Genomic DNA, 57,671 nt, shown 5'->3' with positions numbered 1-57,671 from the left:
ACGTTGTAGCTTCTGGGAAAGACATGGTAGGTATTGCACAAACTGGTACAGGTAAAACCTTTGCTTACATGTTGCCTATTTTAAAAAACTTAAAATTTTCAACACAAGAAAATCCTAGAGTTTTGGTTTTAGTACCTACAAGAGAACTAGTAGTGCAAGTAGTTGAGGAAATTGAAAAGCTTTCAAAATATATCAATAATCGTGTTTTAGGTGTTTATGGAGGCACCAATATCAATACTCAAAAACAAGCAATCGCTAATGGTGTTGATATCCTTGTTGCGACACCAGGTAGATTGTACGATTTGGCTTTAACGCGTGTTTTACAATTAAAATCTATACAAAAATTAGTAATAGATGAAGTTGATGTGATGCTCGATTTAGGTTTTAGACATCAGTTAATAAATATTTTTGATATCCTGCCAGAAAAGCGTCAAAACATTATGTTTTCTGCTACTATGACACAAGATGTAGATGTATTAATTAATGATTTTTTTAAAAGTCCAGAACGGGTTTCAATAGCTTTATCTGGTACACCTTTAGAAAATATTACACAACAACGTTACAATATTCCAAATTTTCATACCAAAGTCAATTTACTAACGTATTTATTAAGTGATTCTGAAACCTATAATAAGGTTTTAATATTTGTAGCTTACAAAAAAATGGCTGATAGATTATTTGATAATTTAGACATCCATTTTAAAGAAGAATTATGCGTAATCCACTCAAACAAAACTCAAAATTACAGACTACGTAGTATTGAACAATTTAGAAATGGAGAGAACCGTATTTTAATTGCTACCGATGTAATGGCTCGTGGTTTAGACATTGATAACGTAAGCCATGTTATTAATTTTGACACACCAGATTACCCTGAAAACTACATGCACCGTATAGGAAGAACAGGAAGAGCCGAACGTAAAGGAGAATCGTTTGTTTTTTCTACAGAAGTAGAAGAAGACGCTATCAAAAATATAGAATCTTTAATGAAAATGACGATTCCGCTTATAGAAATTCCTGATTCGGTTGAAATTTCCACAGAACTTATTGAAGAAGAACGCCCACAAATAAAAGAGCGAAATAATCCAGTTAAACAAAAGGATGAAGATGCACCGGGACCTGCATTTCATGAAAAATCTGAAAAGAACTCTAAAGAAAACTTAGGTGGTAGTTATAAATTTAAAATAGCTGCTAAATATAAAAAACCTAAAACCAGAGGTGATAAAAATTATAATAAGCGGAATAAGAAAAAATAAATCTTTTAGTGTTTTACTATTCTAAATTTAACAAGGTTTTTTTTATAGAATCAAGTAATATAGCATTAACGTTTACAGCCTCTGCATAATCATTCCAATGCTGCACTTTAGCGTTAATCTCTGAAATAATATGTGGTGCCTTTTTTATATTCATGGCCTTAGCAAAATCAAGCAAATCATCTTTATCAATTCCAATTCTTTTACCATTAACACTTAAGGCATGCTGACTTACCCAAATACTATCTGGTCTGTAAGCATGACAAACATCATATGCTGGAGCTAATTGCCATACTCCACCCTCTTTAAGTAAAAAAGCTATATTTTTAGTATGGTCATCACAGTTTCTAGCAATCACATTAAATACCATTCTGCGATACATTTGTTCAGCATCAGGATAGGGTAACCTAAGCATTCTCATTGTTTGAAATAGTTGCTCATAACTAAAACTCCTAACCTCATTAAAATCATAGTGTTGCATGGCGCAAAAGGTTTGAATATGATGTTTTACAGAGCCACCCTCTCTATCAAATCTTTTTGTCATAAAATGAGCTCTACCATTCTCTTCCAATAATTCGGATTCCATCATTTCAATACCACAATCTTTTGCCATATTGTAATATGCCATTTCAATCCTACCATAGCCTTTACTTTCACCAAATTGAGCATCACTTACACCATCTAATTTTATCAGCCAATGCTCAAATCCTTTGGGTGCATTTGTTTGACCAGAGCGCACTTGTCCTGTTTTTTTGTTGTAAGCAATAATAGCTTTTGGTCTCGCTCCACCTGCAGAAGTTCCTATTTTCAAAATATCCATTACCGCCTGCTGCTCATCTGCATTCAAATTAGCTTCAAACCCTTCTCTCTTGTTTAGCATACGCTTTGCAATATCTACTAAACTATCGATCTCAACTTCAAAAGTGTTTTTATTTGGCTTTAATTGAGTAGGTTCAAATTCTAAAGCACCCATACCTCTTTTACCTATAAAACATAACTGCTCTATCGGATTCATACTATTTTCTGGACGTCCATTTTGTGCTAACCAAATATTTATTAATTGGTTTCCATATTTATCAGGTAACACATCAGCTAATAAACCTGGTAAACCTTTAAATGTACCATATTCACTATTCTTTGCAGGCTTTAATTCTGAAAATGAAAATATATTTTGATTTAAATTAATAGGCATTTTAATAGGCGCTAAATCTATCTGTTTCAATTTAAATTTTGGCTCATATTCAAAACTAGCCAGTTTTTGAGTTTCATCCCAAGCTACTGCACCAACTATTTTACCCCAAATTTTTACAAATGCTGTTTTAACCTCTACCATTCACTATCCTTTTGTTCGTTTTCTTCAACTTTTGTTCGCGCTCTTTGCCTTTTTTGTTTATCAAGTTTAGCAAGCTCTAAAGGACTTATTTGGGTTTCAATTTTAAATACCTCCAATACTTCAAGCAAATTAAGTGCTCTCAAAATTTGTATTAAGGATATTAAAGAGATTGGTTCGCCATTTTCTATTTGACTCATAGTCCAACGATTAATTCCAGCAGCTTCAGCAACTTTAGCTTGCGTTTTATTTTGAAATAACCGTTTATCTTTTATATAAGCTCCAATAAAAAAAATAATAGATTTATCGGTCATTGAAGGCCAATTAATATTAGAATTTCCCATTGTTAATAATTTAATTACTATTTTTTGTTAGTATTTACCAATTCAAAAATATAAAATATCAAATAAAAAACAAAAAAAAAGTTAGTAATAACCAACATTAAAATAAAATTAAATACTTTATGATAGTAATTACTAACTTTTTAATAAAATTAAAATAGCAGATAGAAGAGTATATATACTAGTTCTTGTGTAATGATTTCAAAATAATAATACCAATTCTTGGTAGAATAAAAGTTACACTACCAAATAAGGTTGTTATGAAAGATATTTTTAGCCCTGCTGCTAACATACCAGAACTAATATCACTCATAGACTCAATAGCATCAAATCCAGTAATCATCCCAATAATAGAGCCTAAAAACCCAATTACTAAACCTAAAATACTGGTGTCTGATGCTAAACTGGTCATTTTTTTTGATTTCGATACATCTTTCTTAAGATTAAGAAAACCCATAACTACAAAAGATAATGCTAATAATAAACAAATCAAAATGAGCGACATGAACAATGGTCCGCCATCCATAAAAATATTCATAAAAAAGACAGACATAAAAACTGATAAAAAATTCATAATAAATGATTTTAATTAAACATGATACAAACATATAAGTAAAAATCGCATAAAAAATCAAAATGCGACGGATAACTAATTTAGCAATTAATACAACAATTTGTTAAAACCTTTATTAAATTGGTTATTCGTCTACAAAATCCTTTGTAGCTTTAAATTTATAGTATTATTGTACAGATTATAAAGGCTATGCTTTCAAATAGATTCATTTTTAAAAAATTAATACAAATCATACTTCACATAGTATTTTGGTGTGGCGTGTTACTTTTCTACACCTATTTTTTTGGAATAAATACCAGTGACTTCAATTACGTTTTATCTTTCTCAGTATTTTTGATGCCTATTACCATAGCTACTACTTATATTTTTATCTATAAAATAATTCCAAAATATCTTATCACTAAGCGTTACATTCTATTTGGACTGTATAGTTTATATACTATAATCATTTCTAGTTATCTAATTGTTCTTTCTGTTTTTTATGGACTCGTTTACCTGTCAAACTTTAAGTATTCAAAAATGGCGCCTATTAGCAAAAGCTTGTTGTTTGTTACTATTGCAGTTTATTTAGTGGTGATTATTGTGAGTGCTTTTAAACTTTTAAAACTAAACTTAAAACACACTGAAGAGACCAAAAAATTAGAAACGAAAATTCTAGAAAACCAATTAAAATTAAAAGAACAAGAACTTAATTATTTAAAGATGCAAATTCATCCACATTTCTTATTTAATACCTTAAACACCATGTATGGATTTGCTTTAAAAAAAGCCGACGAAACCCCAGAAATGATATTAAAACTATCAAATTTACTAGATTATTTATTATACCAAGTAAACAAACCCTTTGTTTCTCTAACCGATGAATTAAATCATATTAATGATTACATCGAACTAGAAAAAATGCGTTTTAACAATTCGCTTAAAATCAATTTTAAAACAGATAACATTTCTGAAAACATAAAAATTGCACCGATGCTTTTATTACCATTTATTGAAAATAGTTTTAAACACGGAAGTCTTAAAAACGGTATTCTAAGGATCAATATAAATCTATTTTGCAAAAACAAAAGCATTCATTTTGAAATTAAAAATACTAATAATAACAACGAAACCTCAACTAAAGGTATCGGATTAGAAAATATTAAAAAACGTTTGGACTTATTATACAAAAACCAACATGTTTTAGATATTAATAAAAATCAAAGTGTTTTTAGAGTAATTTTAATACTTAACACGGCTTAGTTTATGCAAAAAAACAAAGATATATTATGTGTTATAGTAGATGATGAAACCATCGCCAGAGAAGTAATCGAAACACATTTATCAAAAATTCCTAATATTAAAATCACTGCGAGTTGTGCTAACGCCATAGAAGCTTTTAATGTATTAAGAGCACACGATATTGATTTGCTTTTTCTAGATATTAATATGCCTGAAATTTCGGGAATATCGTTTGCTAAATCAATAAATAAAGATATTAAAGTGATATTCACAACCGCTTACAGAGATTTTGCAGTTGAAGGTTTTGAATTACAAGCAATAGATTATCTGCTTAAACCAATTTCGTTTGAAAGATTATTAAAAGCCGTAAATAATTATTATAATGTTTATACAGAAGTTAAAAAATTTAAAAATAATCAAAGTGAAAGCATTGATTTTATGTTTGTTAGAGCCTATAGACGCATGATTAAAATAGATTTTCAATCAATTATTTACATCGAAAGCTATAGCGATTATATTAAAATCCACTTACCAAATGAAACTATTGTTACCCGAGAAACAATTAGCGCTATTGAGGCTAAATTACCAACTAAACAGTTTTTAAGAATACATCGATCATTCATAATCGCTTTAAATTATATTTCATCATTTACAAATGAAGAAATAACTATTAACAACACAACATTAACTATTAGTAGAAGTTACAAAAAAGAAGTTTTAAAAGTTTTAGAAACTTATTTATAACTAATTAGAAATATAGATTTAATCAATATTAAACTTTTGTTAACTAAAGAAAATTGAAGTAGTTATTTGTAAATTTGCTTTTATGAAAACACTACTAATTTATTTCATTGCTTTATTTTTCATAACACCAAAAAATAATCATACTACTAAGCCATATTGGAGTGCAACAGGACATCGTGTTGTAGGTAAAATTGCTGATGAGTATTTGACTAAAAAAGCTAAAAAAGAAGTTAGCAAACTACTAAAAAGAAAGTCTTTAGCATTTGTGTCTACCTATGCAGATGAAATAAAATCTGACAAACGTTATGACGAATTTTCTACTTGGCATTATATAAATATGCCTTTTGATATGAAATATGAAGACTCTAAGAAAAATCCGAAAGGTGATTTAGTTATTGGTATCAATTATTGCATAAAAGTTATAAAAGATGATGAAGCCTCTGATGATGATAAAGCCTTTTATTTAAAAATGTTGATTCATTTAATTGGAGATTTACATCAACCTATGCATATTGGACTGGAAGATGATAGAGGCGGCAACGATTTTAAAGTACAATGGTTTTATAAAGACTCTAATATGCATCGTGTTTGGGATGGCGATATGATTGAAAGCTTTGATATGAGCTATATTGAATTAGCTGAAAATGCTGATGCATTAACTAAAAACCAAGTGAAAGCCATACAACAAGGAAGTGTTATAGACTGGGTAAACGAAACCCAAGAATTAACAAAAAAAGTATATAAATCTGCTAAACCTGATGAAAATTTAAGGTTTCAGTATTCTTATAACAACTTTGAAACTGTTAGAACACAACTACAAATAGCAGGTATACGATTAGCTAAAGTTTTGAATGATTTATTTTAAAGTAGTTTTACTACTCGGCAAAATTTAAAATGGCAATTATTTATTATCAACTCGTTTAAAATCTAAATGATGAAAATCAAAACTAAAATCAATGTTCGGAGCTTTTCCTTTCATTTTTATGCTTTGAGCCTTTCCTTCTTTATCTAAAGAAAATATTGTAACGAAACTATTGATTGCAAAAAAGATAAAAACTAAGGAGACGCATTTTATTTCATCTTAAAATCATGTGTCTTTAATTAAAGTTAAAACCCTTTCAAATTAATCAAAAGAGTTTTATAATATAGAGAGCCTTTCGGTTTTCAGTTTAGTAACCAACCAAATTTAACCTAACCAAAGTTAACCCTGAATTCTTACTTGACTCTCTACAATATCTTTTATTGGAACTATAAGCCTACCTTCTTTTGTAATTAATGTAACCGTTATACCATCAATAGACTCTACTTCACCTTCAATATCATTAAACGCTATTTTTTGGCCAATTTCATATGTTTTTCTAGTATAAAAAGTTCTTAATAAATCGCCCACTAATTTTTGTGCACCAAAGCCAAAAGCCAAAGCAAAAGCTAGTAAAAAAGCTGCTAATATCATGGTGATATTACTAGTAATTATGGTAGTATCTAAACCTGATTGATTTAATGCGGTTATAGAAATAAATATTAAAATGATGAAAAAAACTACCTGACTTATCATTTTAGCACCAGATAAATCCATGGAGTCAAAAAACGATTTCAATCCTTTTTTAATGGTATTTGCTAAAATTAAACCAACTGTAAAAACAGCTAAGGCCGAGAATAATTGTGGTAAATACCCTAGTAAATCACTTATTTTTTCAGATATCATATTAAGATTCATGATATCTAATGCCATAATTAATAACATGATATACATAATCCATTTTACAAAGCCTGATATTATTTTAATAGTATCAAAACTCAATTTTTTACCTTCAACAATTTCAATTTCATTTAAGGCATCATCTAATTTATCGGCATTTGCTAGTTTTAATGCTTTTTTAACAACTTTTACAACAATTTTAGTTACAAACCATCCAATTACTAGTAATAAAATGGTACCAATAATATTGGGGAATATTTGAGATATTTCAAGCCACATAGCTGATAATGATTCGGTAGCCATATCTTTCCATTGTGTTGCTTTATTCATAATTAATTTTTGTTAGGGTTAGGTTTTTACTTTTTTGGTTTTCTTTGTTTCATTACAGTTTCTATAACATCACCAATATTGTAAGAAAACAATGCAGCTAACTCCATTATGAGTTTAGCCATGGCGATATCAGACATAACCTTAGACTTGAGTTCTTGTGGAACTTCTTTAAGAGGCTGGTTTATATGTTTAAACGGATTCTCCATTAGTTAAGATTATTATTATAAGTATCTATAAGTTTATCTTTTGCTCGTTTAATTCTCATTTTAACAGCACTTTCTCCAATCCCTAAAACACTTTCAATTTCTTTAATAGAAAGATTATCTTGGTATTTTAGTAATAATATCATTTTCTCTTCAGGAGAAATAAGCTCTAATACTTCTTTTAATTTTTCTACTTTCATAGTTAGAAAAGTTTCATCCTCTTCATCTTCAGAAAGATTTTCTATATCAGTATAATTTACAGATTGTTTTTCAAATTTTTTAGCGGTATTTCTTGTTACATAATTAACACAGTGATTATATGTAAATGCATATAACCATGTTGAAAATTTTGACGCACCTTTAAAACTAGCAAGTTTAACAAAGAGTTTTAAAAATACATCTTGTGTTAAATCTTTAGCCTCATCTGAGTCTTTGGCAAAACCATAACACTTATTATAAACCAAGCTAGCATACCTATCATATAAAATCTCGAAAAGCAAAGTATCATTGTTTTTTACAATACCTTTTATAAGATCTTCATCAGAAATTCTATTAATATCTTTTGAGGTTTCCAATTATAGCTTTTCGCCTGTTTAGTTATTGTTAGTTTATGACACTAGCTTTTATTAAACGTCACTTACTTATTAAAAAAAAGTATCAAAATATATGTAGTTATGACTATACAAATATACTTTTCGTTTTTTTTATCTAATATAAGTTATTAATTAATAACTACTTATAAAAAAAAATCCTACTTCATATTTATAAGAAGGAATTTTTTTTATAATTTTTGAATTATTCTCTGAGACTCCAAATCTCATAAATTGACTCACCTTTACAAGAAAGTCCTTAATGATGTCAATTATATTAAACTAAGGTAAAATCAAATTTCAAATGAGCTCATATTGTGGAATCATCTCTAGAAAAGAATTTTATATTCTCAGTAAAAAATACCATTAATTGTAGAGTAAGTCAGTCGGCTGTTCCTATAAATTGTTTCATTTCAGCATTAAAAGTTATACATCGAAAACGGATTGATGATAAAATTTTCATAGTTTTCCTTGGCGCATTTGTAGCTCTTGTTTAGGTTTCTCCATTGTTAATTCTACCAGATAATAACCAAGCTTCATTTAATACACCTGAAGCTACTATATCGATTTTTTTTTAACTCTATATTTCTTCTAAGACTTAAAAAATAGAATCGCTTATTGACAATTTAAAACTAAAGTATTAACCTACTCTTTTAGAATTATTGGCATAAAACTCAACATACTCAGTCATGATATCTTCATCCAAATTTCAAGCACCTTCATTACTACTTAAAAATTCACTAGTTTTAACATCAAACGTTGAAAGAGCTTGATATCTTTCATAAAAATTATAACACTTTTAAGTTTTCATCCACTTATATTCAAATTATAGGTTTCTCATGTCCGAATTGGAAATTTAGTATTAAACAAAACGATAAAAAAACTTATTAAATATGTAGAGCTCTATCTTCAGTTGCTGCTAAAGCTGCCTCTTTAATAGCCTCAGTAAATGTTGGATGGGCATGAGACATACGAGAAACATCTTCTGCACTAGCACGAAATTCCATAGCTACAACAGCTTCTGCAATCATATCAGCAGCTCGAGCTCCAATCATATGTACGCCCAGAATTTCGTCAGTTTGTTTATCAGCAAGTATTTTCACAAAACCATCTAAATCCATACTAGCTCTACTTCTACCTAAAGCGCGCATTGGAAAAGAACCTGTTTTATATTCAACACCAGCTTCTTTTAATTCTTCTTCAGTTTTACCAACACTAGCTACTTCTGGCCAAGTATAAACTACACCTGGAATTAAATTATAATCAATATGTGGTTTTTGTCCTGCAATAATTTCAGCTACAAAAACACCTTCTTCTTCAGCTTTATGAGCTAACATAGCTCCTTTAACAACATCGCCAATAGCATATATATTACTTACAGTTGTTTGTAAATGACCATTAACCTCAACTTGACCTCTATCGGTTAGTTTTACGCCAGCAGCTTCTGCATTTAACCCATCTGTGTATGGCTTTCTTCCTACAGAAACCAAACAATAATCACCTTTAAACTCTACTTCCTCTCCCTTTTTATTATCTGCTTTTACTATAACTTCATTTCCTATCCGCTCAACAGATTTTACTTTGTGAGATACTTGAATATTAAATTTAGCTTTTTTGAAAACTTTATTCAATTCTTTTGAAAGTCCGGCATCCATCGTTGGAATAATTCTATCCATATATTCAACCACAGTAACCTCAGCGCCTAAACGCTTATATACTTGACCCAACTCTAAACCAATTACACCACCACCAATAACAATCATGTGTTTTGGTATTTCTTTTAGTTTTAAAGCTTCTGTTGAAGTAATGATACGCTCTTTATCTAAGTTTATAAAAGGTAAATTTGAAGGTTTACTTCCGGTTGCTATAATGGCACTTTTCGCTTCAATTTCAATAGTTTGATCTCCAGAAATGGTAATATGTGTAGCATCTTTAAAGCTTCCTAAACCGTGATAAACATCAATCTTATTCTTATTCATTAAAAAATCGATGCCACCAGTAGTTTGATCAACAACTGCTTGCTTTCGTGCAATCATTTTTTCTAAATTCACTCTAATTTCTCCCGGAATATCAATACCATGCTCTTCAAAATGCTTTACAGCATCTTCATAATGATGTGACGAATCTAAAAGTGCTTTACTTGGTATACAACCAACATTTAAACATGTACCACCTAAAGTTGCATACTTTTCTATAATGGCAGTTTTCATGCCTAATTGTGCGCAACGGATAGCTGCAACATATCCTCCAGGACCAGAGCCTATTATGGCCACATCGTATGAATTCATATTATATTTTTTTGAATTTTGTGTTTAAAATAATGCATCGCAAAAATACAAATTTAGATTAACGCATTTTAGGTTAAAACATAGTTTTTTATGAAATTATTCTGATTTATATATATCATTTAAAACCCATTCCAACTCAGTATCTATATTTTTACGTCTATCTTTTACTGTTGGAAGCATTTCAATATCTGGTTTAATACCAAATCCATCAGGAAATTGTTTTTGTGGTGCTTCAATTTGCATTAGTCCCATCCTAACCACAAGTTTACTTACTGGTAATTGGTATACTTTGTATATACCAGCTACAGTGCCATTATACGCTCCTCCAGTTTCTTCTCCTACAAAAACAGCTCTTTTATTAGCTTTTAAGTGTGTTGAGATTAGTGAGGATGCCGAAAAGGAATTACCATTTATCAATACATATATATCACCTTTAAAATTTAAAGGATTGGGAGTTTTCATTTTAGTATTTTTATTAAACCTGTAATATAATTTACCTTCTTTTTTTCTGATTTTAAACAAATTATGAATAATCATGATTGGAGAAAATATTCCGGCTACAACTTTAAGGCTATTAGGAGAAGTATTACTCATAAATGATTTTAAAAATGGGATCCTACTATTTACCTCACTGTCTGTTATAAATTGATAATCATCTTTTGTTAAATAGGAATAAAATTTATCGATTTCTGCAATTCTTCCGCCACCATTATCTCTTAAATCAATTATTAAGTGTTTTGTATTAGCAGAGTCTAGTTTTGTAAAACTTTCTTGATAAAACTTTTTGTAATTACCATTTGTAAAGGTTCTAATTTTCATACAAGCTACGGTACTATCTTTGCCAATAAAATCAAAATTTCGGGCATATACATTTTTTTTAATTAAGCCGTATTTAATATCATCTTTCTTCTTTTTCCTTCTTGAGATGCGGTTTGTTTTCTTTTCTTCTTTTGATAGCTTTTCTGGTATAATTTTTTCTTCGTTTAAAATCAAACTATCATTTTTTATCTCCTCTTTTAACAAGCGTCTAAATGTTTTAATAAAAAGAGAGTCTTTATTTCTAAACGTCACCTTTAAGCTATCTAAAAAACCTTTATCTCGCGTATAAAAAACAGAAAAACCTTTACTTACAAATCTGTCATGTAAAGTTTTATTGTAACCATCTGAAGCAAAACGTGTTTTATAAATCTCTATTAATTTACTTATGGGCTCGTCAGCAATACTTACAACCTCAGCCCCTACCAATGCGGAATCTTTTCCAAAATTATCCTTTACCCAAAGTTTGCTTTCTAAATACTCAAAATCCAAATCATAAAATTCTAATTTCTTTTTCTTTAATGTTTTACGTTCTTTTTTTGTAAACTTTATTACAGTATAACCAACAGCTACATGACCTTGCCTAACGTTAGTTACTACAGGCGCTACTTTTTTATAAAACTCTAGAGAAGTAAGTGGTTGATTAATTGATTTTTTTAAACTATCAAACTTAAAATCTAGATCAGATTTTGAGGTGTATTGGTATAGTTTTGGATGGTGTTTCTGTAACTGTTTGTAAAGTTTATCAACATCGTTTTGTAAAGCTTCAACAGGATGTAGGGCTGAAATTTGTTGGTTATACTTTTTAACACTATTACAAGACATTATAAGTGTAACAAACAACCCAAGTAAAATAAATTTCCTCATAAATTTCTATTCGCTTTCAATGTGCAAGCTAAAATAAATGTAATTGATTTAATAGTAACCCATTTAATCTTTCTTTAACTTTTAGGAGGATTCTTTTAAAACTCTAACAATAAAATTATGTAGTTTTGTGCTTCATGCAGAAAAATATTAACATAAAAAATAAAAAGGCGCGTTTTCAATATGAAATATTGGACAAATACACTGCTGGCATTGTGTTAACAGGAACCGAAATTAAATCCATACGAACTAGTAAAGCATCCATCGCTGAAAGTTTTTGTGAGTTTAATGAGGGTGGCGAACTTTTTGTGATTAATATGACTATTGAAGAGTATCTTTACGGCACATACTACAACCATAAACCGAAAGCAGAACGCAAGTTGCTTTTAAATAAAAAAGAACTTAAAAAGCTTAATAAAGAAGTTCAAAATACTGGGCTAACCATAATCCCATTACGTTTGTTTATTAATGAAAACGGTTATGCAAAAATGGAAATTGCATTAGCAAAGGGTAAAAAGCTTTTTGATAAACGCGAGACTATTAAAGATCGAGATAACAAACGAAATCTTGATAGAGTAAAAAAAATATACAAATAATTTAAGGGTTTATTAACGCTTTAAATATTACAAAACACATACTTTAACATCTTAAAATAGTATTTATGAAACTATCCTTCTACGGTTTATTGTTTAGTATTATTTCCATGAGCTTAAATGCTCAAAACAAGGCAGATTCAGAAATCAAAAAAGAAGTTGTTGCATTTAAAATAGACAGTACTAGCGTATTAACATTAGATGGTACCATAAAAAGCTTGTACAATGTCATATCTGGTGAAAAAGGCGTGGAGAGAAATTGGAAGCAATTCAAATTTCTTTTTTATCCAGAAGCTAAACTTATAGCTACTGGAAAAACCATAGAAGGTAATTTTATGGTTAGATTTATGAAACCTGAAGATTACATTAGAAACTCTGGTAAATGGCTTGTCGAAAATGGGTTTTTTGAAAAAGAAATTCATCGAAAAGTAGATACTTTTAGTAATATAGCTCAAGTATTTAGTTCATATGAATCATTTTACAGTAAAGCAGATAATAAACCATTTATGCGAGGCATTAACAGTATACAACTTTTAAATGATGGTAAACGTTGGTGGATTATCAATGTTTATTGGGCTCAAGAAAATAAACAAAATCCAATTCCTAATGAGTATTTAGACTAAAAAAAATCAAACCAAAATAGATTTAACCAATTCAAAATCATTCAATCTTTTATGATAAAGTTATTAAAAACGATCGTTATTTTTTCAATTTCAATATTAACAACCTCTTTAAGTTTTTCACAAGAAAAAGCATTACCAGTTTTTAAAGATGGTGAAGCTCAAATTGTAGAAGCTTTCAATACGCCAGAAAAATGGATACGTCATGATTTATTTGTAGAGACTACTTTTGATTCAGATGGCGATGGCAAAATAGACAGGGTTCATGTAGATGTAACTAGACCTTACCAAACAGAAACGGAAGGTTTAAAATTACCTGTTATATATGAATCAAGCCCCTATTATGCGGGCGTAGCTCCAGATGTTGAAGGTGTTTTCTGGAACGTTCATCACGAATTAGGAGAAATTGGAGAACCACGTATACACCCAGAAGTTACGAGACTTGGTGAGCGTCCAATCATATCAAATTCTCAAATAGAAACATGGGTGCCTCGTGGTTATATTGTTGTGCATTCATCATCACCAGGAACAGGTTTATCTCAAGGCGCTCCAACAGTTGGTGGCGATAACGAATCATTAGCTCCAAAAGCCGTTATCGATTGGTTAAATGGTCGTTCAAAAGGCTATTCAGAACCCTATGGCGGATCAGAAGTTAAAGCAACTTGGACTACAGGAAAAGTAGGTATGACAGGAACCTCATACAATGGTACCATTCCATTAGCTGCTGCTACAACTGGAGTAGACGGCTTAGAAGTTATCATTCCTGTGGCGCCAAACACTTCCTACTACAATTACTACCGCTCAAACGGTTTAGTGCGTTCACCTGGAGGTTATTTAGGTGAAGATATTGATGTCCTTTATGATTATATCCATAGTGGTGATGAATCTAAACGTACTTCAAACAATGCAAAAATTAGAGATACCGAAATGAAAAACGGCATGGATAGAATTAGTGGTGACTATAACGATTTTTGGGCAGGTAGAGATTATTTAAACGATATGGCACCTATGAAAGCTGCTTTATTAATGTCGCATGGATTTAACGATTGGAATGTTATGCCAGAACATAGCTACCGTATATACAACAAAGCTAAAGAAATGGGGTTAGAAACAGTAATTTACTACCATCAATTTGGTCATGGAGGCCCTCCTCCTTTAAGTTTGATGAATAAATGGTTTACACATTACTTATTTGATGTTGATAATGGCATTGAAAACGAACCTAATAAAGCTTGGATAGTACGTGAAGATGATAAAATGGGAGAACCAACACCTTACAAAGATTATCCAAATCCAGATGCTAAACCAGTAACCCTTTATTTAACTTCTGGTGCACCAAAAGCAGGTAGTTTAACAACATTAAAAAATACTAAACAAGGGAAAGAAACTTTAGTTGATAATTACTCGTTTAATGGGGAAGCGTTAGCTAGTGCAGAAATTACTAATCATCGTTTATTGTATGTTACCCCTAAACTGAAAAAAGATATTCATATATCTGGTGTACCACAAATCACAATAAAACTTGCTAGCAATAAACCAGCTGCTAATTTATCTGTTTGGTTGGTATCACTTCCGTGGAACGAAGGTAGAAGAACAAAAATTACAGATAATATTATAACACGAGGTTGGGCAGATCCTCAAAATTACAAATCACTTACCGAAAGCGAACCATTAGAACCTGGTAAGTTTTATGAAGTTAGTTTTGATTTACAACCAGATGACCAAATTATTAAAGCAGGACAACAAATAGGCTTAATGATTTTTTCGAGTGATAAAGAGTATACTTTACATCCAAAACCAGGCACAGAATTAACTGTGGATTTAGACGAAACGAGTTTGACATTACCTGTTGTTGGTGGAGTTTTAGGGTTTTAAAAAATTATTTTAATGAGCCAATTTTTATCAGAAATACCACCAGATTTAAAAGACTTCATAAAATTATAAAAATATTTTTTATAGTTACTGCTGGTCAAGAAGGTCGTATTAATTTGTCTCCAAAAGGACATGATACGATACGAGTTATAAATCCAAAGAAATTGGTTTGGCAAAACCTAACTGGCAGTGGTAACAAAACTGCTGCTCATCTTTTAATAAACGATAGAATAACCATAATACTTTGTGCTTTTGAAGGCAAACCCATGATTTTAAGAATTTATGGACGTGCTAAAGCTTATCACGAACGCGATTTAGAATATCAAAAACATATTGAATTATTTAAAGAAAACACAGGTTCTAGGCAAATTATTGAAATAGACGTCGAATCTGTACAAACTTCTTGTGGCTATTCAATTTCTTTTATGGATTTTAAAGAAGAACGCGGACGATTAAATTCGTGGTCAAAAAAGCAAGGAAAAGAAAAAATAAAATCCTATTGGGTAGAAAAAAAAACTAAAAGTATTGATGGTTTTAAACAAATATTTCATAAAACCAACAAACCTAATTCTTATCTTCAAGTAAAGGCACAAATTTAAACTGACCAAATTCATGTTGCTCAAATTCTTTAGGGCCTTTTCTAATAAAAAGTGTCATAATTTGTACAGCATCACCAACTGGGATCACAAGTCTGCCTCCAATTTTCAATTGGCTTAGTAGTGGTTTAGGAACAAACGGAGCTCCAGCTGTTACTATTACACTATCAAAAGGAGCCTCTTCCTTTAATCCTTTATAGCCATCACCAAAAATAAGTTTTTTGGCACGATAGCCTAATTTGGGTAAAAAGCTACTCGTTTTTTTAAACAATTCTTGTTGGCGTTCAATACTATAGACCTTTGCTCCTAACTCACACAAAACTGCTGTTTGATAACCGCTTCCTGTGCCAATTTCTAATATTTTGTCTTCAACTTTAACTTGCAACAACTCGGTTTGAAATGCTACGGTGTAAGGCTGCGAAATAGTTTGATCTGCTCCAATAGGAAACGCTTTGTCCTGATAGGCATGATCTAAAAAACCAGAATCCATAAATAAATGCCGTGGAATCTTGCCTATGGCATCTAAAACTTTTTCATCGGTTATACCCTTGTTTTTAATAACGTTAACTAACTGCTGCCTTAATCCTTTGTGCTTAAAAGTGTCTTTCAATTTTGGTAGTCTTTACACCGATAAAATTAGTTAAACATTTTAAAGCTAGAAACAATTTTTTGAGAATTTATTAATCATAAATTTAAAGCTAAAAATTAGAAGTAAATCCTTAAATTGACGTTCTAATTATCTTATTTTTGTTCAAAACGTAAAAATTATGCTAAAAGCTGGTGTACTAGGTGCTGGCCACCTTGGAAAAATTCATTTAAGACTCCTTAATCAATCTGAGAAATATCAATTGATTGGTTTTTATGATGCCAATGAGGAAAACGGAAAAAAAGTAGAGGCCGAGTTTGGATATAAATTCTTTAATTCTCTAGATGCTTTGATTGATGCTGTTGATGTAGTTGATATTGTGACACCTACTCTATCTCATTATGACTGTGCAATACAAGCCATATCAAAAAGAAAACATATTTTTATTGAAAAACCCATAACAAATACTGTTGAGGAAGCCGAACATATTAGAGAACTTTTAGCCAAACATAATTTACGAGGACAAGTAGGCCATGTTGAACGCTTTAATCCTGCATATTTAGCAGTTAAAGACGATATAAAATCGCCTATGTTTATCGAAACCCATCGCCTTGCAGAGTTTAATCCACGTGGCACAGATGTTCCAGTGGTTTTAGATTTAATGATTCATGATATTGATATCATTCTTAGTGTTGTGAAGTCTAGAGTGAAAAACGTTTCAGCTAGTGGTGTTGCAGTTATTAGCGACACCCCAGATATTGCAAATGCGCGTTTGGAGTTTGAAAACGGTTGTGTTGCAAATTTAACGGCTAGTAGAATTTCACTAAAAAAGATGCGTAAAGCGAGGTTTTTTCAAAAGGATGCTTATATCTCAGTTGATTTTTTAACAAAACAATGCGAGGTAGTTAAAATGAAGGATGCACCAGAAAATCCAGGTGATTTCGACATGATTTTACAAAATGCAGAAGGTATAAAAAAACAAATATATTTTGACAATCCAAAAGTAGCTGATAACAATTCTATTTTAGATGAATTAGAGACCTTTGCTGATGCCATAAACACTAATACAACACCAGTTGTTACGCTTCAAGATGGTACAGAAGCTTTAAGAGTAGCAACTCAAATAATTAATTGTTTTTAAATGAAAAATGTTGCTGTTATAGGAGCAGGAACTATGGGAAATGGAATAGCCCATACTTTTGCTCAAAATGGATTTAAAGTTCAACTTATAGACATAAGTGAAGCCTCGTTAAAACGTGGTTTAGAAACCATTAGTAAAAATTTAGACAGAATGGTAGCAAAAGAAACCATTTCTAATGATAAAAAAACGGAGACATTATCTAATATTTCAACCTTTACAGGCATTAAAGAAGGTGTTGAATATGCTAGTTTAGTGATTGAAGCTGCTTCTGAAAACTTAGATTTAAAACTTAATATTTTCAAACAATTAAATGAACATTGTCCAGAAGACACCATATTAGCTACTAACACCTCATCTATATCAATCACACAAATTGCATCGGTTACCACCAGACCAGACATGGTTATAGGTATGCATTTTATGAATCCTGTACCATTAATGAAATTAGTTGAAATTATTAGAGGTTACAACACAAGTAAAAGCGTTACTAAAACAATCATGGAACTCTCAAAAACCCTAGGAAAAACACCTGTTCAAGTAAATGATTATCCAGGTTTTGTTGCTAATCGAATTTTAATGCCAATGCTTAACGAATCTATTGAAACACTATACAATGGGGTTGCAGGTGTAAAAGAAATCGATACTGTTATGAAATTAGGTATGGCACATCCCATGGGGCCTTTACAGTTAGCTGATTTTATTGGATTAGATATTTGCTTATCGATATTAAATGTGATGTATAATGGTTTTAAGAATCCTAAATACGCACCATGTCCTTTACTAGTAAATATGGTAAATGCTGGTAAATTAGGTGTAAAATCTGGTGAGGGTTTTTATGATTATTCTGAAAACAAAAAAGCTGAAAAAGTAGCAAAACAGTTTTTAAAATAAAGCTACTTGTTTTTTTTGTTAAGTTATTTAAACTAATCAACTATTAAACAAACAATCTAAAAACTATAATGAGCATAGAACAAAATTTAAATAATATAAAGCAGGCATTGCCAAAGCATATTACGTTGGTAGCTGTTTCAAAAACAAAACCAGTAAGCGATCTGATGGCAGCTTACCATGCAGGCCAGCGTGTTTTTGGGGAGAATAAAATTCAAGAAATGGCTAAAAAACATGAAGCAATGCCAAAGGATATAAAATGGCATATGATAGGTCATGTACAAAGTAACAAAGTAAAATATATGGCGAGTTTTGTGAGTTTAATACATGGGGTTGACAACCTTAAATTACTTCAACAAATTAATAAACAAGCTAAGAAGCATGATAGAATTATTGATTGTTTATTTCAAATAAAAATTGCTGAAGAAGATTCAAAATTTGGAATGTTAATTGCTGAAGCTTCAGCAATTATTCAATCTGTAGAATTTTCAGAATTAAAAAATATAAAAATTGTTGGTGTTATGGGTATGGCAACTTTTACGGATGCTCAAAAACAAATCAAAAAAGAATTTGATTTTTTAAAAAGTTCTTTTGATAAGTTAAAACCATTTGAATTGGATAACTGTAAATTTGAAACCATCAGCATGGGAATGAGCGGTGATTATGACATAGCGATTGCATGTGGAAGTACTATGATTCGTGTTGGTAGCAGTATTTTTGGAAGTAGAAACTAAAATTAAATAAAAACAAATAAACTTATACACATTTTTGTACGCAATATTAGACATAGAAACCACCGGCGGAAAATATAATGAAGAAGGTATAACCGAAATTGCAATCTACAAATATGACGGTCATAAAGTAGTAGACCAATTTATAAGTTTATTAAATCCAGAGCGCGATATACAACCCTTTGTAGTCAATCTTACAGGTATAAATAATAGCATGTTACGAAATGCACCTAAATTTTACGAGGTTGCAAAACGCATTGTAGAAATTACAGAGGATTGCATACTCGTAGCGCATAATGCCCAATTTGACTACAGAATTTTATGTACAGAATTTAGGCGTTTAGGGTTTGAGTATGAACGCAAATCCCTTTGTACTGTTGAACTTTCAAAACATCTAATTCCTGATCAACCTTCATATAGCTTAGGTAAATTAGTTCGTTCATTAGGTATTCCCGTAACTGATAGACATCGAGCTTCTGGTGATGCCTTAGCCACGGTTAAACTCTTTAAAATGTTATTGGATAAAGACTCTGATAAAAGCATTATTAAAGAATCTGTACGTTTAAATCCTAAACTTCAATTAGAACCAAGGCATCTAGATATTGTTGCAGAATTACCCTCAATTACAGGGGTTTATTATATTCATAATAGTGATGGAGACATCATTTATATTGGTAAAAGTAACAATATAAAAAAACGTATCAATCAACATTTTACAGGTACAGATAGAAAGTCTAAAAAAATACAAACACAAGTACATGCAGTAACATACGAATCTACAGGTAGTGAATTAGTGGCACTTTTAAAAGAAAGTGAGGAAATTAAGCTAAATAAACCCATTTTTAATAGAGCCCTAAGGCGCTCGATTTTCACACATGCACTTTATAGTTTTAAAGATGAAAATAATTATATAAACCTAAAAATTGATATAGCAGACGGTCGTAAAAAACCTATAACAACATTTAGTAACCGCCAAAGTGGAAAAAGTTTTATAACTAATGCCGTTGAGGAATATAATTTATGCCAAAAATTAGCTGGCTTATACAAAACTAAAACGAGTTGTTTTAATTATGATATAAAGGCTTGTACGGGTGCTTGCATTAAAAAAGAAGATCCTGAAACTTATAACATACGTGTAGAAAATTTGATAAACAAAAACAGCTATTCCAAAAAAAACATGGTAATAATTGATAAAGGCAGAGATATAGATGAACGCAGTGCCATATTAATTGAAGATGGTGTTTTTAAGGGAATTGGTTTCTTCCATTTAAATTATCAAATAAATAATATCGAGGTTTTAGAATCCATTATAACGCCCATGCAAAATAACCGAGATACCCAACATATTATTCAAAGTTATATTAGGAGAAATAAAAGACTAAAAATTGTAGTATTTAATTAAGTCATGAACACATCAACAAAAAACTGGAAAACAAAACTTCATGAAATCATTTATGAAGCTGATTCGCCTGCAGGAAAGTTATTTGATGTTGTTTTGCTCATAACAATTATAGCTAGCATTTTACTGGTAATGCTTGAAAGCATTAAAAGTTTTGATTTAAAATATCATGCTTTCCTTGACACAGCCGAGTGGGTAATCACTATTTTATTTAGTATTGAATATATTGCAAGAATAGTAACCATTAAAAAACCACTAAATTATATTTTTAGTTTTTATGGCATAATAGATTTACTTTCTACCATCCCAAAATACATTTCTTTATTGTTTGGTGGCTTACACGCCTTGGCTGCTTTAAGAGCTTTACGTTTACTTCGCGTTTTTAGAATTTTAAAACTAGCCAGATATTTAGGTGCTTCAAATGTTCTAGTAACTGCTTTAAAAGCAAGTAGAGCAAAAATATCTGTATTTCTATTTGCAGTTCTCATTTTATCCATAATTTTTGGAACCTTAATGTATTTAATTGAGGGCGAAGAAAGCGGTTTTACAAGTATCCCAATAAGTGTTTATTGGTGTATAGTTACACTTACTACGGTTGGTTTTGGCGATATTGCTCCTGTAACTCCATTAGGGCAATTAATAGCTACGGTTATCATGATTTTAGGATATGGTATTATAGCAGTACCAACTGGAATCGTTTCTGCTGAGTACTCCAACCAACATAAAAATAGGGAACCAAAAAAAGATGAGGATTTAAATCTAAACACACAGTCTTGCCCAAATTGTTCCGCAGAAAATCATAAAGACAAAGCAAAATTTTGCTATAATTGTGGCCATAAATTAAACAATGAGTAAGATTTTAATTTCTATCGTTGGTCCTACAGCTATTGGAAAAACGGCTTTAAGTATTCAACTAGCTCAATATTTTAATACTGAAATATTATCTGCAGATTCTCGTCAATTTTTTAAAGAAATGCAAATTGGAACTGCAGCACCTTCCAATGAAGAATTATCGACTGTTAAACATCATTTTATTCACCATAAATCTATTAAAGATGATTACAATGTTGGCGCTTTTGAAAAAGATGCACTTCAATGTTTAGAAGAGTTATTCAATAAAAAAGACATTATTATTATGGTAGGTGGTTCTGGTTTATATATTGATGCAGTAACTCGTGGTTTAGATGATTTCCCTGAGGTTGATAAATCCATCCGAAAAGAATTAAACTATACATTAGAAAATGAAGGTCTGGAATATCTTCAAAATCAATTAAAAAAACTTGATACAATTTCATACAACAATATAGCTATTGATAATCCGCATCGGGTTATTAGAGCTTTAGAAATTTGTATGGGTACCAACAAACCTTATTCCTCATTTTTAAATAAAGAAAAAAATAACCGCCCTTTTAAAACCATAACTATAGGGCTTAAAGCCGAAAGAGATATTATTTACAAACGCATTAACCAACGCGTAGATATGATGATGCAGATTGGTTTATTAAATGAAGTTAAAAGTTTGTTACCTTATAAAAATTTAAACGCACTAAATACGGTAGGCTATAAAGAATTATTTAACTATTTATATGGCGACTGGGAATTAGATTTTGCAATTTCTGAAATTAAAAAAAATACGCGCCGTTTTGCAAAACGACAACTTACTTGGTTTAAAAAAAATCAGGATATTTTGTGGTTTGATTTTACTATATCTTTTGAAAACATAAGTAATCCTTTAGAACAAAAAATTAAAAAGTTGAATGAAAGTAAATGAAGATGAATTATACAACCCTGTTTGGAAATCCCTGACTGATATTCATTTTAATCAAGCTATAGATTATGGAAATGTAAATTTTATAAACCAAATTTCACATCCTTTGGAGCATTTATTAATGATGTAGACACTAATATGGCTATTGAAAAGCATTCAAAATTAATTAAAGATTTTTATATTGTAGGTAAAAAACCAAAAGTGCCATTACATTTCAAACTAAAAAAATATGTAGGGTATCAAATGATTATTCATAAAAAAATAGATCATCCAGCCACTGAAACTATTACAAAACTAAACGAAACACACTACCAAAAATTAATAGAATTAATTAAACTGTTGTAGCCTGAATATTTTAAAGAAAAAACAAATACTTTGGAAAACTACTTCGGTATTTTTAAAGACAATAAATTAGTTGCAGTAACTGGCGAACGTTTTCAAACTAATAACTTTATTGAAATTAGTGCTGTAATTACCCACTCTAATTATACAGGTAAAGGTTTCGCCAAACAACTTGTAACGCATACAGCTAACAGCATTTTTGATAAAAACAAAACATATTTTTTACATGTAGATGTTACCAATTTAGGACCCATTGAGTTATATAAAAATCTAGGATTTATTATTATAAGATAACTAGAATTCTGAAAAATTAGCCAATAACAAAGTAAAAAAACAGATTCTGTTTTCTAGAAAAAGTTAATTTATTGCATCACTACATTACTGTACTTAGCATTTATAACAATACTTTTTCCATTTGTAGATTCACCTAGTGTAAAATTAGCACTATTATTTTTTGAAGACTTCTTAGGGTGTTTAAACTTAGATAAATTGCCTTTAAACTGAACATTACAATCTACTTTAGGTAGTTTTATTACCACATCATTATTTTGTAAAATCATGTTTATATTATCAAAAGTATCTTCAATATTAAAAATATTCAAATCCCCAATATTTCCATCAACAATAGCGCTACCTGATAAATTTACAATATCAATATTGGATGATATGGTATTTAAAACCAAATGCTTTACATTTTTTAATTCAGCAGCTTCAACATAATTTAAATTTAATTCTCCTAAATTCCAGTTTGTTATATATACTGGCGAATAGGAAGCATTAATGGAAGTTGAACTCCCATTAACGCTATTTGCTGTAAATTTACTATGAGACAAATCTGCTTTTAAATTGTCAATATTGGCTGCAAATTCAATTTCACCATGCCTAACATTAACTTTTAACTTTGCAGCTTTTGGCATTTTTATTTTAATTGTTTTTTTAACATTAGAAGATGATTTTTCACCCAACAACTTTTCAATGTTTTTTTGACGCTCTTTTACAAGATTAGATTTTTCTTTAATTCGTGCTTTTGTTTCTTCATTTCTAACTTTACTAGCTTTTGCTCTCTCAAGTTGGATAGCTAAACGTTCAGCTTGTGCTTCTATTTGTTTAGATTGAGCTTCCATTTGTTTAGCAAATTGCTCTCCCCAAGCCTCCATATTTTTCCCAAACGCTTCACCAAACTGTTCTCCCCAAGCTTCCATTTTTTCTTCAAAACCAGAATCTTTTATTTTATTTTCAAAATTTTTAGCCCATGCTTCCATTTGTTTGCCATATTTTTCTCCCCATTCTTTACCAAATTTCTCACCCCAAGCTTCCATTTTTTTAGCATAATCTTTTCCAAATAATTTTTCAAATTTTTGAGAATAAGATTCCAAATATTTATCTCCATCTTTTTTGTAAGCATCAAAATCAAACATAATAGCACTTATACCTTCTGGTATTTCAGGTAATTCTGGCATTTCAAAATTTATTTCTGAGATTTCCATCATCTGGAAATTCAGATCTGGCATGTCAGCCAATTCAAATTTTAGCTCTTTTAAAATGTCGGAAATGGCTTCTTCGTCTACATTTATATTAATATTTGCTCTTGAAAGCCACGAACTACTGTCTGATCCAAGTGTTTTTATAGAAACATTTTTACTTGTGGCATCAATATCTAATTTCCAAGATTTTAAAGCTTCCTCTAGTTCAACTTTACTTAATTTTTCACCTTCAATATAGGCTTCAATTTCAATAGTATTTTTATTCCAATTATCAATTATTAAATTGGTATGACTTGTATTTAAGTCTATCACAACATTTTTATCTACATTTATAGATTGCGATACTTTAGTTAATTTTTGTTGAGCTAAAGCACTTCCAGAAAAGAGAAAGCTTAATGCTAATAAATTGATTTTTATAAAAATTTTGTTCATTTTTTGATTTTTTAGATTGATTGTTTTACTTCATCTTCAGAAGTATTTAATTCTTTTAATTGTGATCGTAATCTATACAATAGATTTAAACGAAGTTTTAAATTATCAATTAAAGCATTCACTGTTAACTCGCTAGGTCCAGATTCTGTTAAATCTAAAGAAAGGCGTTTGTACTCTTTATCAAGCTCATTTAATTGCTCTAAATAACCGTCAAATAAATCTTTAGTTTCTGGCGAGTATGATATTTTAGATAATTCCAAATTAATACTTGCTAAATAATAATCCTCTACCTTTTTTAACCCAGGTGAAACATCGCCCAACGTTTTTGTTTCTATAGTTTGACTAACAGATACTTGATTAGATCCATCGGCTTTTGATTGAAACTGAAAGTATTTAAATGCTCCAAAACTTAAACCAAAAAGCAATACAATAGTTGCAGCAATTTGTATAAAACTGTACTTTAATTTTAAAACTGTTTTAGGTAAAGCCATATCTAACTTTTCAAGAAATCGCTCTTGATGATTATTAGACATCTTATCATTTGCTATTTTATCATTTTTAAATAACTCTCTAAGATCTTGTGCCATTTTTTTTTAGTGTTAACAGTTCTTGCAATTTAGTTTTACCTCTTGATAATTGTGTTCGTGAAGCTATTTCAGAAATATTTAAAATTTCAGAAATCTCTTGATGATCGTAACCTTCAATTAAATAAAGCATTACTACATACTGATATTTATCTGGTAAGTTATTGATTGCATCTTTTACATCGTTTAATGTAATTGTATCCTCTACCAACCATTTATCGTCATTTTGGGTATCAACTACTTTTAAGTGTTTCTCTTCTAAATCAACAAGCGCTTGTTTTTTAGATTTCAAAAAGTCGATACTTTTATTAACAACAATACGTTTTAACCAGGCTCCAAAAGTAACCTCCGCTTTATATTGATGCAGTTTTGAAAACGCTTTTATAAAGGCTTCTTGTACCACATCTTCAGCATCGTTTGCATCTTTCAAAAATCGCTTGGCAACAATATACATCCCGTCGCAGTACTGGTTGTATAACTGCAGTTGTGCTTTACGATTGTTTTGTTTACATTGTTCAATAATGTCAACTTGAAACATACTAATTCTACTTTTTGTTTAAGTTAGTTCGTTTAAAAGACGATTAAAAAAAGAGAGTGTTGCAAAAAATTAAAAATATTTTTTCTCAGTTATAACAAAGCTACAGAAAACTGCGTTTGTAATTCTCTAATTATTACTTTTTAAAGTATATTTACGTCTTAATAAATTGCTCTATATGAATACCTTCCTGAAACGTACCTTTCTAATTTTAACCATCATAACTCTAGGGTTATTACTTTATTCTGTTTTTGTTGAGAATATTTTCGCAAAACGTTTAAGCCCTAAAGACACCGTGAAATTTGAATTGAATGATTTAAAGTTGAAAGTTTTTTATAATAGACCCTCTAAAAAGAATCGTGAAATATTTGGAGCTTTAGTACCTTACGACCAAGTTTGGAGAACTGGAGCGAATGAAGCTACTACTTTTGAAAACAATAAAAATCTAGATATAAATGGTATGACTTTACCTGCTGGTAAATATACACTTTGGACAGTACCTAAAGACTCTGTTTGGACTGTAATATTTAACTCGAAAGAATATTCATGGGGTGTAAATGCTGAAATGAAACCTATGTGGGATCCTAACTACGACGTGATAAACGTAGAAGTACCCATAGAAAAACTAAATAATACTGTTGAACAATTCACAATTGCTTTTGATAACTCTACAGATAATTTGTTTTTAACCATGGCTTGGGATTATACTAAAATTTCAGTGCCTTTAAAGTAAAAAATCTACAATAATTTGTTTGTTTTCTTTCTGATAAAATAAAATTGTAAATTAGTACCATATCGGTGTAATTGTGTCAAAAAAAAATAAATCAGCTTTAGAAGAAAAAAAAAGAATTTCAGTCTCAGAAATTACTAATATAAATTCTATAAAATCTATTCAAAATAAACGCAAAGCTAAATTAGACACCAATACTCTTATCACATCTATTTTAAAGAGAGACATCTCAGCATTAAGTAGAGCCATCACATTAGTCGAAAGTACTAATCCAAAACATTTAGAGCAAGCAAATACCATTATTAAAGGTTGCTTGACTTTTGCAAATAAATCTATTCGTATAGGTATTACTGGCGTTCCTGGTGTTGGAAAAAGTACGTTTATTGAAACTTTTGGCACCTACATCACGTCTTTAGGAAAGCGTGTTGCAGTCCTAGCTATTGATCCAAGTAGTAGCATTACCAAAGGTAGTATTTTAGGTGATAAAACCCGAATGGAAAGCTTAGTGAAAGATGAAAATGCTTTTATAAGACCATCTGCTTCTGGTTCATCTTTAGGGGGTGTAGCTAGAAAAACACGAGAAACTATTATTTTATGTGAAGCTGCAGGTTTTGATGTTATAATTATTGAAACCGTTGGAGTTGGCCAAAGTGAAACAACCGTTCATAGCATGGTAGATTTCTTTTTATTATTGAAATTAGCAGGGGCTGGAGATGAACTTCAAGGAATTAAACGTGGGATTATGGAAATGGCCGATATAATTGCAATAAACAAAGCTGATGGTGATAATTTAAAACGTGCAAAACTTGCGCAAGTAGAGTTTAAAAGAGCGTTACATTTATATCCAGAAAAATCATCAAATTGGCACCCAAAAGTTACGCTTTGCAGTGCTTTAAATAATGAAGGTATTGATACGATTTGGAATCTTATATTGGACCATTTCAACCTAACTTCAGAAAATAATCATTTCAATAAAAAAAGAAATGAACAAAACAAATATTGGCTTATCCAAACTATTGAAAACCAACTAAAGTCTGATTTCTTTAATTCTCCAAAAATCAAAAAAGAATTATCAAAACAATTACAACTAATTGAGGATAATCAAACAACACCTTTTGCAGCTGCTGATTATTTATTGAGCATTAATTAAACTTACTTAGCAAATAAAATGCTAATTTGTGAAAGACAAAACCAGATATTGAACCAAAAATTAATCCACAAAATATATCTAAAGGATAATGGACACCTAAATAAATTCTGCTATAAGCTACAATAAGACTTATTGAAACTAACAAATAAATAAGATTTTTAAAATAGGGTCTTAGTAACAATCCTCCAAAAATGGCTACTGCCATAGAATTTGAGGCATGGCCAGAAAAGAAACCAAACTTACCACATCTTATAGCAATAAAACGCATTTTATCAAATAAATCTGTCTCCCCACATGGCCTTGGTCTCTCAAAACCACGTTTAAAAACATTGGTCATTTGATCTGTAAACGTAATCATCAAAGCAGTAACTACAATTAAAATGAGTAATGCTTTTAATCCAAATTTTTTATATAATAATGTAAATAAAATGATTCCTAAAAGACCCCCAAAATAAATTTTGTTGGTTATTATTAACCATAAACCATCCCAAGTTTCAGAACCCAAATTGTTTAAAAATAAAAATAGTTCGGTATCGTATTTTAGAAGTTTATCAATCATCTACTAATTATCTAATCTTCATACTTTACAATTTCTGCATCATAAAACTCTGTAGCTAGCTTTATGGCATTTTCTGTTTCTGTTTCTAGCTCGTTCTGATCTTCTTCATCAAAATCTTCAAACCACTCAACTTCATCATTTTCAAGATTAATTATAAATCTGGGAAATTCGGTATGTATAACAAAAATAGCATTTGGATACTCAGTATTATCACCTAATATAAATTTTGGAAGACTCATTATAAATTATTTGTGTTTGACAAAATTAACTTTTTAGTTAAATAATTAAATCTAATATACAATAAAATAGCCGCTGTTGTTAAACCTGCTAAAAGACCTAACCAAATACCAAAACTCCCATAAGCATCTTCTTTTCCTAAAAACCAACTTACAGGAAAACCTATAAGCCAATAAGAGATAAATGTAATTAAGGTTGGTATTTTAACATCTTGTAAGCCTCTAAGTGCACCTAAAACTAAGACTTGAATACTATCACTTATTTGAAAAATAGCAGCAGCTATTAATAATTTTGAAGCGATAGTTACAACCTCAGTATTATCTACTAAATTTTTAGTATCATTAAAATCAACATATATCATTGGTAATTCTTTATGAAATAAAAAGAAAATAATAGCAAAAAAAGTAGCAAATAGTAAACCCATTAAAAATAATGAAAATGCTATCCTGCGTAACTCAAAATAAGCTTTTAACCCTTTTTGATTTCCAACTCTAATCATAGAAGCAACACTTAAACCCATAGCTACCATAAAGGTCATGGAAGATAAATTTAAAGCTATTTGATTTGCTGCTTGTGGATTTTTACCCAATAGTCCGCTTAACCAAATAGCTGATGTGAAAATAGCAACTTCAAAAAACATTTGCATAGCACTTGGAGCACCCAAATTAAGTAGTTTTTTAAGCATCAATTTATCTAAAACCAATAATTTTATCTGGGTTACATAAGCTTTAGATTTATCTTTTCCTTTTAGTAAATACCACAAATGTAAAACCATTATAATTCTAGAAATCAAAGTTCCGTAAGCAGCTCCTACAATACCCAATTCTGGAAAACCAAATTTTCCGAAAATTAATAAATAATTTAAAACAACATTTACAATATTGGCAACAATTGTAGCATACATAGGGTATCGTGTCATTGATAATCCATCACTAAATTGTTTAAAACCCTGAAATATTATTAGTGGGATTAATGAAACTGCAACAAGATCTAAATAAGGAATTGCTAGTTCAACAACCTCAACAGGTTGTTTCATTAAATACATTAAAGGCTTTGCAAAAAAAACTAATAAAAATAATAATAAACCCAAAACCGTACATAAAAATAAGCCATGTTTAAATGAAGATTTACCTTTAATAAAATCTTTCGCCGAATCTGCCTCCGCAATTAATGGAGTTATAGCTGTAGAAAAACCAATACCTACAGACATTGCAATAAACATAAAGCTGTTTCCTAAAGATACAGCAGCTAACTCAGCAGTACCTATTTGCCCAACCATAATATTATCAACAAAACTCACTAAGGTATGCCCTAGCATTCCCAAAATTACAGGAGCAGCCAGTTGCCAATTGTATTTAAACTCTTTTGTGTAATCCCTTAATTGCATTCGGCAAAAGTAGCTTTAGCTTGTATTAAAACCAATTTTAAATAGCTATTTAATTATTACAATAATTAACATATGTTAATTTAACTTAACCGATATTAACATATGTTAATTTATTTTTTTATATTAGCCTATTGTTATATATTTTTCTATCATAAATAATATAACATATTTAAAAAGAAACATTTAGTACTATAATATTTTGAAAGGATATAATTAATTAGTTAGTTAAAGGTTTCTAAAACAAAAAAAGAGGTTTAAACCTCTTTTTTTATTACAAATTTTGAACTTTTAGTTTAGCTTGTTCATAATCACTAATTAATTCTTCCACTATTTGAGCAACAGGTTTAATATCTTTTATGATAGCAGAAACTTGGCCTATTTCTAATTCACCTTCTTCCAAATCACCTTCAAACATACCTTTTTTTGCCCGTGCTCTTCCTAAAAGTTCTTTAAGTTTTTCTGTAGATGGTGAAGATTTATAAAGTATTTCCAAGTCGTAATAAAATTTATTTTTAATTAGCCTTACTGGTGCCAATTCTTTTAGTGTTAATTTAGTATCGCCTTCTTTTGAATCTAAAACCATCTGTTTGAATGCCTGATGTGCAGAACTTTCTACGCTAGCTACAAATCTACTCCCTATTTGTACACCATCTGCCCCTAAAATCATTGTTGCTAACATCGCTTTACCAGTAGCAATACCACCAGCGGCTATTAACGGAATATGTATTTGCTCTTTAACTATTGGCAACAAAGTTAACGTTGTTGTTTCATCTCTTCCATTATGCCCACCAGCTTCAAATCCTTCTGCTACAATAGCATCTACACCTGCTTCTTGGGCTTTTAAAGCAAACTTTAAACTGCTTACTACGTGTACAACAGTAACACCGTTTTCTTTTAACCAAGATGTCCAAGTATTGGGATTTCCTGCGGAGGTAAACACAATTTTCACATCCTCTTCAATAATAATATCCATGATTTCTTGAATATTAGGATATAACATCGGAATATTTACTCCAAAGGGCTTATTAGTTGCTTTTTTACATTTTTGAATATGCTCTCTTAGTACACTTGGATACATAGAACCTGCTCCAATTAAACCTAAAATACCGGAATTACTAGCTGCCGAAGCTAAACGCCACCCACTATTCCAAATCATACCTGCTTGTATTATTGGATATTTAATATTGAATAACTTTGTAATTCTGTTTGACATTTTTAATTAGGATTATGAAATGACTCCTGAACCTATTAACTCATCATCTAAATACCAAGCAACAAACTGACCTTCTGTAATTGCAGATTGAAAATTTTCAAACGCTACATACAAACCATCTTTAACTCTTAATAATTTGGCATTTTCTAATGGTTGTCTATACCGAATTCTAGCTTTTACATATATTGATTCATTAACATTTAAGGCTAAGTCTTCACGAATCCAATGCAACTCATCATTGGTAACAAATAATGCTTTTTTTAATAAACCTGGATGATCTTTTCCTTGGCCTGCATAAATAACATTCTCTTCAACATCCGTAGCAATAACGAAAAGTGGTTCTTGCGTACCTCCAACAGCTAAGCCTTTCCTTTGGCCTTTTGTAAAATAATGTGCACCTTGATGTTTACCAACTTTTTTTCCAAATTCAATTTTGTATTGAATTTTACGTGACAAATATTTTAATTTATCTTCTTCCGAATCAAAATTTGGTTCAACTTCATGAAATATGGGGTCATTATTTAGAATTTCAATAATGTTACCTTCTTTTGGTTTTAGCTGTTGCTGAAGAAAATCAGGCAATTTAACTTTTCCAATGAAACAAAGCCCTTGAGAATCCTTTTTTTCTGCCGTAACTAAGTCTAACTCCATTGCAATTTCTCTGACTTGCGGTTTTGTTAACTCACCAATTGGAAATAAAGATTTGGCTAATTGTTCTTGAGATAATTGACATAAAAAATAAGATTGATCCTTATTATTATCAATACCTGCTTGTAATTGATAAATTTGTTTACCATTTTTTTCTATGATACCCTTTCTGCAATAATGACCTGTAGCTACATAATCAGCACCAAGTTCGAGAGCGATTTTCATAAAAACATCAAATTTAATTTCTCTGTTGCATAAAATATCAGGGTTAGGAGTTCTTCCCTTTTCGTATTCATGAAACATATAATCAACTATACGCTCTTTATATTGCTCACTTAAATCTACAGTTTGAAAAGGTATCTCCAGTTTTTCAGCTACTAGCATAGCATCATTACTGTCATCTAACCAAGGACATTCGTTAGATATCGTTACAGAGTCATCATGCCAGTTTTTCATAAACAATCCAATAACCTCATAACCTTGCTGTTTGAGTAAATATGCAGCAATACTAGAATCTACACCTCCGGAAAGTCCTATAATAACCCTTTTCATTAAGAATAAATTTACTCTACAAAGATACATATTAATAAAATAGTTTGAATTAATTATTGAAAAGGTTAAAAGTTATTGTGAATTAAAATGTTTAAAGTTTTGTTAAATTTATTAAACAATATTTGGATTTTTGTTGATTTATATATTACTTTTGTTAAACAAATTAAAAACCTTGCAAAATGAAAAAAATTAATCTCTTCAAAAAGTTTATCCTTTTATTTGCTATTACAATAGCTTTTAACTCATGTGACGACGATGATGCTCCAGTATTACAAGGACCATTAAACATCGTGGAAACAGCTCAATCTGTTGCTGATTTAAGTATTCTTGTTGATGCAGTTGTACAAGCTGGCTTAGTAGATGCATTATCTGCTTCTGGTGATAAAACAGTTTTAGCACCAACTAATGCTGCTTTCACAGCCTTTTTAGCAGATAAAGGATTCTCTTCCCTATCTCAAGTACCAAACGATGTCTTGACTCAAATTTTATTAAATCATGTAATTGATGGAGCAAATATTCAATCTTCTGCACTAGTTGGAAACACTGGATATGCTAATACGTTAGCTGATGGTCCGGGTACAACTAAGTTAAGTATTTATTATGATGGTACTTCTGGTGTTAGTTTTAACGGGGCAGCTTCTGTAATAATTCCAGATGTAGCAACTACAAATGGTATTGTACATGTTATAGATGAAGTAATTGATTTACCTACAATAGCTACATTTGCTTCCACTAATTCTGCTTTATCAATTTTAGTTGATGCTTTAGCTTATGCCGATACAGGAGAGCCTACGGTTCCTTACATTGCTACTGTATCTGATGGAGAAGCTGGTCCTCTTACTGTATTTGCACCTACTAATGATGCTTTTGCTTCTTTATTAGTTGAATTAGAGGTAACTGCTTTAACCGATATCGCAACTTCAACAATTAACGCAGTTTTATTAAATCATATAGTTAATGCTAATGTACAATCTACTCAATTAACAAGTGGTGCAGTGCCTACATTAGGTGGAGATATAACTGCAGATGCTACAGCTTTTACTTTAACTGATGGTAATGGCAGAGTAAGTAACATTGTTACTTCTTTAGTAGATATTCAAGCAACTAACGGTGTTGTGCATGTAATCGATAAAGTTATATTACCTGCTAGCAACTAAAAATATAGTTTGGTTTGTTGATTTTGTAGGCAGTTTATGACTTGTTACCATAAACAAAAAAATGTCTATGAAAAAGAAGGCTCCTTAAGTAATTAAGGAGTTTTTTTTGTGTATTTAGGCTTGTAGGTAAAGTCTTTTTCTTCGGTTAGTTTACCATCCTCATAAAACTTCCAAATGCCATGTTTTTTCCCTTTTTTATAAAATCCTTCAGTTATTAACTCTCCTCCAGGACTATAAAACTTTGATAAACCATCCAATTCTCCGTTAACATAATTATATTCTTTTAATATAACAGCTCTTTCAGAATACCAAATAGAAGAACCATTTAACTTTCCATCATTGTAATTTTGCTTTTCAGCAATTTGCCCGTTAGGATAATAAACAAAACGCTCTCCAATAAGCTGTCCTTTGTTAGTATAGTTTTCTAATGTTAAAAGTTCATCAGAGTTTTTTTGGTAATATTTCCAAGTGCCAATATATATTTTACCATCCATTTCACCTTCACTAATCACTTTTCCATTAGATGCTAAAAACTTCACATAAGCTATATTATCATGTTCATTAAATTCTTTTGTAGCAGTTAAAACAGGATTATTTTTTATGTTTTTATAAAATTTAAAAAGACCAATTTCTTTTCCATGAAAAAACGCACCCTCATACCTTAAAACTTTTGAATCCTCAAAGTTTTTTTTCCAAATTCCATGGCGTTTTCCATCTGTATCAAATTGATTAACTTCTTGAGGAAATACACTTACTGTAATAAAAAAAAACAAAAAATTATAAATTGGTTTTATCTTAATCATATGCTTTTAATTTGTCATTTTACACTTAATTAACGCTTTAAATTTTAATTTCTTATAACAAAAAAGCTGTCAAAATATATCCGACAGCTTTTCTATTTCATTATAAAATTATTTATTTACGTTTTTGTTGCGCTTGTTTTTGTTTTTCAGCTTGCTCCATCATTTCTGCCATCTTTTGCTGGAAACGATTTTGTTTTTTAGGTTTCTTTTTATTTTCTTGAATTTGAGCATGAATTTTATCTTCATCAAGAATATAATTCTTAATTACCAAGATGATTCCTATACTAATAACATTCGAAATGAAATAGTATAAACTTAAACCAGATGCATAGTTATTAAAGAAAAACAACATCATTATTGGAGAGAAATACATCATATATTTCATCATTTTAGCCATATCTGGCATACCTTCCTGCTGTGGTGCCGATTGCATATTTTGCCCCGTAGTTAATCGCATGTAAAAGAAAATGGCGATAGATGCTAACAGAGGAAATAAACTTACATGGTTTCCATAAAATGGAATATGAAAAGGTAAATTAGCCACAACATCATAAGATGATAAATCGTTTGCCCACAAAAAGCTTTTTTGTCTTAAATCAAAAGCAGAAGGAAAAAACTGAAACAACGCATAGAACACAGGTAACTGTATTAAAGCAGGCAAACAACCAGCCATAGGACTTGCTCCTGCTTTGGTTTGCAATGCCATCGTTTCCTGCTGCGCTTTCATTTTATTATCTTTATGTTTCTCACGAATGGCGTCTAACTCTGGTTTTAAAATTTTTAGTTTTGCTTGAGATAAGAATTGTTTGTACTGCACAAACGATAATAAGATTTTTACCAAAATAGTCATCACTACAATAGCAATTCCATAAGGCATAAAACCACCTAGAAAGCCAAATAAAGGCATGAATATGTAACGGTTTATCCAACCAAAAATACCCCACCCAAATGGTACAATTTCGTCTAAGTTTCTACCATATTGGTCTAATACTTTAAAATCACTTGGTCCAAAATACCAATCCATGGTTTGATTTAACTCACCTCCTTGTAACTCTAAAGGAATTTTAGAAGCAAATTGTTTTGTAAAAACCGTATCAATTTCTTCGTCTTCTACTAAGTTTTCAGTTTTGATATGAACAGTTTTAAAAGGCTTATCAGTTAATAATACAGAGGTGAAAAAATGTTGCTTGTAACCAATCCAGGTTACATCTTCTATTTCTTCATCAGCATCTCTTGCTCCTGTATAGTCATCTTTTCCTCCTTCATATTCGTAGTGTGTATCTGTATATCTATTTTCATAAGAAATACTTTTTGCATGTCGATATCCTTTTAAATCCCAATCTAAATTGATAGCTTGAGAGCTATTAATAATATCATTTAATCCTTGAGAACGAATTGTAAAATCTAACATATAATCGTTGTCTTTCAATTCGTATCTGTACTCTAAAAATTTAGCCTCAGAAACTTTCAATTTCATCGAAATAACTGTAATATCTCCATTTTTAGTTACTGTAGGTTTAAAAGGTAAATCTTTAGTATTTAAAATTCTACTATCAGTAGTTCCAAAGTTTAAATTGAAAAGTGAATTGTTATCCTTAATTAAGTAAATAGGAAGTGAATCATAATCAACAAACTTTTTAAGTCTAACTTCAGAAAGATAACCTCCTTTATTACTAAACTTTAAAGCTAATAATTCGCTTTCAACTACTATCTCTTTATCAGATGTGTTTAAAGCGGCATAAGCAAAAGCACCTAATTTATTTTTTACAGCAATTTCTTGTAAAGAGTCTAAACCTGTTCCAACTAAAAAATCGTTAGATTTAGTTATTTTTATTTGGTCTAATTCTTCAGCCTTTCTCTCAGCTTCTATTTGTTCTTGTTTTACTTTTTCTTGAGCTTCAAGTTCTTCGGGTGTTGGCTGGTTTTGCCAAAGCATATACATTAATATTCCGAAAATAAGTATAAATCCTATTACCGAATTAATGTCTAATTTTTTTTCTTCCATGTATTCTTCAAATATAAATTAAAAAGATTCCTGCAAAAAGCAGGAATTGTAATAGCTTATCAAAAAACTATCCACTATTTATTTTGTGTCATACTGACACCTCTATTCTTTTTTTTATAATTAACTGCTGCCTTAACAAATGCCACAAAAAGTGGATGCGGGTTTGCTACTGTACTCTTATATTCGGGGTGATATTGCACACCTATAAACCACGGATGAGTTGGTAACTCAATAATTTCAACTAAACCAGTATCTGGATTTAAACCAGAGGCAACCATACCTGCAGTTTCCATTTGAGCTTTATATTTTCCATTAAATTCATAACGATGCCTGTGACGTTCTTTAATGCTTTCAGCTTTGTAAATATTTCTAACTGTACTACCCATTTTTAAATCACATGCCCAAGCTCCTAAACGCATAGTTCCGCCTTTGTTAGTTATTTCTTTTTGATCTTCCATCAAATCAATGACAGGATTTTGAGTTTTTGGATTCATCTCTGTAGAATCGGCGTCTTTTATTCCTAAAACATTTCTAGCAAATTCAATAACAGCCATTTGCATTCCTAAACAAATTCCAAAAAATGGGACATTATTTTCTCGCACAAATTTAACAGCATCTATTTTACCTTCAATACCACGCTCACCAAAACCTGGTGCAACTAAAATTCCGTCTAAATGAGATAATTTTAATTTAATATTATCGCTATTTAAATATTCTGAATGAACAGATTCTATATTAACTTTCACTTCATTTTCTGCACCAGCATGAATAAAAGCTTCCAATATAGATTTGTATGAATCTTGTAACTCTACATATTTTCCAATTAAACCAATATTAATTTCTGAAGTTGGATTTTTATGACGCTTTAAAAACTGATTCCATTTATAAATATCTGGTTTTGAGCTTTTTAGATTCAATTTTTTGAGTACTACCTTATCTAAACCTTCTTCAAGCATTAAATTGGGTACATCATAAATTGTTGATGCATCAATAGATTGAATTACGGCTTCCTCTGTAACATTACAAAATAAAGCAAGTTTTCTGCGTAAATCACTAGGTAAATGATGCTCTGTTCTACAAACTAAAATATCTGCTTGTACACCACTTTCCATGAGTGTTTTAACGCTATGTTGGGTTGGTTTTGTTTTTAATTCGCCTGCGGCAGAAAGATAAGGCACTAAGGTTAAATGAATTACAATTCCGTTATGTTCTCCTAAATCCCATCTTAATTGACGAACAGCTTCTATGTAAGGTAGTGATTCAATATCACCAACAGTTCCACCAATTTCTGTTATTATAATATCATAATCACCTGAATTTCCTAAAATCTGAACACGTTCTTTAATTTCATCAGTTATGTGAGGTACTACTTGAACAGTTTTTCCAAGAAACTCTCCTCGACGTTCTTTTTCTATTACGCTCTGGTAAATACGCCCTGTAGTAACATTATTAGCTTGACTGGTAGGCACATTTAAAAAACGCTCATAATGACCTAAATCTAAATCAGTTTCTGCGCCATCTTCAGTAACATAACATTCACCATGTTCGTAAGGATTTAATGTGCCAGGATCTACATTAATATAAGGGTCTAATTTCTGAATAGTAACCCTATAACCCTGAGCTTGAAGAAGTTTAGCTAAAGATGCGGCTATAATGCCTTTTCCTAGAGATGATGTAACTCCACCGGTTACAAATATGTATTTTGCTTTCGTTGTCATGTTGCGCTTATAAACGCAGGCAAATTTACAAAATTAAAATAGTTATTACCGAATTGTTTTAGTTATTTAAATAGTAGTTTTTAACAGTATATTATTAGATTTGAATTTAGTGACTAAATACCCTATTTTAGAGCCAACAACTAAACTAAATTGATTAAAAAATGAAAGTATTACATCTGTTATTTATTTTATTATTAACAATTTGTTTTAATTGCTCAAAAAAGGAACAAAAAAATTTCGCTCAATTAACTAAAAATTCACCAAATATTATTGGCAAAACAGCATATTTAAACTCACCATATGTTACCGCAGGCAATAGAGTTTATATGGTTGGCCATCAGGACGGAAGTTTTCCGGATTTAGGCTGGCATATTAAAGGTGAAATGGGTGGTATTTGGAATCATCCTATAAAATTAATGGATGGTTTTGATATCGAAATTTTTGATACAATAGACACCCTTAAACTAAATAAAGCAGAGACTTTCACCAACTATCCTTTTTCAAATAAACATTCATATAATTGGAAAGAAAAAGAACTTCAAATAGAACGATGGCAATTCGTCCCTGACAATAAACAAGGTATTGTTATACAACTAATAATCAAAAATCTTGGTGCTGAAAAAAAAATGAAGGTGAAATTTACAGGTAACTCTGATTTACGCCCAACATGGTTAGGAGAACGAACTAATATGTTTGACAGCAAAGATTTAGCTGATTTTGATGAGGAAAATAATTTCTGGAAAATTAAAGACAGTTTAAATCCTTGGTATACTATTTTTGGTTCTCAATTAGACTTTGAAAGCAAGTCTGAAATAAAAGAAAATAAAACTTCAAATAACACGATTTCTAGTAGTATTGAAGATGTAGTTTTCTTGTTTTCTGGAGAAAGAAAAGTTATAAATTACATTATAGCTGGTTCATATAATTCTGAAAAAGATGCTGTAAATACTTACCAAAGTATAAAGGAAAATATATTTGATGATTTTGTTTCAAAACAAGAACGTTATCGATCAATCTCGGAAAAATCTAAATTAACAATTCCAGACAAAAATATTGAGCAAGCTTTTGAGTGGCTAAAATACAATAGCGATTGGTTAATAAGAACAGTACCAGAAATTGGAACTGGTATTACAGCCGGAATACCTGATTACCCATGGTGGTTTGGTGTAGATAGTGAATATGCTTTAAAAGGATACATGGCAATTGGCCAAAAAGAAGCTGTCTACAGTACTATAAAATTACTGGATAGTGTCTCTAATGCAATAAATGGAAATGGTAAAATTATTCATGAGATGTCTAGCAATGGTTCCGTTTTTAATAATGGAAATATTAATGAAACACCACAATTTACATCTCTTATTTGGGAAATTTACAAATGGAATGGCGATAAGGCATTTTTAAAAGCCTATTACCCAAGCGTAAAAAAAGGATTGGATTGGTTGATGAATGCCAATGATGAAAATAAAAATTTATTCCCTGATGGTTTTGGAATGATGGAGATACACGGTATGGATTCTGAAATGATAGATGTAGCATCTTATACACAGCGTGCTTTTGATGATGCTTCAAAAATTGCAATAGTATTAAATGACACCCTAAATGCAAGTATATATTATGAATTAGCTTATTCGATTAAGGATAAAATAAACAATGAGTTTTGGAGCGAACAATTTAAATCTTATGCGGATTTTATTGGAAGAGATGCACAAGCATTAAAATTAATAGATGATGCTATAATTAGAGCAGACACATTAAACAAACCTTGGGCTGTTAACGAATTACAACAAACAAAAAACAATATTTTAAATCATCAAAATTCAGGATTAAAACCATTTGTATTACATCATAATTGGGTTGTAAACACACCAATGGAAATGAAAATTGCTGATACACAAAAAGCTGAAAAAGCACTTAAAACTGCTGAAAAATTTACAAATCCATTTGGTGTATTTGTTACTGGAATTGATAGAGACGAAAGCTCAGAAACAGATGATGGCTCTTTTAAAGGCAGTAAGCAATTTTCTTATACAGGTGCCGTCATGACATTACCAACGAGTGTTTTGATAGTCTCTGAAAACAACTACGGAAATCCAGATAAAGCGCTTGATTATATGAAACGCATGACTAAAAGCTTTAGTTATGCTTTTCCGGGTAGTATATATGAAGTATCGCCAGATTATGGTATGATTACACAAGCTTGGAATATATATGGCTATGCTATACCTATTATTCAACAGTTTTTTGGAATCAATCCTATGGCTTCAGAAAAAAGAATTACCATACAGCCGCAAATGCCTACCACATGGCATGAAGCCAAACTTGAAAATGTTGAAATTGGAGACAACTCAATTTCTGTTCAATACAATAAAACAAATCAAAAATTAGTACTTATAATGACACAAATTAACCCCAATTGGTTATTAGAAATTAAACTCTCTAAAACCCCATATAAAAATTTCAGTGTAAATGAATCTCTTATTGATGTATCAGAAGACTCGGATTACTTTATATTTAAATCAAAAGCGAATAAAGTTGTCATTAGTTGCTTTAATTAACAAGAAAAATGATAATAAAATTAGTTTAATTTTGAAAACAAAAAGACATGTATCTACTAAATTTTTTAAAAAACATTTAAGACCTAAAAAAATTATACAAATGCATTTATATAGCTATTATTCCAGCAATATTATTTTATAGCATGTCGCTTTTTTGGTTGAAATATACTGGATTTGAAGTTATGGAAATTCTCAGAGACCCAGCACAACAAAGCGGAGAATCTAGTTTTATCGGTTTTCTTTCCAATATAGGAATTTGGTTATGGGTTAGTGCATCAGCTATTAGTTTTTTCTCAGTTTTAACAAATGATTTTAAATTCAATAAAAACCTAAAAGAACTTTTATTTTTAACTGGAGTATTATCAATTTTGTTAGCTATTGATGATTTTTTTTTAATTCATGATCGTTACATCAAACAAGAAATCTGTTTTATTGTTTATGCCATTTTTGCAGGAAGTATTTTAATAAGACATTACAAACTAATACTTAAAATTGAAGGTTTTGCCTTTTTATTTGCAGGTTTATTGTTGGCATTATCGATTTTCACTGATTTAATTCAATCTCATATCCCTATAAAATATAGCTATTCACAAGTTTTTGAAGAAGGTTTCAAATTTATTGGTGCTACAACATGGTTGTATTTTACAGCTCGGGTTGCATTCTATAATCAAACGTTGTTAGAAAAGAATTAAATATTACTAAAAATTTAAAATTTGTAATTTAATAAGTACTCGCGACTACTAAAATTATTATAAACAATTCGATTATCTTTGCTTTAATTAAAGATGAAACATGCGCATTGATATTATTACGGTTTTACCAGAATTACTAAAAAGCCCTTTTGGAGCTTCAATTTTAAAACGTGCTATTGAAGCTAATTTAGTTGAAGTACACTTTCATAATTTACGAGATTACACTTCAGATAATTACAAATCTATCGATGATACACAATATGGTGGTGGCGCGGGTATGGTAATGATGATTGAACCGATAGATAAATGTATTTCTACTTTAAAGTCTGAAAGATATTACAATGACATTATATACATGACTCCAGATGGAGAAACACTCAAACAAGGTATCGCTAACCAATTATCGTTAAAAGAAAATTTAATCATATTATGTGGTCATTACAAAGGCGTAGATCAACGTGTAAGAGATCGTTTTATAACAAGAGAGATATCAATTGGTGATTATGTGTTATCTGGTGGCGAGTTAGGTGCTGCGGTACTTTGCGATGCTATTATAAGACTTATACCAGGTGTTTTAGGTAATGAAACCTCTGCTCTAACAGATTCGTTTCAAGATAATTTACTAGCACCTCCTATTTACACCAAACCTCGTGAATATAAAGGTATGAAAGTACCAGAATTATTATTTAGCGGTAATTTACCTAAAATTGAAAAATGGCGCGAAGAGCAAGCTTATCAGAGAACCAAAGAGCGTAGACCAGATTTATTAGAAGATTAGTCAAAATCATCGAAGTTATTATGATAATCATCATCAAATTTTCCTTTCATTCCATAATTACTACCTCCACCATACTTAGTAAATTTAGTAACTAAAAAGGCTATTAGAAAAATAACAAAAATACCACCAAAAAGCACAAGCCATTCCTGAAGTTTTGGATTATAAAGAAGAAACATCATTCCCATGAAAGTAAATTTACAAAACTTTAGAAACAAAAAGCATAATTAAACTCGATTGTTGTGTTAAAGATAGCATCGACATCCTTTTGCTTTTCGCTAAAGATATAGCGTAAAGCCGAACCTTTTGTTGTGCAAAAGGAAACATCAAAAAAATACAAATAAAAGGTTGCAGATTATTAATTAATAGTTATTTTTGCAGCCAATTTCGGGTTAACCTCTGGCGAGAATCGTGAATGTTATTCTGATTTAATATAATTAAATTTAAAGATATGGAATCTTTAGTAAAGTTTATACAAGACGAATTTGTAACGAAAAAAGATTTTCCAGAGTTTGGAGCTGGAGACACAATCACTGTTTACTATGAAATTAGAGAGGGTGAAAAAGTAAGAACACAGTTTTTTAGAGGTGTAGTAATACAAAGAAAAGGAACAGGAACTTCTGAAACATTTACAATAAGAAAAATGTCTGGTACTGTTGGTGTTGAGCGTATTTTCCCAATTAATTTACCAGCATTACAAAAAATTGAAGTTAATAAACGTGGTAAAGTACGTAGAGCTAGAATTTACTACTTTAGAGGTCTTACTGGTAAGAAAGCTAGAATTAAAGAGGCTAGACGTTAATAATTATACAACTGATTTTTCAGTTTTTAAAAGCTCTGACTTAATCAGGGCTTTTTTTATTAACTTTTGTTAATAAGTATGGTTTGTAAATAGCTGATATCTAATATATTAATTTCTTTGGCTTTAAAATTCAATTTATATTTTAGTTGTAGAAATAATAATAACTGTGATTGGTTTCGCCAAAAAACGAATTTTTATTATATTCTATTAAAGCAACGTTCTTTATTAAATTGTTTTTTGATGTTTTTTTCAATCAGGTTTGTGCGTGATTAAGAACTAACCATGATATTACAAAAAAATTTAATATGTGTAAGCATGATAAAATTACCTTTAATTGAAAGCTTAAAAAGTAACAAAGACGAAAGTTGATGTTATTATACAAGCAATATTATTAACGAAATTAGCTTGTAAACAAAAAGCTAGTTATAACATCAAAAAAACAATTATTTGAAACATTGAGTGATACATCAATACATTTTGAGAATCTCTTAAATGTTTCTTTGAAATAATAGCATATTACTTAGAAGGCTTGGAAGAAAATTTTAAACCACTTTAGTTTAATAACTACAAAAAGTTACATGATGTTATTTCAAAAAAAGCCATATCAATGATAGAGTTAATTCTTCTATGATATGGCTTTTGTATTTTTATCACCTTTATTAAATATTTTTTAATTATTTCATACTGGTTTAAATGCTTTTTGATTTTCTAATAAATCTACTCTTCTGTATTAATTTCATTAGTGTTTTAGGTTTTATTCATGGTCGTTTTTTGTATATTTGCAACGCTAAAAAATAACAGCGTTAATGCATACGCTTTCCCAACAAATATTATTCAAAAAATCATCACCAATGTCCAAAATAATTTACACAAAAACTGACGAAGCACCAGCTTTAGCAACTCGTTCATTATTACCAATCGTAAAAGCTTTCATAAAATCTTCTGGTATTAATATTGAAACAAGAGATATTTCTTTAGCTGCAAGAATTTTAGCTGTATTCCCAGATTTTTTAATTGAAAACCAACGTGTTCCTGATGATTTATTAACGCTTGGTGAATTAGCAAAAAATCCTGAAGCAAATATTATAAAATTACCAAACATTAGTGCTTCAATACCACAATTAAAAAGTGCTATTAAAGAATTACAATCTCAAGGATTTAGTATTCCAAATTATCCTGATGAACCAAAAAATGATTCAGAAAAAGATATTAAATCTCGTTATGATAAAATTAAAGGAAGTGCTGTAAACCCTGTATTAAGAGAAGGAAATAGTGATAGGCGCGCACCAAAAGCCGTTAAAAATTACGCTAAGAAAAACCCACATTCAATGGGTGCTTGGACTTCTGATTCTAAAACACATGTAGCAACTATGAGTAGTGGTGATTTTGCTCATAATGAAAAATCTGTAACTATTCCAAAAGCAACTACTATAACAATTCAACATACAGATAAAAACAGTAATGTGACTATTTTAAAAAACCCTTTTGCATTACAAGAAAATGAAATTATTGATGCTACGATAATGAGCAAAAAAGCTTTAATTACTTTTTTTGAAGAACAAGTAGCTGATGCAAAAACTAAAGATGTTTTGCTTTCATTACACATGAAAGCTACCATGATGAAAGTGAGCGACCCAATTATTTTTGGTCATGCAGTAAAAATATTTTTTAAAGATGTTTTTACTAAACATACCGCTGTTTTAGAACAACTTGGAGTTGATGTTAATAATGGTTTTGGCAATTTAGTTGAAAAAATCCAAGAATTACCCGAAGCAAAACGAAATGAAATTCAAGCGGATATCGATGCGGCTTTTAAAGATGGACCTGCAATAGCTATGGTTAACAGTGAAAAAGGTATTACCAATTTACACGTTCCAAGTGATGTTATTATAGATGCCTCTATGCCAGCAATGATTAGAACCTCAGGAAAAATGTGGAATGCTAATGGTAAACTTCAAGATACAAAAGCTGTAATTCCTGATAGTAGCTATGCGGGAATTTATTCTGCAACCATAAATTTCTGTAAAAAGAATGGTGCTTTTAACCCTTCAACTATGGGAACAGTTCCTAATGTTGGTTTGATGGCTCAAAAGGCTGAAGAATATGGTTCTCATGATAAAACTTTTGAAATCCATTCGGATGGAATAGTGCAAGTTATTGATGCCTCTGGTACTATTTTAATGCAACATGAGGTTGAAACTGGTGATATTTGGCGTATGTGCCAAACAAAAGATGCACCAATTCAAGATTGGGTTAAATTAGCTGTAACACGAGCTAAGGCTTCTCAAACTCCTGCGGTATTTTGGCTAGATGAACAACGAGCTCATGATGCAGAGTTAATTAAAAAAGTAAATACTTACTTAAAAGACTATGATGCTTCAGGACTAGATTTAAGAATTTTATCTCCAATTGATGCAACCATTTTTACTTGCGAAAGACTAATTAAAGGAGAAGACACTATTTCTGTTTCTGGTAATGTTTTACGAGATTATTTAACAGACTTATTTCCAATTTTAGAAGTTGGTACCAGTGCAAAAATGTTATCTATTGTCCCATTAATGAATGGTGGTGGTTTATTTGAAACTGGTGCAGGCGGATCTGCTCCCAAACATGTTGAACAATTATTAGAAGAAAATCATTTACGTTGGGACTCTTTAGGAGAATTTTTAGCAATAGCAGTATCTTTAGAACACTTTGGAGAAGTTAACAAAAATCAGAAGGCTAAAATTTTAAGTGAAACTTTAGATATTGCTACCGAAAAGCTATTAGAAAACAAAAAAGGACCATCTCGAAATGTAGGAGAATTAGATAATAGAGGAAGTCACTTTTACTTAGCGATGTATTGGGCACAAGAATTAGCAAATCAAAATAAAGATGAAGCTTTAAAAGCTGAGTTTACACCCATAGCCCAAGAACTACAGGATAATGAATATATAATTTTAAAAGAACTAAATGATATTCAAGGTAAACCAACCACAATAGGTGGTTACTATGAGCCAAACGAAACACTCATTAACCAAGTGATGCGACCAAGTAATACTTTTAATAGTATTTTAGTATTCTAGACAAATTCAAAACATAAATTCAAAAAAGCTCCATAAAGGAGCTTTTTTCGTATTTTTGGAAAAAATTATTGCCAATGAAAAACCTTCTCTGGTTTCTTGTTGTTTTTTGCGTTAATAACTTTTCGCTTGATGCTCAAGAAAAATTTACAATAAGTGGTATTATCTCTGAAGAAAAAAGTAATGAAACACTTATTGGAGTTAACATTATTTTTCCAGACTTAAAAACTGGAACAACGACAAACGAATACGGATTTTATTCAATAACTATTCCTGAAGGAACTTATCAAATTTTAGTAAGTTACTTAGGATTCAATTCGATATCTGAAACCATCACTCTTACAAAAGATATTATTAAGAATTTTAGCTTATATGAATCTGCTGAAAATTTAGATGAAATAGTCATTACAGAAAATATTGAAAAACTAAATATAAAAACACCACAAATGAGCGTTAATAAGTTAACCTCAAGTACAATAAAAAATATTCCTGTGGTCCTTGGTGAGTCCGATATAATAAAAGCGATAACACTTTTACCCGGAGTTACAAATGCAGGTGAAGGTGCTTCGGGTTTTAATGTTCGGGGTGGTGCAGCTGATCAAAATCTAATACTTTTAGATGAGGCTACGATATTTAATTCATCCCACTTGTTTGGATTCTTTTCAGTATTTAATCCAGATGCCATTAAGGATTTGAAACTTTATAAAGGTGGAATTCCTGCGCGATACGGCGGACGCGTCTCCTCGGTTTTAGACATTTATCAAAAAGAAGGGAATAATAAAGATTTTCATTTAAATGGAGGTATTGGTATTGTTTCTAGTAGATTACTAGCAGAAGGTCCTATTAAAAAAGAAAAAGGGTCTTTTCTTTTAGGTGGCAGATCAAGTTATGCGCATTTATTTCTACCCCTATTTGATATTAATAATATTGCCTACTTCTATGATTTAAACACAAAATTAAGTTACAAATTAAACGATAGAAATAATATCTACCTTTCTGGTTATTTTGGAAGAGATGTATTTAGAATTGAAGATACTTTTGAAAATACTTATGGTAATTCTGTTTTAAACTTTAGATGGAATCATTTATTTTCTGATAAATTATTTTCAAATTTATCAGTGATTTATTCGGATTATTATTACGATTTAAAACTAAATTTCGTAGAGTTTGATTGGGTTTCGGGCATTCAAAACTTCAACTTAAAATACGATTTAAAACACTACATAAACAATACAATAAAATTACAATATGGTTTAAATAGTATTTATTACAAATTTAATCCAGGTGATATAAAACCAACTATTGAAACTTCTGGAATCAATCCTTTTAAACTAACTGATAAATATGCTTTTGAAAATGCTATTTACGTCGATTCAGAACACAAAATATCTGATAAGCTTGCACTTTCTTATGGTTTACGCTTCAGTGCTTTTCATCGTTTAGGTCAAGATGAACTAAATATATACGAAAACAATCAAGCAGTTGTATTCAATGAAGATTTTCAAATTTATGAAAAAGCAAATCCTATAGATATCCAAAATTTTAAACGAAATGATATTATTGAAAGCTTTTATAATCTAGAACCGAGAGCATCAATAGCATACCAACTTAAAGAAAGTAGCTCAATTAAAATGAGTTATAATCGAATGAGTCAATACTTACATTTATTATCAAACACAAATTCCCCTACTCCACTCGATGTTTGGGCGCCAAGTGGTAAATATATTAAGCCACAAATACTAGATCAATTTGCTTTAGGATATTTTAAAAACTTCAATAACAACTCATACTCTTTAGAATTAGAAAGTTTTTATAAAACTATAAAAAACAGAATTGATTATATAGATGGTGCAAATTTAATAGCTAACAACGCCATCGAACAAGTTATTTTAAATGGTGAAGCCAGAGCTTATGGATTAGAAGTTCTTTTAAGAAAAAATGAAGGTAAATTTAAAGGTTGGTTAGCATACACACTCTCAAAATCTGAACAACAAACAAAAGGTAGAACACCTTCAGAAATTGGAATAAATAATGGTAACTGGTATAATACTCCATTTGATAAAACACACGACATATCATTTACAGGAAGCTATAATTGGAATGAAAAATGGAAAATAAATGCTAATTTTTTATTTCAAACTGGTCAACCTGGTACATTTCCTAATGCACAATACCAATACAATGGTATCAATATACCCAGTTTTAATGGAAGAAATTCTGATAGACTCCCGGCTTATAATCGTTTAGATGTCGCTTTTAATTACACACCAAAACCTAACAAAAAGAAGGGTATACAGAGCTATTGGGTATTTGGCATTTACAATATTTACAATCGTAGAAATGCTGCAACCATAAATTTTGGTCAAAATATTGAAACTGGATTAAACGAGGCTACTCGATTAGCAATTTTCGGAATTGTTCCATCTATATCATATAATTTTAAACTTTAAGACTATGAAAAAAGTATTAATTATACTCCTTAGTTTATTATTAGTATCCTGTGAAGACGTTATAGAAATTAATTTAAATACCGTAGAACCAAGATTAGTTATCGATGCCTCTCTAAATTGGGTAAAGGGAACTGACGGAAGAAATCAGTCGATAAAGCTGTCACTGACAGCTCCATTTTTTGATGAAACTGTCCCTCCAGCAACTGGTGCTGCAGTTACTGTAACAGATTCAAATAATAATACTTTTAATTTTATTGAAGAAGTATCAACAGGAATTTACAATAATAATACTTTCATACCTGCTATTAATGAAACCTATAATTTAATTATTAACTATAATAATGAAATATATACAGCAACTGAAACTTTAATACCTGTTGTACCAATTGAGTTTATTGAACAAAAAAATGATGGTGGTTTTGCTGGAGATGAAATCGAGATTAAAGCTTTCTATTCAGACCCATTGAATATTAATAACTTTTATTTATTCGAATTTATTGTAGCATCTAGAAACAGTAAAGACATTGAGGTTTATGATGATGAATTTACTGATGGAAATCAAATTTTTGCATTTCATTCAAATGAAAATCTTAAAACTGATGAAGAACTATTAATTATAAATTCTGGTATCTCTGAAAGATATTATGAGTTTATGAATATACTTTTACAACAAACCGACGACCAATCTGGAGACCCATTTCAAACACAACCTGCAACAGTTAGAGGAAACTGTATAAACCAAACAAATCCTAAAAACTTTCCTTTTGGTTACTTTAGAGCCTCTGAAGCTGACAAATTAACTTATATCGTACAATAATTCAATTCATTTTTTATTTATAACAATTAAAAATTATTGCTTTTAAGATGATATTAACAATAATAAAATTTTATAGATAGGTATTTTATTTATTTTTATTGACAATCAATCTAATATAAAATAAATGAATAAGAAAAAAATTACCTATATCATAGGTTTTGTCGTTATTATAATAATTGCTTATTCGTATTTTAATTCTAAAAATGATGAAGACGTCTCAATTACAACCAAAGTATTAAAAGGTACTTTTTTAAATGAAGTTTTCATATCTGGAGAGGCTCAATCTACAAGTTCAAAAGAAATTAACGGCCCAAGTAACGCACGAAGATTTAATATTTATCAAATAAAAATACAAGATTTAGTCGCTGAAGGTACCATTGTAAAAAAGGGTGAATATATTGGCAAACTAGATGCCTCTGAAGTAAATGGGAAAATTAATGAAGCTCAGTTAAATTTAGAAAAAGCTCAATCAAGATATACTCAACAACAACTAGATACTACACTTACTCTAAAACAAGAGCGAAATTCAATTAAAGACCTGTTATTTAACATTGAAGAAGATAGTTTAGAATTAGAACGTTCTATATACGAACCTCCTTCAACTATAAGATCCTTAGAAATTAAATTAGAAAAAACGACTAGAGATCTAAAAGAAAAAAGAGCTGATTATTCAATCAAAAAGAGACAAGCCAATGCAAAAATGATTGAAGTTGGTACGGAGGTTTCTAAGATTTCTAAACAAATTGAAGAATTATTACAATTACAAAAAGAATTTACAATTTATTCTGATGATGATGGTATGGTAACCTATGTAAAAGAATGGAATGGCACCAAAAAGAAAGTTGGCTCTACTATATCTCCTTGGGAACCAGCAATTGCTAGTTTACCAGATTTAACAAAAATGGAGTCAAAAACTTATAGTAATGAGGTAGATATTAGAAAAATAAAGAAAGATTTAACTGTCAAAATAGGATTTGATGCATTTCCAGATATAGAACTAGACGGCATTGTTACTGATGTAGCTAATGTAGGCGAAACTAAAGCTGGCTCGGATATTAAACTTTTTCAGGTTTTAATTAAGTTAAACGAGACAAATAAAAATATTAGACCCGGAATGACTACATCTAACAAAATTTTAATAGATAAACAAGATGATGTTTTGATGATACCTTTAGAAGGCGTATTTGCAAATGATTTTATAAGTTATACTTATGTAAAATCTGGATTATCAATTGAGAAAAGACAAGTAGAATTAGGTTCTTCAAATAACGAAGTCGTAATTATAAAAAAAGGATTAAAAGAAGGTGATGTCATATTTTTAAATAAACCTGAAGACTCAGATGATAAAAGTATAACGCTATTAAAATAAGCATGATAGACAAAATACTTTTAGAAAAATTAAAATCTAATTTTGGTGAGGCTTATTGGTTTATAAAAACGAACAAGGTTAGAACTTTTTTAACAGCACTAGGTATCATTTTTGGAGTTGCATCAGTAATTACCATGTTGGCAATTGGAAATGGTGCCGAAAAAGAGATTTTAGCACAACTAGAATTAGTTGGTGTAAATAATATTGTTGTTATACCTATACCTGATGAGGAGGATAAAGAGGAAGCTGAAATAGATGAAAATGCAAATGAAAATGAATCAAAGCGTTTTTCTAAAGGCCTAGACATATTAGATGCTCTAAGTTTGCAAAAAAATATTCCTAATATAAAGTTAGTTAGTCCAGAAATAATTTTGAATACTTATGTTATTAATAATGGAAGACAAAATTCAGTAAAACTTATTGGTATTTCCCCTAGCTTTTTAGAAGCTTCAAATATAAATTTAGAAAACGGTAAAAGTTTTTCAGAATTTCAAATTAAAAATGCTTTGCCAGTATGCATAATAGGTAAAAAAGTAGAGAAAAAATTATTTACCGGTCAAAGCGCAATCGGAAAACAGATAAAAGTTAAAGATGTTTGGCTAAAAGTAATAGGTGTTATTGAAGAAAAGTTGATTTCTGAAAAAGCACAAGAAAATTTAGGAATAAGGGATTTAAACGAAGACATATATATACCTATAAACACATTCTTGGTGCGTTACAAAGATCGTAAAATAATTACTGATCAAGTAGGTGCTCAAAACTTCAATCAAAATGGGCCGAAAAAAAGAATTCCAAGAGGTAATTATCATCAAATTGACAAATTAACAATCCAAGTATCAAATTCAAATGAATTAAAAGCTACTGCTGAAGTTTTAAGTAAAATGCTAAAAAGAAGACATAATGATGTTTTAGATTTTGAAATAGAAATCCCAATACAATTACTAAAACAGCAGCAAAAAACAAAACAAATATTTAATATAGTTTTAATCATAATAGCTGGAATTTCTTTATTAATTGGAGGTATTGGTATCATGAATATTATGCTGGCCTCCGTATTAGAAAGAACCAAAGAGATAGGTATAATTAGAGCTATTGGTGCAACAGAAGAAGACGTGATTTTACAATTTTTATCTGAATCTGTCCTTATAAGTGTTGGTGGTGGATTTATTGGAATTATTCTTGGAATAATTGGAGCTTACATCATTGAAATTTTTTCAGGAATAGAAACTATTCTATCTGTAAACTCCATTCTGATTTCATTTTTAATAGCCGTAGCAATCGGATTAATTTTTGGAATATTTCCAGCAAAAGCCGCAGCAAATAAAAAACCAATACAAGCTTTAAGGTCTGAATAAGTAAACATGAAAAAAATACTCATCATTATTATCATTATTTTTCCTTTAATAAATAATGCGCAATCAAAAAAGCTAACGTTAGTTGAAGCTATTGAAATTGCACGAAAAAAATCACCAGATTATAAAATCAATTTAACTAGAAATCAATCTAACTATTGGCGCTTCAGACGTTATAAAGCAAGTTTTTTACCCGAACTCAGACTAAATGCGACGCTTCCAGAATACCGAAATGCAGTACGTAGAATAACAAACGATACAGGACAAGACATCTTTGTAACACAAAATCAGTTACTTGCAGAAGGTGGTTTATCAATTTCTCAAAGCATACCCTATACAGGTGGTACTTTATCAGTAAACACAAATTTAGAACGCGTAGAATTATTTGGAATAGACGATAATGTAGGTTATTCTGTTATTCCCTTTTCCATTAACTATCTTCAAAATTCAGTACTATTCAATGAATTTAAATGGGATAAAAAGATTGAACCATTAATTTATGAAGAATCAAAAAGAGATTTTATTGAAAATATGGAACAAATATCAGTAAGTACTTCTAACCTTTATTTTGATTTACTTAAAGCTCAAATGCAACTCGCAATTTCTGAAACTAATTTAAAAAACCAAGATACACTGTTTCAAATAGCTAAAGGAAGGTTTAGTGTTGGAAAAATTGCAGAAAACGAGCTATTACAAATGGAATTAAGATTCTTGAATTCTAAAAATAGGGTTACAACTAATAAAGTAGAATTAAAAAGAGCTTCACAAAATTTAGCACGCTACTTAGAATTGGATACTGAAGATTTAGAGTTAGATATTCCAAAACAACTTCCTCTTTTTGAGGTAGAAATAGATAAAGCCTTAAATGAAGCTGAATCTAATCGAAAAGCCGTTATAGAGTTTAGAAGAAAACGTTTAGAAGCCGAAAAAGAAGTAGCATTCCAAAAAGGTAATAATAGATTACAATTAGGGGTTAGAGCCAATTTTGGAATATCCCAAAATGGTGATGATTTTAATAACTTGTTTAGCAACTTTAACAAACAACAAAACGTATCGGTATCTGTTGGAATACCCTTATTTGACTGGGGTGTCTCTAAATCTAGACGTAAAATGGCTGAAGCTAATTTAGATTTAACAAATAATAACATAAATCAGGACAAGCAAGAATTTGAACAAGAAATATATTTACACGTATTAAATTGGTCTAACCAAAGAGACTTTTTAGTTACTGCAGAAAAAGCAAAAGAAGTTTCGATGAAACGATATGAAATTTCTAAAAAAAGATACATTTTAAATAAAGTAACTATAACTGATTTAAATATTGCTTTAGAAGAAAGGGATTTAGCTGTATTTGATTACTTGAATTCACTTGAGAAATTTTGGAGAGATTACTATATATTAAGACAGTTAACACTTTATGATTTTATAAATGATAAAAAATTAGAAGTTGAGGATGTTCTTTATGATTAAAACTCACTATTAATTCATATTTTTGAATTATGAGTTTCATAAAAACTACCGAACAAGATTCTAATTACAATCATCTGGAAAAGATGAGCGTATCAGAATTACTTTCTAATATAAATAATGAAGATAAATCAGTTCCAATTGCTGTAGAAAAAGCACTTCCTAAAATTGAAGAATTAATTGAAAAAATTGTTAATCAATTAAATAAAGGAGGGCGTTTATTTTATATTGGCGCTGGTACTAGTGGACGACTAGGTATACTTGATGCTTCAGAATGCCCACCAACATTTGGTGTGCCACATGATTTAGTCATTGGGTTGATAGCTGGTGGAGATACGGCCATAAGAAAAGCAGTTGAATTTGCCGAAGATTCATTAACTCTGGGTTGGGAGAATTTACAAGCTTATAATATAAACAAAAAAGACGTTGTAATTGGTATTGCTGCATCTGGAACAACTCCATATGTAATCGCTGCTTTAGATAAATGCAATAAAAACAATATCATTACAGGTTGTATAACTTGTAATATAAATAGTCCACTTTCTCAAACGGCTAAATATCCTATTGAAGTTTTAGTAGGTCCAGAATTTGTTACCGGTAGCTCAAGAATGAAAGCCGGAACAGCTCAAAAATTGGTTTTAAATATGATAACCACCACCACAATGATTCAATTAGGACATGTAAAAGGAAACAAAATGGTGGACATGCAACTAAGCAATAATAAACTAGTTGATAGGGGTGTTAAAATACTTATGAGTGAGTTAAACATTACTGAAGATAAAGCAAAAATATTAATAGAGGCTAATGGTAATGTCCGATTAGCAATTCAAAATTATAACAATGGAAACAAATAAAACAGATAAAACAACATTAATAAAAGGAATAAAAACATTAGTTTTTGCTTTATTAAGCTTATTTATGGGACCAATACTATTAAGCATTGCGTTTAATAATCCAGAAAAACCACTTTACATTCCAATACTAATTGTAGGTTGTTTAATCTCAGGATTTGCAATTTTTCTTTTATTTAAAGGAATTAAAACAATTATGAATAGTATGTTTAAAAAGAAATAATTCACATTTAATTCTAATTTATAGATGTTTGTCTAGGTGTCGTAGGATTATAACCAAAATCTGAGCATTGATTTAAATTAATACCCAAGCTATCTAAAATATAATTTATAATAGCAAAATGATGAATAGTATGGCTATTAGCTTGGGCAAATAAAGCACTTAAAGTATAGGGAATATCTATTTTTCCCAGACCTAAATCATCAACCACAACTACAGTTTTATTATCATCTAAGTTATAATTATTTAATTTTCTTATTATTGTAGTTAAATAATTTTCTGCAGAAATACATTTAGATTCAACATCTTTATTCCTACTCCTTACTGTTAAATCAATTTTATTTTCTAAATTAAAACACAATAGACATTCATAAAAATCTAAGATATGCCTAATATGTGAACCTATACTTGAATAATAAGGAGACACAGTATTGTTACATAACTGTTCATCTGTTAAATTAAGTAATAGTATTTGAGCCTTATAAAGTGTTTGAAGTGTAGATTCTATTATAATATTCATAGATACTAAAATAATTAATTTAAATTAATATACTTTGTCTTATCTGTAGAGTATCCTTACAATTAATAACTAATTTTTTAAATAATTAATTACTAAACGTATTTCTGCAAAACTATATTTATCATCTAATTGAAGTTTTAAGTCTGATAATCCATCAAAAGTTTTTTCAGGAATTAAAGCTTTTAATTCTTCAAAATGAAGTTTAGATATAATATCCGTTATTCTGATTTCGCCAGAATCGATGAAACTTGCTAAATGACCAAAAATTGTGTTTTCATTTAATTCTCTTTCATAAGCTATATTTTCTATAGATTTTCCAGACTTAAATAAGTATAAAGACATTTTCTTTGTGTCAATTTTTTCATTTTTAACTTTTTGTTGCTCAAAAGAAGGATTATCATTCTGTGTTTCTATATCATTTTCATCACAAAAATTTTTAATAACTTCTAAAATAGCGTTCCCATACTTTTCAACTCTCTTTTTACCCATACCGTTTACAAGTAACAATTCTTGTTTAGTTAATGGTAAGGTTTCACACATTTCATATAAAGCTTTTTGAGTAAAAACTTGAAAATGTATTAGGTCGTTTTCATTCGCAATCATATTTCGTAATACACGCAACAATTCAAATAATTCTAGATTGGCTGTACCATCTATAACGGTTTTACGTGTTTTTTTAGGTTTATCCTTTGAAAGGAAAATTGAATTTGCCCGTAACTCAAGAAGTTTTTTTGTTGTAAAACCATCAGATAGTCCATTAAAAAATAAAAGCTTTGCTTCTAAAATATCTTCAATCGTATCAATATTTTTATTTATTTCGGTACCAACTGTTTTATTATCAGTAGTAAATCCAAATTCTTTTATAGCTTTAACAAGATTCGTTTCTAATTCATATTTAAAATAAGTAATCGCTTTCTTAAAACGTTCTTGAATAATTTCACTAAGCTCTGGTAATGTGTCATTTTCTGCTAGTTGTTTAAGTTGCTTATTAAACCCATTGCTTACTTTTAAAAAATTAGTAAGTGTCTTTTTAATTGTTAGTATTGGCTGCTCAACCTTTCCCTCTATACTATTTCTATTCTTATAAAAAATATCTAATAAACGATTTACAGGATACATAAATTCGTAAAATCCAAAAACCTCAGAAATCAAATCTAACTGAAACATTTTTTGAGAGTGCTTCAAAACAAGAACATCAGGTTCATTCGCCTCTGCCTTTTTATTAAACGAGATAACATTGCTGTCGCTTATAATTTGGCTAGAACTTATTTTGCTTCTTAAAACTAAACCTTCTAAAGATATACATCTGCTAAGTGCAACATAAGTTTGTCCATGAGCAAAAGCTCCCTGAGCATCAATAATAGCTTTTTCAAAGGTTAAACCCTGACTTTTATGTATAGTTATCGACCAAGCTAATCTTAATGGAATCTGAGTAAAAGCACCAATTTTATCTTCGGTAATAGCTTTTGTTTCAGAATCGAGCGTATAATTTATATTTTCCCAAACTTCGGAAGTTGTTACAATATTAAAATCGTCGTCTGGACAATGTACTACCACTTCTTCATTATCTAAATGAATTACTTTTCCAATTTTCCCATTAAAATAGCGTTTGTCTTGGCTACTATCATTCTTTATAAACATGACTTGAGCACCAACTTTTAATGTAAGTACTACATCATTGGGAAAAGAAAACTCTGGAAACTTACCTTCAACTTTCGCATTATAACTTATAGGTTTTGATTTTATCTAGCTCAATCCTGTTTGTTTCCTCAGCCTTGTTGTTGTGGGTTGTTAATGATATATAACCTGAATCGGCCTCTGGTGTAAAATCTGGAATAAAGCGTTTATTTAATTCTAAAGCTGAAGGTTCCGTCAATTTATTATTCCTTATTTCATTTAAAATCTGAATAAACTTAGGATTTTCTTGCCTGTAAATGTGCTTTAATTCTATGGTAACCGACTGACATTCTTGAAAAGCTTTACTACTAAAAAAGAAGCCATTATTGTAAACATGTTTTAACAATTGCCATTCGTTATCTTTAATAACAGGCGACAATTGCTGAAGATCTCCAATCATGAGTACTTGTATTCCTCCAAAGACCTTTTCTCTTTTTCTATAACGTCGTAACGTTCTATCAATACCATCTAGTAAATCGGCACGCACCATACTTATCTCATCAATAACTAATAAATCCATTGATTTTATGATATTGATTTTAGTCTTACTAAACTTTCGGTTATATACACTAGAATTATTTAAATTGGTTTCAGGTAAAACAGGACCAAAAGGCATTTGAAAAAAAGAATGAATCGTAACACCTTTAGCATTAATAGCAGCTACACCCGTAGGTGCAACAACAACCAAACGCTTTAAACTATGTGTTTTCAATCGATGTAAAAAGGTTGTTTTACCTGTACCTGCTTTTCCTGTTAAAAAAATACATCGGTTTGTATTGTTTACAAACTCCCAAGCTAATTCCAATTCACTATTTAGAGTCATTAAAAGATATTAAAAAAAGAATTGGAATATAGTAATTTTGAAGTTTGTAATGGCGAGTTTTTTAGAAAAAATAAAACTACAATATCTAATATATAATTTTTATATTAATATAATTATTAGATAGAGAAAGAAGCTGAGGCTTATTGTTATTCTTAGCAATGCTTAACAAGCCTAAAATCAAGGAAATCATTTTTATCGGTCATTCAAAAAAGCTTAACTTATCAAAAACCTTAATATTTCACTAATAAGCAAAAAA

The 57,671-nt window shown here is 30.1% G+C and carries 56 protein-coding genes (1 of these 56 running past the window's edge); 32 read left to right on the top strand and 24 right to left on the bottom strand.

Annotated elements, in window-relative coordinates:
* Positions 1 to 1,256, top strand: partial view of a DEAD/DEAH box helicase gene (locus tag AC1XJX_RS09560; RefSeq protein ID WP_482003756.1) — the 3' portion only. Its footprint begins 100 nt before the window's first position; only the last 1,256 of its 1,356 coding nucleotides appear in the window; its start codon lies beyond the left edge, outside the window; the stop codon is at positions 1,254 to 1,256.
* A gap of 16 nt (positions 1,257 to 1,272) precedes the next feature.
* On the opposite strand, the gene AC1XJX_RS09555 is transcribed toward AC1XJX_RS09560, so the two are convergent.
* The 3 genes from AC1XJX_RS09555 to AC1XJX_RS09545 all read right to left on the bottom strand — a co-directional run bounded on the left by AC1XJX_RS09555 (position 1,273) and on the right by AC1XJX_RS09545 (position 3,498).
* Positions 1,273 to 2,586, bottom strand: a complete 1,314-nt coding sequence (locus tag AC1XJX_RS09555; protein ID WP_482003755.1) for a type II toxin-antitoxin system HipA family toxin — start codon at positions 2,584 to 2,586, stop codon at positions 1,273 to 1,275.
* Positions 2,580 to 2,927 carry a helix-turn-helix domain-containing protein gene (locus AC1XJX_RS09550; protein WP_482003754.1) on the bottom strand — a complete coding sequence of 116 codons (348 nt, stop codon included), beginning with the start codon at positions 2,925 to 2,927 and terminating at the stop codon, positions 2,580 to 2,582. Before AC1XJX_RS09550 ends, AC1XJX_RS09555 begins: the two co-directional genes overlap by 7 nt.
* A 178-nt stretch (positions 2,928 to 3,105) precedes the next feature.
* Positions 3,106 to 3,498 (bottom strand): MotA/TolQ/ExbB proton channel family protein, encoded by a 393-nt coding sequence (locus AC1XJX_RS09545; RefSeq protein ID WP_482003753.1) that lies wholly within the window; start codon positions 3,496 to 3,498, stop codon positions 3,106 to 3,108.
* Positions 3,499 to 4,017: 519 nt separating this feature from the next.
* On the opposite strand from AC1XJX_RS09545, the gene AC1XJX_RS09540 reads away from it, so the two are divergent.
* The 3 genes from AC1XJX_RS09540 (at position 4,018) to AC1XJX_RS09530 (ending at position 6,328) form a co-directional block, all read left to right on the top strand.
* The gene (locus tag AC1XJX_RS09540; protein ID WP_482003752.1) at positions 4,018 to 4,740 is read left to right on the top strand and encodes a sensor histidine kinase; all 723 of its coding nucleotides are present in this window, start codon (positions 4,018 to 4,020) and stop codon (positions 4,738 to 4,740) included.
* A gap of 3 nt (positions 4,741 to 4,743) precedes the next feature.
* Positions 4,744 to 5,463, top strand: coding sequence for a LytR/AlgR family response regulator transcription factor (locus tag AC1XJX_RS09535; protein ID WP_482003751.1), 720 nt, complete (start codon positions 4,744 to 4,746; stop codon positions 5,461 to 5,463).
* 82 nt (positions 5,464 to 5,545) lie between these two features.
* The gene (locus AC1XJX_RS09530) at positions 5,546 to 6,328 is read left to right on the top strand and encodes a S1/P1 nuclease (protein WP_482003750.1); all 783 of its coding nucleotides are present in this window, start codon (positions 5,546 to 5,548) and stop codon (positions 6,326 to 6,328) included.
* 336 nt (positions 6,329 to 6,664) lie between these two features.
* Here AC1XJX_RS09530 and AC1XJX_RS09525 read toward each other — a convergent pair whose 3' ends face one another.
* The 5 genes from AC1XJX_RS09525 to AC1XJX_RS09505 all read right to left on the bottom strand — a co-directional run bounded on the left by AC1XJX_RS09525 (position 6,665) and on the right by AC1XJX_RS09505 (position 12,256).
* On the bottom strand, positions 6,665 to 7,492 hold the full coding sequence (locus tag AC1XJX_RS09525; protein WP_482003749.1) for a membrane protein: 828 nt from the start codon (positions 7,490 to 7,492) through the stop codon (positions 6,665 to 6,667).
* 26 nt (positions 7,493 to 7,518) lie between these two features.
* On the bottom strand, positions 7,519 to 7,698 hold the full coding sequence (locus AC1XJX_RS09520; protein ID WP_482003748.1) for a hypothetical protein: 180 nt from the start codon (positions 7,696 to 7,698) through the stop codon (positions 7,519 to 7,521).
* Complete coding sequence (locus tag AC1XJX_RS09515; RefSeq protein ID WP_482003747.1) at positions 7,698 to 8,270, bottom strand: RNA polymerase sigma factor; 573 nt, start codon at positions 8,268 to 8,270, stop codon at positions 7,698 to 7,700. Before AC1XJX_RS09515 ends, AC1XJX_RS09520 begins: the two co-directional genes overlap by 1 nt.
* 902 nt (positions 8,271 to 9,172) lie before the next feature.
* Positions 9,173 to 10,573 carry a dihydrolipoyl dehydrogenase gene (gene lpdA / locus AC1XJX_RS09510; RefSeq protein ID WP_482003746.1) on the bottom strand — a complete coding sequence of 467 codons (1,401 nt, stop codon included), beginning with the start codon at positions 10,571 to 10,573 and terminating at the stop codon, positions 9,173 to 9,175.
* Positions 10,574 to 10,669: 96 nt separating this feature from the next.
* Entirely contained in the window at positions 10,670 to 12,256 is a 1,587-nt protein-coding gene (locus AC1XJX_RS09505; RefSeq protein WP_482003745.1) for a S41 family peptidase, read from the bottom strand.
* Positions 12,257 to 12,390: 134 nt separating this feature from the next.
* Between AC1XJX_RS09505 and smpB the strand changes: the two genes are divergently transcribed.
* The 4 genes from smpB to AC1XJX_RS09485 all read left to right on the top strand — a co-directional run bounded on the left by smpB (position 12,391) and on the right by AC1XJX_RS09485 (position 15,937).
* Positions 12,391 to 12,849 (top strand): SsrA-binding protein SmpB, encoded by a 459-nt coding sequence (gene smpB / locus AC1XJX_RS09500; RefSeq protein ID WP_482003744.1) that lies wholly within the window; start codon positions 12,391 to 12,393, stop codon positions 12,847 to 12,849.
* A gap of 65 nt (positions 12,850 to 12,914) precedes the next feature.
* Complete coding sequence (locus AC1XJX_RS09495; RefSeq protein ID WP_482003743.1) at positions 12,915 to 13,469, top strand: hypothetical protein; 555 nt, start codon at positions 12,915 to 12,917, stop codon at positions 13,467 to 13,469.
* A 51-nt stretch (positions 13,470 to 13,520) separates the two neighbouring features.
* Entirely contained in the window at positions 13,521 to 15,341 is a 1,821-nt protein-coding gene (locus AC1XJX_RS09490) for a Xaa-Pro dipeptidyl-peptidase (RefSeq protein WP_482003742.1), read from the top strand.
* A gap of 113 nt (positions 15,342 to 15,454) precedes the next feature.
* Positions 15,455 to 15,937: a pyridoxamine 5'-phosphate oxidase family protein gene (locus AC1XJX_RS09485; protein ID WP_482003741.1), complete on the top strand. Its 483-nt coding sequence runs from the start codon at positions 15,455 to 15,457 to the stop codon at positions 15,935 to 15,937.
* Here AC1XJX_RS09485 and AC1XJX_RS09480 read toward each other — a convergent pair.
* Entirely contained in the window at positions 15,903 to 16,544 is a 642-nt protein-coding gene (locus tag AC1XJX_RS09480) for a protein-L-isoaspartate(D-aspartate) O-methyltransferase (RefSeq protein WP_482003740.1), read from the bottom strand. The genes AC1XJX_RS09485 and AC1XJX_RS09480 overlap by 35 nt on opposite strands.
* Positions 16,545 to 16,701: 157 nt before the next feature.
* On the opposite strand from AC1XJX_RS09480, the gene AC1XJX_RS09475 reads away from it, so the two are divergent.
* The 9 genes from AC1XJX_RS09475 to AC1XJX_RS09435 all read left to right on the top strand — a co-directional run bounded on the left by AC1XJX_RS09475 (position 16,702) and on the right by AC1XJX_RS09435 (position 23,083).
* On the top strand, positions 16,702 to 17,661 hold the full coding sequence (locus AC1XJX_RS09475; protein WP_482003739.1) for a Gfo/Idh/MocA family protein: 960 nt from the start codon (positions 16,702 to 16,704) through the stop codon (positions 17,659 to 17,661).
* Positions 17,662 to 18,552: a 3-hydroxyacyl-CoA dehydrogenase family protein gene (locus AC1XJX_RS09470; protein WP_482003738.1), complete on the top strand. Its 891-nt coding sequence runs from the start codon at positions 17,662 to 17,664 to the stop codon at positions 18,550 to 18,552.
* Positions 18,553 to 18,620: 68 nt separating this feature from the next.
* Entirely contained in the window at positions 18,621 to 19,283 is a 663-nt protein-coding gene (locus AC1XJX_RS09465) for a YggS family pyridoxal phosphate-dependent enzyme (protein WP_482003737.1), read from the top strand.
* Between the two features lie 34 nt (positions 19,284 to 19,317).
* Positions 19,318 to 20,682, top strand: a complete 1,365-nt coding sequence (locus AC1XJX_RS09460; protein WP_482003736.1) for an exonuclease domain-containing protein — start codon at positions 19,318 to 19,320, stop codon at positions 20,680 to 20,682.
* A gap of 3 nt (positions 20,683 to 20,685) precedes the next feature.
* Entirely contained in the window at positions 20,686 to 21,534 is an 849-nt protein-coding gene (locus tag AC1XJX_RS09455; RefSeq protein ID WP_482003735.1) for an ion transporter, read from the top strand.
* Entirely contained in the window at positions 21,527 to 22,450 is a 924-nt protein-coding gene (miaA, locus tag AC1XJX_RS09450; protein ID WP_482003734.1) for a tRNA (adenosine(37)-N6)-dimethylallyltransferase MiaA, read from the top strand. Before AC1XJX_RS09455 ends, miaA begins: the two co-directional genes overlap by 8 nt.
* Positions 22,437 to 22,577: a hypothetical protein gene (locus tag AC1XJX_RS09445; protein ID WP_482003733.1), complete on the top strand. Its 141-nt coding sequence runs from the start codon at positions 22,437 to 22,439 to the stop codon at positions 22,575 to 22,577. The genes miaA and AC1XJX_RS09445 overlap by 14 nt, the downstream gene beginning before the upstream one ends.
* An 8-nt stretch (positions 22,578 to 22,585) precedes the next feature.
* Positions 22,586 to 22,792, top strand: a complete 207-nt coding sequence (locus AC1XJX_RS09440; protein WP_482003732.1) for a hypothetical protein — start codon at positions 22,586 to 22,588, stop codon at positions 22,790 to 22,792.
* 30 nt (positions 22,793 to 22,822) lie between these two features.
* Entirely contained in the window at positions 22,823 to 23,083 is a 261-nt protein-coding gene (locus AC1XJX_RS09435) for a GNAT family N-acetyltransferase (protein WP_482003731.1), read from the top strand.
* Positions 23,084 to 23,151: 68 nt separating this feature from the next.
* On the opposite strand, the gene AC1XJX_RS09430 is transcribed toward AC1XJX_RS09435, so the two are convergent.
* From AC1XJX_RS09430 to AC1XJX_RS09420, 3 genes are read right to left on the bottom strand one after another with little or no spacing between them, the layout of a single operon-like run.
* On the bottom strand, positions 23,152 to 24,705 hold the full coding sequence (locus AC1XJX_RS09430; protein WP_482003730.1) for a YggN family protein: 1,554 nt from the start codon (positions 24,703 to 24,705) through the stop codon (positions 23,152 to 23,154).
* 11 nt (positions 24,706 to 24,716) lie between these two features.
* Positions 24,717 to 25,292, bottom strand: coding sequence for a hypothetical protein (locus AC1XJX_RS09425; RefSeq protein WP_482003729.1), 576 nt, complete (start codon positions 25,290 to 25,292; stop codon positions 24,717 to 24,719).
* A complete protein-coding gene (locus AC1XJX_RS09420) occupies positions 25,276 to 25,827 on the bottom strand; it encodes an RNA polymerase sigma factor (RefSeq protein ID WP_482003728.1) in 552 nt (183 codons plus the stop codon). The genes AC1XJX_RS09425 and AC1XJX_RS09420 overlap by 17 nt, the downstream gene beginning before the upstream one ends.
* 175 nt (positions 25,828 to 26,002) lie before the next feature.
* Here AC1XJX_RS09420 and AC1XJX_RS09415 point away from each other — a divergent pair, with 175 nt between their 5' ends.
* Together AC1XJX_RS09415 and meaB are read left to right on the top strand one after the other, a co-directional pair.
* The gene (locus AC1XJX_RS09415; protein WP_482003727.1) at positions 26,003 to 26,557 is read left to right on the top strand and encodes a DUF2911 domain-containing protein; all 555 of its coding nucleotides are present in this window, start codon (positions 26,003 to 26,005) and stop codon (positions 26,555 to 26,557) included.
* A gap of 73 nt (positions 26,558 to 26,630) precedes the next feature.
* Positions 26,631 to 27,704 carry a methylmalonyl Co-A mutase-associated GTPase MeaB gene (meaB, locus tag AC1XJX_RS09410; RefSeq protein WP_482003726.1) on the top strand — a complete coding sequence of 358 codons (1,074 nt, stop codon included), beginning with the start codon at positions 26,631 to 26,633 and terminating at the stop codon, positions 27,702 to 27,704.
* Here meaB and AC1XJX_RS09405 read toward each other — a convergent pair.
* From AC1XJX_RS09405 to mnmA, 5 genes are all read right to left on the bottom strand, one after another.
* On the bottom strand, positions 27,697 to 28,263 hold the full coding sequence (locus tag AC1XJX_RS09405) for a phosphatase PAP2 family protein (protein WP_482003725.1): 567 nt from the start codon (positions 28,261 to 28,263) through the stop codon (positions 27,697 to 27,699). The genes meaB and AC1XJX_RS09405 overlap by 8 nt on opposite strands.
* A gap of 11 nt (positions 28,264 to 28,274) precedes the next feature.
* Positions 28,275 to 28,502, bottom strand: a complete 228-nt coding sequence (locus AC1XJX_RS09400) for a hypothetical protein (protein WP_482003724.1) — start codon at positions 28,500 to 28,502, stop codon at positions 28,275 to 28,277.
* Positions 28,502 to 29,887, bottom strand: coding sequence for an MATE family efflux transporter (locus tag AC1XJX_RS09395; protein WP_482003723.1), 1,386 nt, complete (start codon positions 29,885 to 29,887; stop codon positions 28,502 to 28,504). Before AC1XJX_RS09395 ends, AC1XJX_RS09400 begins: the two co-directional genes overlap by 1 nt.
* 271 nt (positions 29,888 to 30,158) lie before the next feature.
* Positions 30,159 to 31,100, bottom strand: a complete 942-nt coding sequence (locus tag AC1XJX_RS09390) for an NAD(P)H-dependent flavin oxidoreductase (RefSeq protein WP_482003722.1) — start codon at positions 31,098 to 31,100, stop codon at positions 30,159 to 30,161.
* A gap of 12 nt (positions 31,101 to 31,112) precedes the next feature.
* On the bottom strand, positions 31,113 to 32,300 hold the full coding sequence (gene mnmA, locus AC1XJX_RS09385) for a tRNA 2-thiouridine(34) synthase MnmA (protein ID WP_482003721.1): 1,188 nt from the start codon (positions 32,298 to 32,300) through the stop codon (positions 31,113 to 31,115).
* A gap of 179 nt (positions 32,301 to 32,479) precedes the next feature.
* On the opposite strand from mnmA, the gene AC1XJX_RS09380 reads away from it, so the two are divergent.
* Positions 32,480 to 33,457, top strand: coding sequence for a fasciclin domain-containing protein (locus AC1XJX_RS09380; protein ID WP_482003720.1), 978 nt, complete (start codon positions 32,480 to 32,482; stop codon positions 33,455 to 33,457).
* Positions 33,458 to 33,549: 92 nt separating this feature from the next.
* On the opposite strand, the gene AC1XJX_RS09375 is transcribed toward AC1XJX_RS09380, so the two are convergent.
* From AC1XJX_RS09375 to AC1XJX_RS09365, 3 genes are all read right to left on the bottom strand, one after another.
* Positions 33,550 to 34,260, bottom strand: a complete 711-nt coding sequence (locus tag AC1XJX_RS09375) for a toxin-antitoxin system YwqK family antitoxin (protein WP_482003719.1) — start codon at positions 34,258 to 34,260, stop codon at positions 33,550 to 33,552.
* A gap of 112 nt (positions 34,261 to 34,372) precedes the next feature.
* Complete coding sequence (yidC, locus tag AC1XJX_RS09370) at positions 34,373 to 36,265, bottom strand: membrane protein insertase YidC (protein ID WP_482003718.1); 1,893 nt, start codon at positions 36,263 to 36,265, stop codon at positions 34,373 to 34,375.
* A gap of 74 nt (positions 36,266 to 36,339) precedes the next feature.
* Positions 36,340 to 37,983 carry a CTP synthase gene (locus AC1XJX_RS09365; RefSeq protein WP_482003717.1) on the bottom strand — a complete coding sequence of 548 codons (1,644 nt, stop codon included), beginning with the start codon at positions 37,981 to 37,983 and terminating at the stop codon, positions 36,340 to 36,342.
* Positions 37,984 to 38,144: 161 nt separating this feature from the next.
* Here AC1XJX_RS09365 and AC1XJX_RS09360 point away from each other — a divergent pair, with 161 nt between their 5' ends.
* The 3 genes from AC1XJX_RS09360 to trmD all read left to right on the top strand — a co-directional run bounded on the left by AC1XJX_RS09360 (position 38,145) and on the right by trmD (position 42,008).
* Positions 38,145 to 40,538: an alpha-L-rhamnosidase-related protein gene (locus tag AC1XJX_RS09360; protein ID WP_482003716.1), complete on the top strand. Its 2,394-nt coding sequence runs from the start codon at positions 38,145 to 38,147 to the stop codon at positions 40,536 to 40,538.
* A gap of 143 nt (positions 40,539 to 40,681) precedes the next feature.
* The gene (locus AC1XJX_RS09355) at positions 40,682 to 41,230 is read left to right on the top strand and encodes a hypothetical protein (RefSeq protein WP_482003715.1); all 549 of its coding nucleotides are present in this window, start codon (positions 40,682 to 40,684) and stop codon (positions 41,228 to 41,230) included.
* A 100-nt stretch (positions 41,231 to 41,330) separates the two neighbouring features.
* Entirely contained in the window at positions 41,331 to 42,008 is a 678-nt protein-coding gene (trmD, locus tag AC1XJX_RS09350) for a tRNA (guanosine(37)-N1)-methyltransferase TrmD (protein WP_482003714.1), read from the top strand.
* Here the strand turns inward: trmD and AC1XJX_RS09345 are convergent.
* On the bottom strand, positions 42,005 to 42,193 hold the full coding sequence (locus tag AC1XJX_RS09345; RefSeq protein ID WP_482003713.1) for a hypothetical protein: 189 nt from the start codon (positions 42,191 to 42,193) through the stop codon (positions 42,005 to 42,007). The two genes, trmD and AC1XJX_RS09345, sit on opposite strands and share 4 nt — an antisense overlap.
* Before the next feature lie 263 nt (positions 42,194 to 42,456).
* On the opposite strand from AC1XJX_RS09345, the gene rplS reads away from it, so the two are divergent.
* The 9 genes from rplS (at position 42,457) to AC1XJX_RS09300 (ending at position 54,398) form a co-directional block, all read left to right on the top strand.
* Positions 42,457 to 42,807 carry a 50S ribosomal protein L19 gene (gene rplS, locus AC1XJX_RS09340; protein WP_482003712.1) on the top strand — a complete coding sequence of 117 codons (351 nt, stop codon included), beginning with the start codon at positions 42,457 to 42,459 and terminating at the stop codon, positions 42,805 to 42,807.
* Between the two features lie 851 nt (positions 42,808 to 43,658).
* Positions 43,659 to 45,872 carry an NADP-dependent isocitrate dehydrogenase gene (locus tag AC1XJX_RS09335; protein WP_482003711.1) on the top strand — a complete coding sequence of 738 codons (2,214 nt, stop codon included), beginning with the start codon at positions 43,659 to 43,661 and terminating at the stop codon, positions 45,870 to 45,872.
* Between the two features lie 74 nt (positions 45,873 to 45,946).
* Positions 45,947 to 48,319 (top strand): TonB-dependent receptor, encoded by a 2,373-nt coding sequence (locus tag AC1XJX_RS09330; protein WP_482003710.1) that lies wholly within the window; start codon positions 45,947 to 45,949, stop codon positions 48,317 to 48,319.
* A gap of 4 nt (positions 48,320 to 48,323) precedes the next feature.
* Positions 48,324 to 49,136 (top strand): DUF4249 family protein, encoded by an 813-nt coding sequence (locus AC1XJX_RS09325; RefSeq protein ID WP_482003709.1) that lies wholly within the window; start codon positions 48,324 to 48,326, stop codon positions 49,134 to 49,136.
* Positions 49,137 to 49,260: 124 nt separating this feature from the next.
* Positions 49,261 to 50,505: an efflux RND transporter periplasmic adaptor subunit gene (locus tag AC1XJX_RS09320; protein ID WP_482003708.1), complete on the top strand. Its 1,245-nt coding sequence runs from the start codon at positions 49,261 to 49,263 to the stop codon at positions 50,503 to 50,505.
* A gap of 2 nt (positions 50,506 to 50,507) precedes the next feature.
* Entirely contained in the window at positions 50,508 to 51,860 is a 1,353-nt protein-coding gene (locus AC1XJX_RS09315; protein WP_482003707.1) for an ABC transporter permease, read from the top strand.
* Between the two features lie 6 nt (positions 51,861 to 51,866).
* Positions 51,867 to 53,327 (top strand): TolC family protein, encoded by a 1,461-nt coding sequence (locus AC1XJX_RS09310; protein ID WP_482003706.1) that lies wholly within the window; start codon positions 51,867 to 51,869, stop codon positions 53,325 to 53,327.
* Positions 53,328 to 53,356: 29 nt separating this feature from the next.
* Positions 53,357 to 54,178, top strand: a complete 822-nt coding sequence (murQ, locus tag AC1XJX_RS09305) for an N-acetylmuramic acid 6-phosphate etherase (protein WP_482003705.1) — start codon at positions 53,357 to 53,359, stop codon at positions 54,176 to 54,178.
* Entirely contained in the window at positions 54,165 to 54,398 is a 234-nt protein-coding gene (locus tag AC1XJX_RS09300; RefSeq protein ID WP_482003704.1) for a DUF6095 family protein, read from the top strand. The genes murQ and AC1XJX_RS09300 overlap by 14 nt, the downstream gene beginning before the upstream one ends.
* A gap of 13 nt (positions 54,399 to 54,411) precedes the next feature.
* Here AC1XJX_RS09300 and AC1XJX_RS09295 read toward each other — a convergent pair whose 3' ends face one another.
* The 3 genes from AC1XJX_RS09295 to AC1XJX_RS09285 all read right to left on the bottom strand — a co-directional run bounded on the left by AC1XJX_RS09295 (position 54,412) and on the right by AC1XJX_RS09285 (position 57,415).
* Positions 54,412 to 54,915: a hypothetical protein gene (locus AC1XJX_RS09295; protein WP_482003703.1), complete on the bottom strand. Its 504-nt coding sequence runs from the start codon at positions 54,913 to 54,915 to the stop codon at positions 54,412 to 54,414.
* Between the two features lie 69 nt (positions 54,916 to 54,984).
* Positions 54,985 to 56,556: a helix-turn-helix domain-containing protein gene (locus tag AC1XJX_RS09290; protein ID WP_482003702.1), complete on the bottom strand. Its 1,572-nt coding sequence runs from the start codon at positions 56,554 to 56,556 to the stop codon at positions 54,985 to 54,987.
* A 79-nt stretch (positions 56,557 to 56,635) separates the two neighbouring features.
* Positions 56,636 to 57,415: an AAA family ATPase gene (locus AC1XJX_RS09285; RefSeq protein WP_482003701.1), complete on the bottom strand. Its 780-nt coding sequence runs from the start codon at positions 57,413 to 57,415 to the stop codon at positions 56,636 to 56,638.
* Between the last annotated feature and the right edge of the window lie 256 nt (positions 57,416 to 57,671).

The organism is Flaviramulus sp., assembly GCF_982512915.1.
The sequence above is the reverse complement of the archived record's forward strand: the minus strand, read 5'-3'. Positions and strand labels throughout refer to the sequence as shown.

Excerpts from the sequence above, each read along its gene's own strand:
- AC1XJX_RS09555 (WP_482003755.1), bottom strand. The coding sequence starts at position 2,586 with ATGGTAGAGGTTAAAACAGCATTTGTAAAAATTTGGGGTAAAATAGTT.
- AC1XJX_RS09550 (WP_482003754.1), bottom strand. The coding sequence starts at position 2,927 with ATGGGAAATTCTAATATTAATTGGCCTTCAATGACCGATAAATCTATT.
- AC1XJX_RS09545 (WP_482003753.1), bottom strand. The coding sequence starts at position 3,498 with ATGAATTTTTTATCAGTTTTTATGTCTGTCTTTTTTATGAATATTTTT.
- AC1XJX_RS09540 (WP_482003752.1), top strand. The coding sequence starts at position 4,018 with ATGGCGCCTATTAGCAAAAGCTTGTTGTTTGTTACTATTGCAGTTTAT.
- AC1XJX_RS09535 (WP_482003751.1), top strand. The coding sequence starts at position 4,744 with ATGCAAAAAAACAAAGATATATTATGTGTTATAGTAGATGATGAAACC.
- AC1XJX_RS09530 (WP_482003750.1), top strand. The coding sequence starts at position 5,546 with ATGAAAACACTACTAATTTATTTCATTGCTTTATTTTTCATAACACCA.
- AC1XJX_RS09525 (WP_482003749.1), bottom strand. The coding sequence starts at position 7,492 with ATGAATAAAGCAACACAATGGAAAGATATGGCTACCGAATCATTATCA.
- AC1XJX_RS09520 (WP_482003748.1), bottom strand. The coding sequence starts at position 7,698 with ATGGAGAATCCGTTTAAACATATAAACCAGCCTCTTAAAGAAGTTCCA.
- lpdA (WP_482003746.1), bottom strand. The coding sequence starts at position 10,573 with ATGAATTCATACGATGTGGCCATAATAGGCTCTGGTCCTGGAGGATAT.
- AC1XJX_RS09505 (WP_482003745.1), bottom strand. The coding sequence starts at position 12,256 with ATGAGGAAATTTATTTTACTTGGGTTGTTTGTTACACTTATAATGTCT.
- smpB (WP_482003744.1), top strand. The coding sequence starts at position 12,391 with ATGCAGAAAAATATTAACATAAAAAATAAAAAGGCGCGTTTTCAATAT.
- AC1XJX_RS09495 (WP_482003743.1), top strand. The coding sequence starts at position 12,915 with ATGAAACTATCCTTCTACGGTTTATTGTTTAGTATTATTTCCATGAGC.
- AC1XJX_RS09490 (WP_482003742.1), top strand. The coding sequence starts at position 13,521 with ATGATAAAGTTATTAAAAACGATCGTTATTTTTTCAATTTCAATATTA.
- AC1XJX_RS09475 (WP_482003739.1), top strand. The coding sequence starts at position 16,702 with ATGCTAAAAGCTGGTGTACTAGGTGCTGGCCACCTTGGAAAAATTCAT.
- AC1XJX_RS09470 (WP_482003738.1), top strand. The coding sequence starts at position 17,662 with ATGAAAAATGTTGCTGTTATAGGAGCAGGAACTATGGGAAATGGAATA.
- AC1XJX_RS09465 (WP_482003737.1), top strand. The coding sequence starts at position 18,621 with ATGAGCATAGAACAAAATTTAAATAATATAAAGCAGGCATTGCCAAAG.
- AC1XJX_RS09455 (WP_482003735.1), top strand. The coding sequence starts at position 20,686 with ATGAACACATCAACAAAAAACTGGAAAACAAAACTTCATGAAATCATT.
- miaA (WP_482003734.1), top strand. The coding sequence starts at position 21,527 with ATGAGTAAGATTTTAATTTCTATCGTTGGTCCTACAGCTATTGGAAAA.
- AC1XJX_RS09445 (WP_482003733.1), top strand. The coding sequence starts at position 22,437 with ATGAAAGTAAATGAAGATGAATTATACAACCCTGTTTGGAAATCCCTG.
- AC1XJX_RS09440 (WP_482003732.1), top strand. The coding sequence starts at position 22,586 with ATGGCTATTGAAAAGCATTCAAAATTAATTAAAGATTTTTATATTGTA.
- AC1XJX_RS09430 (WP_482003730.1), bottom strand. The coding sequence starts at position 24,705 with ATGAACAAAATTTTTATAAAAATCAATTTATTAGCATTAAGCTTTCTC.
- AC1XJX_RS09425 (WP_482003729.1), bottom strand. The coding sequence starts at position 25,292 with ATGGCACAAGATCTTAGAGAGTTATTTAAAAATGATAAAATAGCAAAT.
- AC1XJX_RS09420 (WP_482003728.1), bottom strand. The coding sequence starts at position 25,827 with ATGTTTCAAGTTGACATTATTGAACAATGTAAACAAAACAATCGTAAA.
- AC1XJX_RS09415 (WP_482003727.1), top strand. The coding sequence starts at position 26,003 with ATGAATACCTTCCTGAAACGTACCTTTCTAATTTTAACCATCATAACT.
- AC1XJX_RS09405 (WP_482003725.1), bottom strand. The coding sequence starts at position 28,263 with ATGATTGATAAACTTCTAAAATACGATACCGAACTATTTTTATTTTTA.
- AC1XJX_RS09400 (WP_482003724.1), bottom strand. The coding sequence starts at position 28,502 with ATGAGTCTTCCAAAATTTATATTAGGTGATAATACTGAGTATCCAAAT.
- AC1XJX_RS09395 (WP_482003723.1), bottom strand. The coding sequence starts at position 29,887 with ATGCAATTAAGGGATTACACAAAAGAGTTTAAATACAATTGGCAACTG.
- AC1XJX_RS09390 (WP_482003722.1), bottom strand. The coding sequence starts at position 31,100 with ATGTCAAACAGAATTACAAAGTTATTCAATATTAAATATCCAATAATA.
- mnmA (WP_482003721.1), bottom strand. The coding sequence starts at position 32,300 with ATGAAAAGGGTTATTATAGGACTTTCCGGAGGTGTAGATTCTAGTATT.
- AC1XJX_RS09380 (WP_482003720.1), top strand. The coding sequence starts at position 32,480 with ATGAAAAAAATTAATCTCTTCAAAAAGTTTATCCTTTTATTTGCTATT.
- AC1XJX_RS09375 (WP_482003719.1), bottom strand. The coding sequence starts at position 34,260 with ATGATTAAGATAAAACCAATTTATAATTTTTTGTTTTTTTTTATTACA.
- yidC (WP_482003718.1), bottom strand. The coding sequence starts at position 36,265 with ATGGAAGAAAAAAAATTAGACATTAATTCGGTAATAGGATTTATACTT.
- AC1XJX_RS09365 (WP_482003717.1), bottom strand. The coding sequence starts at position 37,983 with ATGACAACGAAAGCAAAATACATATTTGTAACCGGTGGAGTTACATCA.
- AC1XJX_RS09360 (WP_482003716.1), top strand. The coding sequence starts at position 38,145 with ATGAAAGTATTACATCTGTTATTTATTTTATTATTAACAATTTGTTTT.
- AC1XJX_RS09355 (WP_482003715.1), top strand. The coding sequence starts at position 40,682 with ATGTCGCTTTTTTGGTTGAAATATACTGGATTTGAAGTTATGGAAATT.
- trmD (WP_482003714.1), top strand. The coding sequence starts at position 41,331 with ATGCGCATTGATATTATTACGGTTTTACCAGAATTACTAAAAAGCCCT.
- AC1XJX_RS09345 (WP_482003713.1), bottom strand. The coding sequence starts at position 42,193 with ATGGGAATGATGTTTCTTCTTTATAATCCAAAACTTCAGGAATGGCTT.
- rplS (WP_482003712.1), top strand. The coding sequence starts at position 42,457 with ATGGAATCTTTAGTAAAGTTTATACAAGACGAATTTGTAACGAAAAAA.
- AC1XJX_RS09335 (WP_482003711.1), top strand. The coding sequence starts at position 43,659 with ATGTCCAAAATAATTTACACAAAAACTGACGAAGCACCAGCTTTAGCA.
- AC1XJX_RS09330 (WP_482003710.1), top strand. The coding sequence starts at position 45,947 with ATGAAAAACCTTCTCTGGTTTCTTGTTGTTTTTTGCGTTAATAACTTT.
- AC1XJX_RS09325 (WP_482003709.1), top strand. The coding sequence starts at position 48,324 with ATGAAAAAAGTATTAATTATACTCCTTAGTTTATTATTAGTATCCTGT.
- AC1XJX_RS09320 (WP_482003708.1), top strand. The coding sequence starts at position 49,261 with ATGAATAAGAAAAAAATTACCTATATCATAGGTTTTGTCGTTATTATA.
- AC1XJX_RS09315 (WP_482003707.1), top strand. The coding sequence starts at position 50,508 with ATGATAGACAAAATACTTTTAGAAAAATTAAAATCTAATTTTGGTGAG.
- AC1XJX_RS09310 (WP_482003706.1), top strand. The coding sequence starts at position 51,867 with ATGAAAAAAATACTCATCATTATTATCATTATTTTTCCTTTAATAAAT.
- murQ (WP_482003705.1), top strand. The coding sequence starts at position 53,357 with ATGAGTTTCATAAAAACTACCGAACAAGATTCTAATTACAATCATCTG.
- AC1XJX_RS09300 (WP_482003704.1), top strand. The coding sequence starts at position 54,165 with ATGGAAACAAATAAAACAGATAAAACAACATTAATAAAAGGAATAAAA.
- AC1XJX_RS09295 (WP_482003703.1), bottom strand. The coding sequence starts at position 54,915 with ATGAATATTATAATAGAATCTACACTTCAAACACTTTATAAGGCTCAA.
- AC1XJX_RS09290 (WP_482003702.1), bottom strand. The coding sequence starts at position 56,556 with ATGTTTATAAAGAATGATAGTAGCCAAGACAAACGCTATTTTAATGGG.
- AC1XJX_RS09285 (WP_482003701.1), bottom strand. The coding sequence starts at position 57,415 with ATGACTCTAAATAGTGAATTGGAATTAGCTTGGGAGTTTGTAAACAAT.